We start from the raw sequence: 54,985 nt of genomic DNA on the forward strand, positions 1-54,985 counted from the left end.
CCCGGTGTGGGTGGTGGTTTGGGGGGGCCGCGGGGGGCCCCCCCCCCCGGGGGGGGGGGGGGGGGGGGGGGCCCCCCCCCCCCCCCGCCGCTCGTCGGCCGTCAGGCGTCGACCTTCTCCATGACCTCGTCCGAGACGTCGAAGTTGGCGAAGACGTTCTGCACGTCGTCGCTGTCCTCCAGCGCGTCGATCAGCTTGAAGATCTTGCGCGCGCCCTCCTCGTCGAGCTCGACCTGCATGGTCGGCACGAAGTTGGAGTCGGCCGAGTCGTAGTCGATGCCCGCCTGCTGGAGCGCGGTGCGGACCGCGACGAGGTCGGTGGCCTCGGAGAGGACCTCGAAGGACTCGCCGAGGTCGTTGACCTCTTCGGCGCCCGCGTCCAGGACCGCGTCGAGCACGTCGTCCTCGGACAGCTCGCCCTTGGGGACGATCACGACGCCCTTGCGGTTGAAGAGGTACGAGACCGAGCCCGGGTCGGCCATGGAACCGCCGTTGCGGGTCATGGCGACGCGGACGTCGGACGCGGCGCGGTTGCGGTTGTCGGTCAGACACTCGATGAGCACCGCGACGCCGTTCGGGCCGTAGCCCTCGTACATGATCGTCTCGTAGTCGACGCCGCCCGCTTCGAGGCCGGCGCCGCGCTTGACCGCGGAGTCGATGTTCTTGTTGGGGACCGAGCTCTTCTTGGCCTTCTGGATGGCGTCGACGAGCGTCGGGTTGCCCTCGGGGTCGGAGCCGCCGGTGCGCGCCGCGACTTCGATGTTCTTGATCAGCTTCGCGAAGAGTTTGCCGCGCTTGGCGTCGATCACGGCCTTCTTGTGCTTCGTCGTAGCCCATTTAGAGTGGCCGGACATCTGCCTGTCTCCTTCGCGTAACCAATTTCTGAACGAACCCCAGAGATCCTACCGGGATCCCGTCAGCGTCCCGCGCGCACCATGTCGGTGAAGTACGCGTGCAGCCGGTGGTCGCCGGTCAGTTCGGGGTGGAAGGAGGTCGCCAGGGCGTTGTCCTGGCGCACGGCGACGATGTGCCCCTCGTGCTCGGCGAGCACCTCCACGCGGGCGCCGACCGACTCCACCCAGGGCGCGCGGATGAAGACGCCCTCCACGGGGCCGCCCGCCACGCCCGCGACCTCGACGGCCGATTCGAACGACTCGTTCTGCCGTCCGAAGGCGTTGCGGCGCACGATCATGTCGATGCCGCCGAAGCTCTCCTGGTCCGAGCGCGGGTCCAGGATCTTGTCGGCCAGCATGATCATGCCGGCGCAGGTGCCGTACACCGGCATCCCGGCCGCGATCCGCTCGCGCACCGGCTCGCGCATCCCGAACAGGTCGGCGAGCTTGGAGATGGTCGTGGACTCGCCGCCCGGGATGACCAGGCCGTCCACCTCGGCGAGCTCTTCGGGCCGCCGGACCGGCCTGGCCAGGGCGTCCGCCGTGGCCAGGGCGATCAGGTGCTCGCGCACGTCGCCCTGGAGCGCCAGGACGCCGATCACCGGAGTGGTCATCACCAGCCCCGGTTCGCGTAGCGCTCGGACTCGGGCAGGGTGTCGCAGTTGATGCCGACCATGGCCTCGCCCAGGTTGCGGGAGGCGTCCGCGATGATCTTCGGGTCGTCGTAGAAGGTGGTGGCCTTCACGATGGCGGCGGCGCGCTTGGCCGGGTCGCCCGACTTGAAGATGCCGGAGCCGACGAAGACGCCCTCGGCGCCCAGCTGGCGCATCAGCGCGGCGTCGGCCGGGGTGGCGACGCCACCGGCGGAGAACAGCACGACGGGGAGCTTGCCGAGCTCGGCGACCTCGCGGACCAGCTCGTACGGGGCGCGCAGCTCCTTGGCGGCGGCGTACAGCTCGTTGTTGTCGAAGCCGCGCAGCTTGGCGATCTCGTTCTTGATCTGGCGGATGTGGCGGACCGCCTCGACGACGTTGCCCGTGCCGGCCTCGCCCTTCGAACGGATCATGGCCGCGCCCTCGGCGATGCGGCGCAGGGCCTCGCCCAGGTTGGTGGCGCCACAGACGAAGGGGGTGGTGAAGGCGAACTTGTCGCTGTGGTTGACCTCGTCGGCCGGGGTCAGCACCTCGGACTCGTCGATGTAGTCGACGCCGAGGGACTGGAGGATCTGCGCCTCGACGAAGTGGCCGATGCGCGACTTGGCCATGACCGGGATGGAGACCGCCTCGATGATCTCCTCGATCATGTTGGGGTCGGACATCCGGGCGACGCCGCCGTCCTTGCGGATGTCGGCGGGCACCCGCTCCAGGGCCATGACGGCCACGGCGCCTGCGTCCTCGGCGATCTTCGCCTGCTCGGCGTTGACCACGTCCATGATCACGCCGCCCTTGAGCTGCTCGGCCATGCCGCGCTTGACGCGCGAGGTGCCGATCGCCGAGGAGTCAGCGGACTGCGGGGTGGTGGAAGGCGTGCTCGACACGGGGCGACCTCATTCGTCAAACGTGGCCCACGGGTGCGGGCCGGGGATGTCGGTCACCTGGATCACCGTGATCACCCGTCGTCGGGGTCCGTGCGACGCCCGAGGTGGCGGGGGTGACGACATCAGCGAGGAAACCGTCAGGGAGCAGTCCACAGCAAGGGCCAATGAGGAGGCGGTGGATCGTTTTGGTCGTACGGGTGTGGCACCGCCGTGTCCGCGTACGAGGGTCTACGCGTGCTTACGGCTGGGATCCGGGCCGGTCGGCCAGGGCCACCGGCGGCTCGTCGTCCATCTCGAAGGCCATCGGGAACGGCGCGTGGCCCGCGAGCCGGAACCAGCGCACCTTGCGGTGCCGACGGAGCGCGCGGGCCGCGCGCACCGCGTCGTTGTGGAACCTGCGCGCCATCGGCACGCGCCTGACCGCGGCCGCGAGCTCGGTCGCCGCCTCGTCGCCGCCCGGGGCCTCGCGCACCGCCTCCATCTGCTCCGGCTCGCCGAAGACCGCGCGCAGCGCCTGGCTCAGCTCGCTCTCGGCGACCTCGCGCTGCTCCTCCTCCGCCTGGCGCGCGGCGTGCGCGGCCTGGTAGAGCACGATCGAGGCGGCCGGGTCCAGCACGCCGGACGTGGCCAGCTCCTGGGCGACCGAGGCGCGGCGCAGCAACTGGGCGTCGAGCGCGGCTCTGGCGGCGTCGATCCGGGAGTGCAGACGGTCCAGGCGGCCCGCGGTCCAGCTGAGGTAGAGCCCGGTCGCGAAGAGCGCGACGGCGATCCAGATGAGGGTTACGGTCACGGACAGTAAGGCTACCGCCGGTGGGTGGCTCGGGTTCCGCTACGCGGGGCCGTCCCCTACCCGCCCCTTCCCGAAACCCTCCGGGGGCCCTGCGGGGCGGGTTGGGTACGCGCGGCGTGTGCCCCACTCTCGCGCAGTTCCCCGCGCCCCTGAAGGGGCGGGGCGACGGACCCCACCGAACCGCCCGGGAAAGGGCCCCGCCCGCCTACTCCCGCGTCAGGCCGAACCGGGCCCGGAGCCCCACCCCGGACCTCTCGTCCGTCGCCACGGACGCGGCCCCGTCCGTCACCGTCTCGTACACGGCCAGGATGTCCGCCGCGACCGTCGACCAGTCGAACCGCCGCACGTGCGCGCTCCCCCGCACCCGCAGCTCGTCCCGCCGCTCCGGATCGCCGAGCAGCCGGATCGCGGCCTCCGCGAGGGCGTCCGCGTCCTCGTTGGCGAACAGCTCGCCCGCCGCGCCCTGGTCGAGCACCTGGGCGAACGCGTCGAGGTCGGAGGCGAGCACCGCCGCGCCCGCCGACATCGCCTCGACCAGGATGATCCCGAAGCTCTCGCCGCCGGTGTTCGGCGCGACGTACACGTCGACGCTCCGCAGCAGCCGCGCCTTGTCCTCGTCGCTGACCATCCCGAGGAACTCCACGCGCGAGCGCATCCCGGGCGGCAGCGTGGCGACCGCCTCCTCCTCGTCGCCGCGCCCCGCGACCAGCAGCCGCGCGTCGGGGCGCGCCGCGAGGATCGCGGGGAGCGCCTTCATCAGGACCGGCAGGCCCTTGCGCGGCTCGTCGATGCGCCCGATGAAGCCGAGCGTCTGCCCCTGCCACTCCGCCTTGGGCTCGGCCTTGTCGAAGAAGCCGACGTCGACGCCGTTGGGGATGACGACCGCGTCGCCGCCGAGGTGCTCCACCAGCGTGCGCCGCGCGTACTCGCTGACCGCGATCCGCGCGCTGATCTTCTCCAGCGCGGGCTGGAGGATCGGGTACGCGGCGAGCATCACGCGCGAGCGCGGGTTGGAGGTGTGGAAGGTGGCGACGATCGGCCCCTGCGCCGCCCAGCAGGTGAGCAGCCCCAGCGAAGGCGTGGTCGGCTCGTGGATGTGGATGACGTCGAAGGTGCCCTCGTGCAGCCAGCGCCGTACCCGGGCCGCCGAGAGGAAGCCGAAGTTGAGGCGGGCGACCGAGCCGTTGTACGGCACGGGCACCGCGCGCCCCGCGGGGACGACGAACGGCGGCAGCGGGGTGTCGTCGTCGGCCGGGGCCAGCACCGACACCTCGTGGCCGAGGCCGATCAGGTGCTCGGCCAGGTCCCTGATGTGGAACTGGACGCCGCCCGGCACGTCCCAGGAGTACGGGCAGACGATCCCGATCTTCACAGCCGCTCCCCCTCCGCCGCGTCCCGTGCCCCGGACCCGGCCCGTTCCTCCGCCGCGTCCCGCTCGCCGGGCCGCGGTTCCAGGTCCGCGAGCCACAGCCGCTGGAGCATGTGCCAGTCCTCCGGGTGCTCGGCGATCCCCGTGGCGAACGCGTCGGCCAGCGCCTGGGTCATCGCGGCCGTCCGCTCGCCGCGCGTCCCCGCCCCTGGCACGTCGACCGGCGCGTGCACGCGCCCCTTCATCACGGGCGTGTCGTCGTACCAGAGCGTCACGGGCAGCAGCAGCGCGCCCGTCTGCTGGGCGAGCAGCGCGGGCCCGGCCGGCATCCGCGCGCTCTCGCCGAAGAACTCCACCTCGACGCCCGACGCCGACAGGTCGCGGTCCGCGACCAGGCAGACCAGGCCCCCGGCCCGCAGCCGCCGCGCGAGCGTGCCGAACGCGGCGCCGCCGGTGTGCGGCAGCACCTCCATGCCCAGCGACTCCCGGTAGGCGACGAACCGGTCGTACAGCGTCTCGGGCTTCAGCCGCTCGGCGACCGTCGTGAACGGCACCCCCAGCGCCCGCGTGACCCAGACGCCCGCGAGGTCCCAGTTGGCCAGGTGCGGCAGCGCCAGCACCACGCCCCGGCCCGCCGCGAGGCCGTCCGTCAGGTGATGGACGTCCTTCACCTCGAAGCTGTCCTTCGCCCGCTCCGCGCTCCAGGCCGGCAGCCGGAAGGACTCCATCCAGTAGCGCATGTACGAGCGCATCCCGGCCTTCGACAGTTCGGCCAGGCGCGCGGGCGTGGCGTCCGGCACCACGCGCGCGAGGTTCGACTCAAGCCGCAGCACGCCCTTGCCGCGCCGCTTCCACGCCTGGTCGGCGATGGTGCGGCCGAGCTTCACGGCCACCGGCTCGGGGAGCTTCTTGACGGTGGCCCAGCCCAGCCCGTACAGCGAGTCGGTCAGCCGCTCCTTCATCGTCAGGCTCCGCTCTCCTGCGTGGCGGAAGCGGCCTCGGCGGCGGCCGCCGCGTCGGCCTCGGCGGACTCGCGCCTGACCGTCACGACGCGCTGGGCGAGCGTCACGGCCGAGCCGACGGCGACGATCCACAGCGCGACCGGCAGCAGGACGTCGATGCCGGGCACGCCGAACTTGTGCAGCCCCGCGAAGCCCGCGGCGACCAGCGAGATGACGAGCCGCTCGGCGCGCTCCACCAGGCCGTTCACGGCGACGGGCAGCCCGATCGACTCGCCGCGCGCCTTGGTGTACGACACGACCTGACCGCTCGCCAGGCAGAAGATGGACACCGCGCACAGCACGTTGTCGTCGCCCTGTCCCGCGTACCAGAGGGCGAATCCGCCGAAGATCGCGCCGTCGGCGACCCGGTCGAGCGTGGAATCGAGGAATGCGCCCCAGCGGCTGGAAATCCCGGCCTGCCGCGCCATATTGCCGTCGATGAGGTCGGAGAACACGAAAAGCGTGATGACGATCGTGCCCCAGAAGAACTCTCCTCGGGGGAAGAAGACCAAGGCACCCGCCATCACTCCCGCCGTGCCGATGAGGGTGACCGCGTCGGGACTCACCCCACGGCGGAGCAGAAACGCGGCGAACGGTGTGAGGACACGCGTAAAGAATGCACGCGCGTACTTGTTCAGCATGGCCTTCCCGAGGGGTCGGATGGGCCGCGCGGCCCTGTGGCCACCGGCTGGCCCATCGTAGCCAGGACTCGCAGGCTCCACCCCCGGGCACCCCGCCCCGCGGCGTTCGCGCACCTCGGCACACGGGTGGTGTCGCGATCACGTCCGGCGTATGGACGTGACCAGAAGTGAGTGGAAAGCTCGAAAGACCGCGGGCGTCGCCGTCGCCGCCGAGGCGGCCCTCACATGTCCGCGCCTCCTCTTCTTCTCTCCTCACCGTGCAATCGATCCGATCGATCGGGAGGCAAGGAACATGGGTGACAAGGCGAGCGCACACCCCGGAGCCGCCGGCAGGGCGGCAACGGCCGACCACCCCGCATCCGTACGGAATGTGGTGCTGGTCGGCCACAGCGGATCGGGCAAGACGACCCTGGTCGAGGCCCTGGCGCTGACGGCGGGGGCGATCAACCGCGCGGGCCGCGTCGAGGACGGCGGGACCGTGTCGGACTACGACGAGATCGAGCACCGGCAGCAACGCTCCGTACAGCTCTCCCTGGTGCCGGTCGAATGGGGCGGTTACAAGATCAACCTTCTCGACACCCCCGGCTACGCGGACTTCGTCGGGGAGCTGAGGGCCGGTCTGCGCGCCGCGGACGCGGCCCTGTTCGTCGTCTCGGCGGCCCAGGAGGCGGACGCCGTCGCCGCGTCGACGCGCATGGTGTGGGAGGAGTGCGCGGCCGTCGGGATGCCGCGCGCGATCGTCGTCACGCACCTGGACACCGCGCGCACCGGCTTCGACGAGCTGACCGCGGTGTGCGGCCGCGTCTTCGGCGGCGACGACCCGGACGCCGTGCTCCCGCTCTACCTGCCGGTGTACGGCCCCGAGGCGCCGGACGGGCACGCGCCGACGACCGGGCTGCTCGGGCTGCTCTCGCAGAAGGTCTTCGACTACGCGTCGGGCGAACGCAAGGAGGCCTCGCCCGCCGACGACCAGCTGCGGCTCATCGAGGACGCCCGCAACCGGCTGATCGAGGGGATCATCGCGGAGAGCGAGGACGAGTCGCTGATGGACCGCTACCTCGGCGGCGACGACATCGACCTCAAGACGCTCGTGACCGACCTGGAGAAGGCCGTCGCGCGCGGCATCTTCCACCCGGTGCTCGCCGCCGCGCCCGCGCCCGAGGGCGCCAGGCACGGCCTCGGCACGGTCGAACTCCTCGAACTGGTCACGGGTGGCTTCCCGACCCCGCTGGAGCGCGCGGCGCCGGACGTCACCACCCCGCAGGGCGCGGCCCGCCCGGCGCTCTCCTGCGACCCCGCGGGGCCGCTGGTCGCGGAAGTGGTGAAGACGGCCTCCGATCCGTACGTGGGCCGGATCTCGCTGGTCCGGGTCTTCTCCGGCACGCTGCGCCCCGACGAGACCATCCACGTCTCGGGGCACGGGCTCGCCGACCGGGGCCACGAGGGCCGCGCCTTCCACGAGGCCGACGAGCGGGTCGGGGCCCTGTCCGCGCCCTTCGGCAAGCAGCAGCGCACCCTGGGCCGGTGCATCGCGGGCGACCTGGCCTGCGTCGCGAAGCTGTCGCGCGCCGAGACCGGCGACACCCTCTCCGCCAAGGACGACCCGCTGCTGATGGCGCCCTGGGAGATGCCGGACCCGCTGCTGCCGCTCGCCATCGAGGCGCACAGCAAGGCGGACGAGGACAAGCTCTCCCAGGGGCTCTCGCGGCTGGTCGCGGAGGACCCGACGATGCGCCTGGAGCAGAACCAGGACACCCACCAGGTGGTGCTCTGGTGTCTGGGCGAGGCGCACAAGGACGTCGCCCTGGAACGGCTGCGCAGCAGGTACGGGGTGCAGGTGGACGTCGTCCCGCACAAGGTGTCGCTGCGCGAGACGTTCGCGGGCAGTTCGGCGGGGCGCGGACGGCACGTCAAACAGTCGGGCGGCCACGGCCAGTACGCGATCTGCGAGATCACCGTCGAGCCGCTGCCGCCGGGCTCCGGCATCGAGTTCGTCGACAAGGTGGTGGGCGGGGCCGTGCCGCGGCAGTTCATCCCGTCCGTCGAGAAGGGGGTGCGGGCGCAGGCGACGCGCGGGGTGGCGGCCGGGTACCCGCTGGTGGACGTGCGGATCACGCTGCGCGACGGGAAGGCGCACTCGGTGGACTCCTCCGACGCGGCGTTCCAGACGGCGGGCGCGCTGGCGCTGCGCGAGGCGGCGGCGGACGCCAGGATCGACCTCCTCGAACCGGTCGCGGAGCTCCAGGTGCTGGTCTCCGACGACTACGTGGGCCCGGTGATGAGCGACCTGTCGGGCCGGCGGGGCCGGGTGGTGGGCACCGAGCAGGCGGGTCCGGGGCGGACCCTCGTAAGGGCGGAGGTGCCGGAGATCGAGATCGGCCGCTACGCGGTGGACCTGCGCTCCCTCTCGCACGGGACGGGCCGCTTCGGCCGCGCGTACGCCCGGCACGAGGCGATGCCGCCGCAGTTGGCCGACCGGATCCGCGAACAGGCGGAGAAGGGAGCCTAGTCGGCGCCGGTCCCCGCAGGCCGCCCGTCCGCGCGTCGGGCGGCCTGCCATGCTCTCCTGACGTGGCGGCGACGGCCCGATACGCTGTGGTCCCAGCTCAGAAGGTGTGCCGGGTGCGGTAGTTGGGAACAGGCCGCAGCAGTGGTCGGGATGCGCGGCGATGTGGGGGCAGGCAGTGGCAAACGACAACGACCCTTTCCTTCCGGGGGCGCAGGTACCGCTCCAGGGACCGGCGGGGCAGACGGCCGCGACGTTCGCCCTGGCGTCCGCCGCGTACCGCGACAGCCCGGTCGCGCAGATCCTCGACGCCAACAACGAGTGGCACCAGTCCGACGTCCGCAAGGGCAAGTTCTCGCTCTTCGAGCCGAACCTCGGTGAGGCGTTCTCGCGCGCCGTGCAGGTGCGGATGCTGGGCGGGGCCCGCAAGCCGCTCATCCAGTCCTTCGGCACCGAGCCGGGCACGATCGTGGAGCACTGCCTGGCCGCGAGCGGCATCCGCAAGGCGCGGGACACCAAACTGACCGCGGTGATGGTGTTCTTCGGGCTGCTGTTCCTGCCGGGGCTGCTGCTGTGGCTGGGCGTCTTCCAGCTGCGCCGCACGCTCGCCGGATCGCAGAACAAGAACGTCGGGGCGATCGGCACGGCCGCGATGGCTGCGGTGCTCGTGCTGGCCGTGATCTTCCTGGTGCGGCTGCCGTTCACCGGCTTCCTCGCGCTGTACCTGCGGGCGATGATCGTCGCCCCGGTGCTCGGCTGGTTCGTGGCCAAGCAGATCGCCGAGCGCACGGCCCAGGACCTGCGCTCGCGCTGGTCGAGCCTGCTCGGCGGCGGGGGCGGCGGCTTCGGCGCGAAGATCCCCGAGTCCGTGCCGAAGAACCCGGGCGACGCCGCCCGCGAACAGCTCCGCCAGGGCCTGCAGAAGCTCTCGGCCGAGCAGCAGTCCAACTCGGTCTTCTACGCGGGCCCCAAGGGGATACTGGGCATGGGCACCCGCTGGGGCAGCTGGCAGCTCGCCGAGGACCTGGTGTCCAAGGACCCGAACCGGGACTTCGACCAGTTCCGCAGCTGGGACGTCATACGGGCCATCGAGAACGACCTGCGGCTGCTGGAGCGCGGCCCCCTCAACACCGGCGGATTCCCCGCCCCTTCGGTGACGAACTGGATCGTCTCGCCGGTCGGGGAGAACGCCAAGGAGGTCTCGCGGCCCAGCGGCGACGGCGTCGCCACCTTCCAGGTGAAGCCCGCGGAGATACAGCGGATCTGCGACCAGCAGCAGTTCGGCGGCGGAAACCGGCACTACCTGGGCGTGCAGTTCACGCTCTGGGACGGCCAGCTGGTGATCACGATGATGGTCACGGTCACCGTCCTGCTCAAGACGCTGCGCATCGAGGTGACCGGGCACGCGCTGGGGCCCGTGCACTCGCTCTTCACCTCCAAGCCGAAGGCCAAGGTGAAGACGGTCTCCAAGACGGTGCGCTTCTGGGAGACCAAGGACATCAAGCAGCCGCTGGTGGAGGCCAAGGAGGTGGTGCGGCTCGCCGCCCGCGCGCCGCTGACCTGGTTCCCGCCGGTCCTGGACTTCATGGGCGGCGGGCTCTCGCTGCCGGAGCCGTTCGGCCTGCGGCACGCCTGGGCCGAGAAGCCCTGGCGCCACCGCTTCATGGCCGACGACGCGATGCGCGCGGCCACGCCCGTCCTGCGGGTGGTGCACGAGGCCGCGATCCGGGTCCTGAACGACAACGGCGTGGACACCGAGCGCTTCGGGAACCGCTCGATGGTCCTCAGCGGCATGGTCCAGGACCCGACGCCGCGCAGGGCGGACGTCTACGACGCGTAGCGGCCACGGCCCGCGTGGCCGCCGCGCGTGCGGCGGCTACGCGGCGGTCGGCCACGCCTCCGCGAGCATCTTCCGGGTGTCGGCGAGGAGTTGGGGCAGCACCTTGGTGTGGCCGACCACCGGCATGAAGTTGGTGTCGCCGCCCCAGCGCGGCACCACGTGCTGGTGGAGGTGCGCGGCGATGCCCGCGCCCGCCGCTGCGCCCTGGTTCATGCCGATGTTGAACCCGTGCGCGCCGGACGCGGCGCGCAGCGCGGTCATCGCCTGCTTGGTCAGCTCGGCGAGTTCGGCGGTCTCGGCGCCGTCCAGCTCGGTGTAGTCGGCGACGTGCCGGTAGGGGACCACCATCAGGTGCCCGCCGTTGTACGGGTACAGGTTGAGCACCGCGTACACGTACCGGCCGCGCGCGACGACCAGCCCGTCCTCGTCGGACTTCGACGGGATGGAGCAGAACGGACAGCCGTCGTCGGCCCCCGGCCCTGTCGGCTTGTTCTCGCCTTGGATGTACGCCATCCGGTGGGGCGTCCACAGGCGCTGGAACGCGTCCTGCGTCCCCACTCCGATCTGCTGCTCGGGCTCAGTCGTCATGAGGTGCAGCATATGACTTCGCCCGCACGGATCGTGCCGCCGGGGCGGCCGGAAAGGGCGGAGCCCCCGGGAGGCGGTGCCTCCCGGGGGCTCCGTACGGACGCGGCCCGGGTCAGACCTGGACGCGGCGCTCCACGACGTCGAGGAGCTTGGCGATGGCGTCCTCGCGCGGGATGCCGTTCTCCTGCGAGCCGTCGCGGTGGCGGAAGGAGACCGTGCCGGCGCTCATGTCGTCGTCGCCGACGATGACCATGAACGGGACCTTGGCCTTCTGGTGGTTGCGGATCTTCTTCTGCATCCGGTCGGACGAGGCGTCGACCTCGACCCGCAGGCCCTTCTTCTTCGCCTCGGCGGCGAACTCCTGGAGGTACTCCACGTGCGCGTCGCCGATCGGGATGCCGACGGCCTGCACCGGGGCGAGCCACGCCGGGAACGCGCCCGCGTAGTGCTCCAGGAGCACCGCGAAGAAGCGCTCGATCGACCCGAAGAGCGCACGGTGGATCATGACCGGGCGCTGCTTGGTGCCGTCGGGGCCGGTGTACTCCAGGTCGAAGCGCTCCGGGAGGTTGAAGTCGAGCTGCACGGTCGACATCTGCCAGGTGCGGCCGATGGCGTCCTTGCACTGCACGGAGATCTTCGGGCCGTAGAAGGCGGCGCCGCCCGGGTCCGGGACCAGGGGCAGCCCCTGCTTCTCGGCGACCTGGCGCAGCGTCTCGGTGGCCTCTTCCCAGATCTCGTCGGAGCCGACGAACTTCTCCGGGTCCTTGGTGGACAGCTCCAGGTAGAAGTCGGTCAGGCCGTAGTCGCGCAGCAGGTCCAGGACGAAGGTGAGCGTCTTGTCGAGCTCGTCCGCCATCTGCTCCTTGGTGCAGTAGATGTGCGCGTCGTCCTGCGTGAAGCCGCGGGCCCGGGTCAGGCCGTGCACGACGCCCGACTTCTCGTACCGGTACACGGTCCCGAACTCGAAGAGGCGCAGCGGCAGTTCGCGGTAGGAGCGGCCGCGCGCGTCGAAGATCAGGTTGTGCATCGGGCAGTTCATGGGCTTGAGGTAGTAGTCCACGCCCTCGTCGAGCTGCATGGGCGGGTACATGCCGTCGGCGTACCAGTCCAGGTGCCCGGACTGCTCGAAGAGCTTGCCCTTGGTCGCGTGCGGCGTGTAGACGAACTCGTAGCCCGCCTCCTCGTGGCGCTTGCGCGAGTAGTCCTCCATGACCCGGCGGATGATGCCGCCCTTGGGGTGGAAGACCGCGAGGCCGGAGCCGATCTGCTCGGGGATGGAGAACAGGTCGAGCTCGTTGCCGAGCTTGCGGTGGTCGCGCTTCTCGGCCTCGGCGAGGAACTCCAGGTGCGCCTTCAGCTCGTCCTTCGACGGCCACGCGGTGCCGTAGATGCGCTGGAGCATCGGGTTCTTCTCGCTGCCGCGCCAGTAGGCGGCGGCGTTGCGCATCAGCTTGAACGCCGGGATGTTCCGGGTGGTGGGCAGGTGCGGACCGCGGCAGAGGTCCTTCCAGCACAGCTCGCCGGTCTTGGCGTCGAGGTTGTCGTAGATCGTCAGCTCGCCCGCGCCGACCTCGACGTCGGCGCCGTCGTCGCTGGACGCGGAGCCCTTGAGGCCGATGAGCTCCAGCTTGTACGGCTCGGCGGCCAGCTCCTCGCGGGCGGCCTCGTCGGTGACGACGCGGCGCGAGAAGCGCTGCCCGCGCTTCTGGATCTCCTGCATCTTCTTCTCGACGGCCTTGAGGTCCTCGGGCGTGAAGGGCTTCTCGACGTCGAAGTCGTAGTAGAAGCCGTCGCGGACCGGCGGGCCGATGCCGAGCTTGGCCTCGGGGAAGAGCTCCTGCACGGCCTGGGCCATCACGTGCGCGGTGGAGTGGCGCAGGATGTTCAGACCGTCCTCGGAGGAGATCTCGACGCCCTCGACGGTCTCGCCGTCGCGCACCTCGTACGAGAGGTCCTTGAGCTCGCCCGCGACACGGGCGGCGACGATGGTGCGCTGGCCCTCGAAGAGCTCGGCGGCCGTAGTGCCCGTCGTCACCACGCGCTCTTCCCGCTCGGAATCGCGTTGGATGATCACACGGACGTCTGACACCGGTCTCTCCTGACTCAGGGGAATGCGCGAGCGGACACTGCGCGCGCCTGAATCGTACCGAGCCCGGCCCCCACCCCGCGAAACGCCTCCCGGAGACGGGTGCGTCCCGTCAGGGGCGCGAGGCCGTACCCGATCTGCGGCTCCGCCGCGCGGGCGCGAACACCAGGCGCCCCTCCCCGCCCCACGGCTCCTACTCTCCCGCCCCGCAGACCTCCCCGAAGAAGTCCAGGTTCTCCTGGAGCGACTTCATCAACCGGTCCCTCTCCACCTCGTCCACCGGCACCGGCACCACCTGGGACGCGTCCGTGAGCCGCCGGAACCCTCCCCGGCTCTCCAGCCGCCCCACCACCCGGATCGGCACCCCCACCAGATGCGCGTGCCCCGCCGTCCGGTACGCCTCCTCGTCCAGCTCCACCCGGACGTGCGGCACCTCCACCCCCGCGAGCACCCGCAGCCGCACCGTCCCCGGCCCCTTCGGCCCCGACCGCCGCATCCTGACCACCGCGCCCGTGATCCGCACCGCGACCGCGGGCTCGTCCTGGAGGTAGCGCGCCCCCGCCTCCCGCAGCGCGGGCAGATCGCCGGGCGAGAACTCCACCGGCGCGGGCCGCGCCGCGCACTCCCGCGGCACCCCCGCGGCGGGCGCCCACTCCATGGCGATCCGCGCCCCCTCGGAGCCCCGCACCAGCGCGACCACGGCCTCCGTGAGCTCCCGGCTCACCCCGGCCCCGACAGCCGCGTCGAACGCCTCCATCCCGCCCGTGGCCCGCCGGTAGTCCACCGCGTCCCGCGCCGCGTGCAGCGCCTGGTAGAGCCGTACGGTCACCGCCCGGCCCCCCGCCCCGACGGGCACGAACGCGGTCAGCCCCCGCCCCCCGAAGGCCCCGCGGTCACCGCCGACCCCATGGGCACCCCCGCCGGCCACGACGAGCCCGCCGCCCGGTCCCGCGCCGGATCCGCCGCCCCCGGCGCCCCCGACGTCCTCCGCCCCGCCCACCAGCACCCCCTCCAGCGCGGCCTGCGCCTGCCTCCGGTGCCGCACGCCGTAGTACCCCGCCCTCCCGCGCACCGCGAGCGCCGCGGCGAGCAGCATCTGGCGCGCCGCCGCCCGGAGCTCGTCCTGCCCCGCCCAGTCCGCCGCGCCCGCCGGTCCTGGCGGGACGTCGCGCCACCACCGCACCTCGTCGCTCGGCACGGCCAGCGAGACGAGCACCTCGCGCGCCGCGGGCACCCCGCACCGCAGGAGGGCCGTCAGCGCCTCGCCGAGCAGTTCCTCGCTGTCGGGGTACGTCCGGTTCTCCGGCACGAGCAGGGAGGGCCCCCCGGCGCCCGCGCCCGGTGGCGGCGTCCACCGCGTGTAGCGGCCCGCCGCTCCCCCGCGCCGCCGCCACCCGTGCCGACCTAAGAGGGCACCGAGCACGGCCGGGTCGACCTGGGCCGGGTCGGGCACGGGCGCGTCGCCGCGGCCGACCGCGTAGGACCCCTCGTACGCCCCCGCGGCCCGCGACACCCGCGGCGCACCGCCGCCGCCCGGTTCCTCCTCGCCCACGGGATGCATCGCCCAGTTCATCAAGGTCTCCCTCCCGCCCCGACGCGGGTCATGATTTCGCAGAGCGCGCGGTCGTCGAAGATCCGCGAGGTCGGTATCCGCACGGTCGTCCTGCGCGCGCCGGTCACCGGATGGCCCGCCAGGTTGATCCAGTAGCAGCAGTGTCTGAGGTCCATCCGGTCGTGCCCGGCCCGCAGCCACTCCTCGCGCGAGCGCGGCACGATCATCACGACCAGGATCTTGTGCACCGAGACCGGCGTCCTGGCCAGCTTCGCCAGGTGCGCGTTGTCCAGGACGAACGGGAAGGCGGGCCCGGCCGGGTGCGGCGACAGCTGGTACGTGCACTTCAGCTGCACCTTGATGGTCACTTCGTCGTCCACGGAGTGCGTCGGCGAGCTGTGGCTCACGTGCCAGTCGATGCCGTTGTCCGGGAACGGCTGCGACAGGGAGCACCCCGCCGCGGCCGCGACCGCGTGCAAATAGCCCACCTGGAGGGTCTCCATGCAGGCGGTGGTGGCGAGCGCGCCGCGCAGCGGTGCGACCCGCTGGGGCAGCAGCCCGCCCGGTTCGGGCTGCGCGAGCGCCATGGCTCCGTGTGCCTTCCGGGCTGTGCCGATCGATTTCCCCGCGACGGGTCGGGCGGTGGCCGCATTCCGGCCGCTCGGCGGAGGTCCGTGAACGTCCGTCAATCTCCGTCCCCGTCACCTGTGTTGTCACCCGCCTGCGTACAGGCCAAACGGCCCGGGTATCACCGATTCGGGCAGATGAATCTCGCCATCTGCCAAGCATGTGCGAGGAGTTCGGCGATGACGCGCTGGTACGAGGGGCCACTGGCCGCTTTCGACACCGAGACCACGGGAGTCGACGTCGAGGAGGACCGGATCGTTTCGGCCTCCCTCGTCGTCCAGGACATGGCGGGCGGACGCGTGCGCGTCACCCGCTGGCTGGTGAATCCGGGGATCCCCGTTCCCCGCGCCGCGACCGACATACACGGCCTGGACGACGCGCACCTCCAGCGCAACGGCCGCTGGCCCTCACCGGTGATGGAGGAGATAGGCAGGGCGCTGGCCGACCAGTGCGCCGCGGGGCGGCCGCTCGTCATCATGAACGCGCCGTTCGACCTGACGGTCCTCGACCGCGAGCTGCGGCGCCACCGCGCCTCCTCGCTCTCCCACTACCTGACGAACGTCCCGCTGTCGGTGCTGGATCCGCGCGTGCTGGACAAGCACCTGGACCGGTACCGCAAGGGCCGCCGCACGCTCACCGACCTGTGCGAGCTGTACGGGATCCCGCTGGACGGCGCGCACGACGCGGCGGCGGACGCGACGGCGGCGCTGGAGCTGGTGCGCGCGATCGGGCGCCGCTACGCGGCCCGGCTCGAACGCCTCAGCCCGTCGGAGCTGCACACCCTCCAGGAGGTGTGGCACGCGGCCCAGGCGCGCGGGCTCCAGGCGTGGTTCACCAAGAACGGCACGCCCGAGCAGGTCGACACCTCGTGGCCGGTCCGCCCCGAACTCCCGGCGCAGGCCGCCTGAGGAGCCCCGGAAAAGCAGGAGGCCGGTCCGTCTGCGACGGACCGGCCTTCCCGGGTGGTGGGCGATACTGGGTTCGAACCAGTGACCTCTTCGGTGTGAACGAAGCGCTCTCCCACTGAGCTAATCGCCCGGGAACGCACCGAACAATACAGGCCCCCGCGGGTTTCGTTCAAACCGCGTTCCCCGCCGCGCCCCGAGCGGTGAGCAGCGCGGCCAGTCCGCGCCGTCCGGCGCGCATCATCACCGCGTGGTTGGCGATGAAGACCGGCCGTCCCAAGGCCGCGAAGCGCCGCATGAGCGGGCGCCGCGCGTCCACCTCCTGCTCGTAGACCGCGCGCGTCCGCGCCCCGCCGCGCCCGGCACCGAGAGCGCCGTCAGCGAGCGTCCAGCGCGCCCAGCCCTCCAGGTCGCCGGTCATGGTCACTTCGAGGATCCGTGCGACGGGGTCGCGGCGCGCGGCGCGGAGCGTGACGCGCAGTTCGTACGGGAGGAAGGAGCGGAAGCGCGCGGTGCCGCTCTCCTCGTCGAGCGGGACGACCTCGCGGACCTGGGGCCACCAGCGCGGGTACCGGTCGGGCAGTTCCAGGACCGCGTAGACGGCGTCCGGGGGCGCGGGCAGTTCCCAGACGCTGCGGAAGCGGTAGTGGCACCAGTCCATGCCCCCAAGTCTGCGTACTCAGAACGGATCTGAGTAGGTCAGCGCATGACCCGCGGTGTGGCGCGGGCCACACTCCGGGCATGGAGAACGTCCCGCCACCCGCCGATGAGCTGGTGCTGCTCGATCGGGAGCTGGTCCGACTGGACGCCCGCAGGGCGCAGTTGCTGGCCCGCCGCGCCTGGCTCGTCGGGGTGCTGCGGTCACAGGCGGCCGCGCCGTGGCCCCGGCCCGCGCGCGCCGCGACCCCGACCGGCCCGTCCGTGCCTTCCCTGCCTGCCTTGCCTATCCCGCCTGCCCTGCCTACCCCGCCTGCCCTGCCTTCCGTGCCGACCGCACCGGCCCCGGACGCGTCGTCGCCGGGCGCGCAGAACGTCCTGCTGGTGCTGGGCGGGGTGCTGCTCGCGGTCGCCGCCATCGCCTTCACGCTGCTGAGCTGGGGGCACCTCGGGATCGCCGGGCGCAGCGCGGTGCTCGGTACGGTGACCGCCGCGGCGCTGGCGGCGCCGGTCGCGCTGGGCCGCAGGGGCCTCGGCTCGACGGCGGAGTCGGTGGCGGCGCTCGCTCTGCTGCTGACGGTCCTCGACGCGTACGCGCTGCACGCGGTGGCGCTGCCGGACACGGACCCGGTGGCCTTCGCCGCCGTCGCCACGGCCGTGCTCGCCCTGGTGTGGCTGGCGTACGGGACGGCGTACGAGGCGGTGAACGCGTCGGTGCCGGCCGGGCTGCGGGGGCCCGTGCCCGTCGCCGTGCTCACCGCGCAGCTCCCGCTGTTCCTCTGGGCTGCGGCGTCGAACGCTTCGGCGACCGGTTTCGGCTGGGCGCTCCTGGGCACGTCCGCGCTGGACGTCGCGGCGGCCGCGCGGCTGCGGCGGGCCGGGGCGCGGCACGTCGCGGTGGCCGCCGGGTGGTGCGCCGGAGGCGCGGCGCTGCTGATCGCCGCCGGGCAGTCCCTGGTGGCCGGATCCCCGGCCGAGGTCCTGTCGCCGTCCCTGCTGCTGCTCGCGGGCGCGGCGCTGGCCGTCGGCGCCGCGTGGAAGTCGGGCGGGCCGGTGCCCGCGACGGCGGGCGGTCTGGCCGTGCTGGCGGCGACCGGCGGCGCGCTCCGCACCATCGCGCCGGACGCCTGGGCGGTCCCCGCGTACGTCATCTGTGCGATCGCGCTGCTCGCGGCGGCACCGGCGGTACGTGACCGGGTACCGCGCCCGCTGGTGCGGGGGCTCTCGGCCGCGTCCTGGACGGTCCTGGCCGCCGCGCTCCTGTGGACCCTGCCGGCGGCGGGCGCCGCGCTGCTGGGCCCGGCGGCGCGCACGGGCACGGACGGGGCGTGGGCGGGCGCCCCCGCCGACGCCCGGGAGGCCCTGGGCGTCGCGCTGCCCTGGGACGCCCTGTCCACGACCCCGCTGGTGCTCCTGGCCCTGGCGGCGACCCTGACGGTAACGCACCGCAACCTGTCGGCGCCGAGCGCTGAAAGGCGCTCCGGGCAGTCCGTCCCCGGAGCCGACCGACCGGGTTCCCGCGGGCCCCCCGGCGCACTCCCCGAAGACGCCCGGGGCCACACCCCCCGCCCCCGCGTCACCCGGCACGCCGCCCCCGGCACCCGAAACCCGGGCACCGGACCCGGCACCCCGCACCGCGGCGCCCCGCCCCGCGCCCGAGGCCACCGCGCCCGGCACCCAGGCCGTTGCACCCGAAGGAGCCCCCGCGCCCAGCACCCGGGCACCGCACCCGGCACCCGGCACCGCGGCGCCCCGCCCCGCGCCCGAGCCCGCCGCGCCCGGCACCCAGGCCGTTGCACCCGAAGGAGCCACCGCGCCCGGCGGCCCGACCCCGCCTCATGGCCCGACCCCGCCTCCAGGTCCGGCGCACGCCCCCTGGTCACCCTGGGTTCCGCGCACGCTCCCCGCGTCGGCCGCCCCGCGCCCCTTCCCGCTCCGCGCCGCCACCGCCAGCGCCGCACCGGTCCTCGGCTGGGCGGCCCTGCTCACCGCGCCGCCCGCCCTGCGCCTCCCGTACGCAGCAACCCTGGCGCTGCACCTCGCCCTGGTGGCCGCGCTCCTCGTGACCGCGGTCCGGCCCGCGCGCCCCGCCGCCCGTCCCCACGGCGCCGACGCGTCCCTCGCCACCACCGCCCTGGTCTGCGCCCTCGCCGGGAGCGGCGGCGCGCTTCTGCTGGCCCTCGCCTCCGAGCCCGCCACCCACGCCGCGCTCGCGGCCCTGTTCCCGCTGTTCACCGCGGCCGCGGTCCGGTCGCACGGGCACGTTCCGCGCGCGGCCTCCGCCTGCGCCGCCGTGGCGGCCGTCCTGTTCGGGGCCGCCTCCCTCGCGGCGGCCGACATCTCCTGGGCGGTCCCCGCGCGGTACGCCGCCCTGACGCTGCTCGCGGTCCCTGCCGTGACCGCGCTCGTCGCGGCCCGGCTGGGCGCCCGCTCCGAAGGCCGCCCCGGTGCCGCCCGCTCGGGCGCCGACCCCACGGCGCTGTCCGTCGAGCTGACCGGCGCCCTGGTAGCCCTCCCCGCGTTCGCCCTGGCCCTCGCGCACCTCCCGACGTTCGCCCTGGTGCTGGCCCTGGCGGGGGTGATCGCCGCCGGGACCGCGCTGCGCCCCGAGCGCCGCCGGGTCGCCGGACGGACCGCCGCGGTCCTCTTCGTCGCGGCGGCCTGGGTGCGCCTCGCCCTCTCCGACGTGACGGCCCCGGAGGCGTACACCCTGCCCGTCACGGTCCCCGCGCTCGTGATCGGCCTGCTGCGCCGCCGCCGGGACCCCCGGACGCGGTCCTGGGCCGCGTACGGCCCCGGGCTCGCGGCCACGCTGCTGCCGAGCCTGCTGGCGGCCTGGGGCGACGCGCACGGGCCGCGTCCGCTGCTGCTGGGCGCCGCCGCGCTGACCCTCACGCTCGTCGGGGCCGGGCACCGCCTCCAGGCGCCGCTGACGCTGGGCGGCGCGGTCCTCGCGCTGGTCGCGCTGCACGAGCTGGCGCCCTACGTGGTGCAGGCGGTCGGGGCGCTCCCCCGCTGGCTGCCGCCCGCGCTGGCGGGCCTGCTGCTCCTGGCGGTCGGGGCGACGTACGAGAAGCGGCTGCGCGACGCCCGCAGGCTCCGCCGCACGCTGGGCCGCATGCACTGACCCCGGCCCCGGGAACGCCGAAGGCCCGGAGACTCTGGAGTCTCCGGGCCTTCGGTCCGGGGTGGGCGATACTGGGTTCGAACCAGTGACCTCTTCGGTGTGAACGAAGCGCTCTCCCACTGAGCTAATCGCCCCGGGCGCACCGCAAACATTACCCCATGTCAGCGGGGCTCCCGACCACCCCTGATGTCACTCGTCGATCTTCCAGGGCATCACGATCCCGAACTTCCAGACGTAGATGCCGCCCAGTACCGCCACGATCACCAGACCGATCGTGGTGAGGATGATGTTGCGACGCCGGACCTTGGGGTCCAGGGCCCGCTGGGCGGCCTCGGTCACCTTCCGCTTCGTCCACCGGAGCACCAGCTGCGCCCAGACGAACTCGGTCGCCCAGATCGCCATGCCGCCGAAGATCACCAGCCAGCCGGGCCCCGGCAGCGGGAGCATCACGATGCCCGCCGCGACCACGGCCAGTCCGACGATGAAGACCCCGACCTGCCAGCTCAGGTGGAGCGTCCTCGACCTCTTGATGAAGTGCGGCGCCCGCGAGCCAAGTGGCTGCTCCGAGTCCGCCCCCGTCGCGGGTGCGTCGGTCGCCGGTACGGCGATCACGCCCCGCTCGTCACTCTCCGCATTCATGGGGGCCAACCTACCGGAAAGGGTTCCTTCACCGGAATGGCTGTATAACCCAAAGTTACACACCGCTATATGAGGTACCTGAAGGGCCACAAAAAGGTCAGAGGGGTTTACAACGGCACCGTAGGTGGCATGTCGATTTCGCCGACGTGCGAATCCCCGAGCGCACACTGAGCGAAAGGCCCTGGCGCTTATGAACACCACGGTCAGCTGCGAGCTGCACCTGCGCCTCGTTGTGTCGAGCGAGTCCTCACTGCCTGTACCGGCGGGCCTGCGGTATGACACGGCCGATCCGTATGCCGTGCACGCCACGTTCCACACCGGAGCCGAAGAGACGGTCGAATGGGTGTTCGCCCGCGACCTCCTCGCGGAGGGCCTGCACCGGCCCACCGGAACCGGCGACGTCAGAGTCTGGCCGTCCCGCAGCCACGGTCAGGGCGTCGTCTGCATCGCGCTGAGCTCCCCGGAGGGCGAAGCACTGCTGGAGGCCCCGGCACGGGCCCTGGAGTCGTTCCTGAAGCGGACCGACGCCGCCGTGCCACCGGGCACCGAGCATCGCCACTTCGATCTCGACACGGAGCTCTCGCACATCCTGGCGGAGAACTGAGCCAGGCCGGGAGCTGCTCGGCGCCGTCCGACTCGGGGAGACGGCGCCGCGCACACCACCCCGTACGGCGAACAAACTCATAGGGCGGCCACCGGTGTCGCCCCCGCGGAATCCACCACGGGGGCGACACCGGTGCGTTGTCGGGCCGAACCGCTAGAGTCAGGCGGAATTCGGCGGGTATCCACCCGCCGCAGGCAGGCCAGGGAGCGAATCGTGCTGATCCCCCACGACACCCGGATCGCCCTCGACACCGTCGTCGATCTGGTGAACACCGCACCGGAGGACGGGGGGCCCGACGGGCTCGCGGACATGGCGGCACTGCACGTCTTCGTGCACCGCAACGCCATCAGTGACGTGGGCGACCTCGGCGAGAAGGACCTCACGGCGGTGCGCGACGTACGGACCAGGTTCGCGGACATCTTCGCGACGACCGAGGCCCGGGTCGCGGCGCGCCTGGTGAACCAGCTGGTCGCGGCGGCGGGCACGACGCCGCAGCTGACCGACCACGACGGCTACGACTGGCACGTGCACTACTTCGCACCGGGCGCGTCGGTCGCCGACCACCTCGCGGCGGACTGCGGGATGGCGCTCGCCTTCATCGTGGTGGCCGGCGAGCAGGAGCGGCTGCGCCGCTGCGAGGCGCCGGACTGCGGACGCGCCTTCGTGGACCTGTCCCGCAACCGCTCGCGCCGCTACTGCTCAAGCCGGACCTGCGGAAACAGGCTGCACGTCGCCGCGTACCGGGCACGCCGCAAAGAGGCGTCCGGCTGATCGCCGACACCGCCGCACGAACGGGCGACGGGACCGGCGGGCCGGACGGCAGGAACGATTCACAGCAGGAACAGGTCGTGCACCGCACCCATGAGCAGAAGGCAGCCGATCACCCCCAGAAAGATCATCAGGGGCGGCTGCGACAGGGCGAAGAGGCAGCCACGGGGCTCCTCGTCAACGGGGGCGGGGGCCTGGCCCCGGGATGTATCGAGCATCTCGGGGCGATGATGACGCAGCCGACGACCCCTAGATCGCCAACACGCCCCGGCGCGCGGGGAGTTCACCGTCCCCAGCTGACCGTTCGAACCGGTAGCGATTTGCGGCACGCGCCGTGAAATCCCTGGCCCGAGCCCCCTCCTGACGGCCCATGGAACTCACATCGGGCTCATGAAGCGTGCCGCCCAACGGTTTTGACGAACAATTCGCGATCTCCACATTCGGCGGCCGCGCATTCCGCTTTTCGGCGGCCATTCACGACCGAGAGCGTTCCGCGCATTTCGCATCATGTACGCGCTTTCCCGCATTCTCGGGACCCGGCTCGGCATACGGCCGGAACCGGCCACGGAGAGTCGCGAACCGGCCGGTGCTCCCCGGCGCGATACGGCCGCGGCTCGGACACCGGCTCTCAGATGCCGTGCTTCTTCAGGATCGCCTCGATGTCGCTGAAGTCCTCACCCGCGCCGGCCGACTGCGGCTTGGCCTTCGGCTTCGGCCGCGCCACCGCCCCGCCGCCCGGCAGCGAGGGCGCCGAGGCCGCGGGCGCCACGGCCTCGCGCTGCGCGGCCCTGGCCGCCTTGCGCTCGGCCCGCGTGGAACCGCTCCTGCGCTCGATCGCCCGCGTGGTGGTGAAGAGCAGCCAGGCGAGCCCCAGCACGCCGAAGCCGACCCACACGCTCGGCTTGAAGACCACGCCGGTCACCCAGTCGACGACACCGGTCATCACCAGACCGACCGGCACCAGCGCGTACGCGGCGATGCGGGTCGCGGAGAGGAACCGCTTGCGGTACGCGGTGATGGCCGCGATGCCCAGGCCGGCCGCGGACACCGCGGAACATATCGTCTCGGCGAGCAGCATCCGGTCCTCCATGCATAGGGGTCTGGCTGTGTGGCGTGGGCGGTATGACCCTTCCATCCTGCACCGCGCGGCCCCTCCCGGGCCACGTCCGAGCCGGAGATCAGGGTGATCTCAGGGATGCGAGACTGCTTCCATGAGCGATTCCCCCTCCCCCGCCCCCGTCGTCCTGGACGTCTGGTGCGACCTCCAGTGCCCCGACTGCCACACCGCCCTGGGCGATCTGAACGCCCTGCGCGCGCACTTCGGCGACCGGATCGACATCAGGCTGCGCCACTTCCCGCTGGAGAAGAACAAGCACGCCTTCGCCGCCGCCCAGGCAGCCGAGGAGGCCCTCGCGCAGGGCAAGGGCATGCCGTACGCGGAGGCGCTGCTCGCGCGCACCTCGGAGTTGAAGGACGAGGGCGAGCCGGTCCTGCTCGACACCGCCCGCCGGCTGGGGCTCGACGCCGACGAGTTCGACACCGCCCTCGTCGACGGCCGGCACATCCTGATCGTCGACGCCGACCAGGCCGAGGGCAAGGCCATCGGCGTGACCGGCACCCCGACGTACGTGATCGGCGACGAGCGCCTGGACGGCGGCAAGAGCCAGGAGGGGCTGCGCGAGCGCATCACGGAGATCGCGGAGCGCCTGCTCGCGCGGCAGGGCTGAGCCCCGGAGGGGGCGCGGCCGGAGCGGGCGGTCAGAGCAGGCGCTTGAAGCTGTTGACCGAGGTCGTCTCGAAGCCCAGCGACTCGTACAGCCGCAGCGCGGGGGTGTTGCCCGCGAAGACGTGGAGTCCGAGGCGCGCCGCCCCCGACTCCACCGCGATCCGCTCGGCGAGCAGCATCAGCGCCCGCCCGTACCCCCGGCCGCGCTGCTCCTCGGCGACCTCGATGTCGTACACGAAGGCGGCCTCGTCGCCGGGGGCCAGCTCGCGCCGCCCGGTCCACAGCCAGCCGACCATCGCGCCGTCCTTGACGACGACGTTCAGCTCGGTGCCTGGAGTGGCCAGTCCCCGGGGGAGGTTCTCCCGGCGGCTCGCCTCGGCCTTCGCCCTGGCCTGCGCCTCGGGCATGCCCCGGTCGATCCAGCTCTGCGCGAAGCCCTCGGTCGACCGTGCCTCCCAGGTCCCGTACTCCTCCTCAGTCATGGGGCGCACGGTCACGCCGTCCGGCAGCCCGGGCGCCGCCGACAGGGTCTTGACCATGTTGCGGCTGCGCTCGGCGTAGCCGAGGGCGGCGGCGAGCCGGAGCGCGGGCCCGGCCCCGGCGGGCACGGAGACCAGCACCTGGCCGCAGCGCCAGCCGCGCAGCACCTCCTCGGCCGCGAGGGCCGCGACGGTGCCCCGGCCCCTGCGCCGGTCGGGCTCGTCTATGTGCAGGTCCGCGATCACCCCCGCCTCGGGGCCGAAGCCGGGGTCGGTGGAGATCGTCAGCCCCCCGACGGGCCTGCTGTTCACACAGACCTCGTAGGTGCGCGACTTGGCGCCGTCGGCGCCCTGCTGGAGCGGCCCGGTCGGCCGCAGGGTCGTGGTCATCACGGGTGTTCTACCCATCGCGCCGGGCCCCGTCATCCGGTTTTCCGCCCCGCTCCCGCCGACCGCGCCCCCGGCGGGGTCCACGGCTCCGGCCTCCACTGCTCCGGGGTCTACGGCTCCGGGGTCTACGGCTCCGGATTCTCCGCCGCCCGCTCCTCGAAGATCCGCATGGCCTTCGCGGTGACGGGGCCCGGTGCGTCGGCGAGCGCGCGGCCGTCGACCGCGTGGACGGCCTGCACGTCGCGGAGCGTCGAGGTCAGGAAGACCTCGTCGGCGCTCTCCAGGACGTCGAACGGCAGGTCGGTCTCCAGGGCGCCCGTCCACTCCACGGCCAGGGCGCGGGTGATCCCGGCGAGGCAGCCCGACGCGACCGGCGGGGTGTGCAGCTGTCCGTCGACGACCACGAAGACGTTCGACCCCGTGCCCTCGCAGAGCTGTCCCACGGTGTTCGCGAAGAGCGCCTCGGACGCGCCCCGGCCGTGGGCCCTGGCGAGCGCGACGACGTTCTCCGCGTACGAGGTCGTCTTGAGCCCGGCGAGCGCGCTGCGTTCGTTGCGGGTCCAGGGGACGGTGATCACGGCGGTGCTGTCGGGCCGGGGCGCCGACTCGCCGAGCGCGACGACCAGCGTCGGCCCCGCGTCGCCCCGGTCCGAGCCGAGCGGGGAGAGCCCTCCGGTGTACGTCATGCGCAGCCGCCCGAGCGGCATCGGATTGGCTTCGAGCACGGCGGCGCAGGCGCGGCGCACCTCGTCCAGGTCGGGCTCGGGCAGCCCGAGCCCCAGCGCGGAGCGGGTGAGGCGGTCCAGATGGCGGCCGAGCGCGAAGGGGCGCCCCCCGACCGCCTTGACCGTCTCGAAGACCCCGTCGCCCACGGTCAGCCCGTGGTCGAGCACGGACACCCTGGCGGCCTCGGCCTCGTACAGCCCGCCGTTGACCCACACCTTCATCTAGCTGGTCCTTCCCGTCTCCTGGTGGCTGCCCGACGCTACCGCGAGCAGGCGCGACGCCTTCAGCTCGGTCTCCGCCCACTCCCCCTCCGGGTCCGATCCCCAGGTGATGCCCGCGCCCGTGCCGAAGCGCAGGACGGCCCCCGCGTCCGTGCGGTCGATCCAGAAGGTGCGTATGCCGACCGCGAGGGAGGCGGTGGCGCGGTCCGCGTCGACCCAGCCGATCCCGCCGCAGTAGGGGCCGCGGGGCGCCGTCTCCAGCGCCTCGATGATCCGCAGCGCGCTGGACTTGGGCGCGCCGGTGACCGAGCCGGGCGGGAATGCGGCGCCGAGGAGCCCGCGCCACCCCTGCCCCTCGGCCAGCTCCCCGCGCACGGCGGAGACGAGGTGGACGAGTCCGGGGTGCTTCTCGACCACGCAGAGGTCGGGGACGGTGACCGAGCCGGTGGCGCAGACGCGGCCCAGGTCGTTGCGGACCAGGTCCACGATCATCACGTTCTCGGCGTAGTCCTTCTCCAGGAGGTCCGCCTCGGTGCGCCCGGTGCCCTTGATCGGCCCGGACTCCACCGTGCGCCCCTCCCTGCGCAGGAACAGCTCGGGGGACGCGGTGGCGATCTCCACGCCGTGCGAGGGGACGCGGACCGTTCCCGCGTACGGGGCGGGGTTGCCGCGCGCGAGGAGCGCGGTGAGCGCGTCCACGTCGGCGTCGGGGGCGACGGGCGCGGACAGGACGCGGCAGAGGTTCGCCTGGTAGACCTCCCCGGCCGCGATGTGCGCGCGGATGCGGCGCACGCCTTCCGTATAGGCGGCCCGGTCCAGGGAGGACGTCCAGTCGTCCGCCCCGGGCCCTTGCCAGGCCCCGGGTACGGGGGCGGGGACGGGCTGCCTGGTCACGCGCGCGAAGCGGGCGCAGACGAGGCGGCCTTCGAAGTCGGCCGAGACGGCCCAGAAGCCGGCGGAGTCCAGGGCCTCCGGGTCACTGGTGACGTCCTGGAGGTCGGTGGCCACGAGGTCGCCGAAGCGGGCCAGAGGAGCGAGCTGGTGCACGCCTGTGAGTCTAGGTCGGGCCGTGATGACCTGCCGGAGGGCGGGCGGAGCGGGGCGCACCGCAGCACGCTGCACAAACGCGTTTTTGTGCTGGCCCAGGAATCCGCTAGAGTTCAACACGTCGCCGGGACGCGCAAGCGAAACGGAAACGACAAGCGGACGTGGCTCAGTTGGTAGAGCATCACCTTGCCAAGGTGAGGGTCGCGAGTTCGAATCTCGTCGTCCGCTCGATGTGGGGGATCTTCCCGAACCCCCGTATTCACTCCTGGTGGAGTGGCCGAGAGGCGAGGCAACGGCCTGCAAAGCCGTCTACACGGGTTCAAATCCCGTCTCCACCTCCAAGGACGATTAGCTCAGCGGGAGAGCGCTTCCCTGACACGGAAGAGGTCACTGGTTCAATCCCAGTATCGTCCACTGGACCTTAGGGTCCTGGATCTTCGGATCCCCCGCGCGATTAGCTCAGCGGGAGAGCGCTTCCCTGACACGGAAGAGGTCACTGGTTCAATCCCAGTATCGCGCACGCAGTATGCTTCACCCTGGGTCTTCGGATCCCCCGCGCGATTAGCTCAGCGGGAGAGCGCTTCCCTGACACGGAAGAGGTCACTGGTTCAATCCCAGTATCGCGCACCATACGAAGAAGCCCCCGGTCGTCGACCGGGGGCTTCTTCGTGCGTGCGGCGTGCGGGAAGCACGGGCCGGGGCCCGGTCCCCCCGCACGGGTTTCCGGGCCCACTGGCGCGCGACGGCCGTCAGGAGGAGAAGAGCATCCGGCCGAAGCCCTTCTGCCGGTAGTGACCGCCGTGGTGGCCACCGTGGTGCGGGGCTCCCCAGGCCGGGGCGGCGGGGGCGACCGGCGGCGCGGGGTAGGAGGCGGGCGGGGGCGGGGCCTGCTGCATCCACTGCGCTTCGAGGCGGGTCAGCGACTCCAGCTCCCCATAGTCGAGGAAGATCCCGCGGCAGCCGCTGCACTGCTCGATCTGGACGCCGTTGCGGTTGTACGTGTGCATCGCTGCATGGCACTTGGGACACTGCATGGTCTGCTCAGCTCCTCGCCGTTCTACGCCGCCGACGGATCGCCGGAATGCATGCCCGGCGGCGGTCGGTTCACCCTACGACGGGGGTACGGGCCCCAACTGGGCCGGGAGTGCTGCAATTCGGGAACAAGCGCCCAGCACCACCTCCTCCACCTCGTCCGTCGTACGGCCCTCCGCGGCCGCCTTGGCCAGCGCGAGTGCCGCCGTCTGCACGGTCAGGGCCCGCGCGGGGACGTCCAGCTCGGGCCAGGGGTCGCCCGCCGGGCGCACGGCGGGGCCGCCGGCGGCTCGGTACGCGCAGAGGAAGCGGTCCCAGATCTCCGGCGGCAGGAGGCCGGCCGCGAACCAGGCGGCGGGACGGGCCAGGTCCCAGGCGGGGTCGCCGACGCCCAGGTCGTCCACGTCGATGAGGAGCCAGCGGCCGTCGGGAGCCGGGTGGCGGACCAGTTGGCCGAGGTGGAGGTCGCCGTGGCAGAGGCGGGCGGGACCGGGTGCGGGAGCCTCGCCCCTGGCCCAGGGCGGAAGGGTGAGCCAGGCGCGCTCGACGGGCTCCGTGGCGCGGCGGGGCGCTCCCGAGGCCCGCATCCTGGCCACGGCGAGCGCCGCCTTCGCGGGGCCGCGCATCGGCGGGAGCGGGGCGGGGAGGTCGCCGTCGGGGATCCTCGTGCCGTGCAGCCGGGCGAGCAGCGCGGCGGCCTCGGCCCAGGGGGCGGCGTCCGGGTCGTCGGGGGCGACCGGGGTGCCGTACGGCCAGAGGGTGGCGGGGCGGCCGTGGACGGTGCCGGTCGCGGCGGGCAGCGGGGGCAGGAGGACGCCGTCGAGGAGGGGGTGGGCCGCGACCGCGAGACGGACCGCGAGGGCGCCGGGGTCGGCGTCGGGGGCGTGCGCCTTGGCGACGACGGCGCCGACCCGGACGACGGTGCCGTCCGGGCGGTCGGCGAGGACGGCAGGACCGACGGCGCCGTCGTCCGCGCGGGCGGCTTCGACGGGGGGCGCTGCGGGGGCCGTGCGGGCCAGGGCCGTCAGGGAGGTGACGAGCTCGGCGCCCGCGGCGGGTGTGGTCCTCACCCGGGGAGCGTACGCGGACCTCCGAGGCGGCGTGCGGGGGAGGACGGTACGGGGGAGGACGCGTACGGAAGGAGACACGGGCGCGGACAGCGCGATGGCCGGTGAGCTCCCCAGCTCACCGGCCAAACGCTGCCGTCCGCCGCACCCCCGTCCCCACGGGGTTAAGGGCCAGATGTCCCCGGTCCGGGCCGCTCACCCGGACCCGGGGCGCCGCTCAGCGCCCCAGCATCACGCCCACGGACGACGCCTGTGTGACCACTGCGTCCCAGCCACCGAAGACGATGACCAGCAGGGCCGCGAAGGGAAGCACCATGGCGGTGGCCACCAGGGGGTGGCGACGGGGGCCGGACCGGCCGCCGCCGAACGCGGCGTACGCCTTGCGCCCCTGCGTGCGGAGGATCGTCCGCGTGGCCGTGTCCGCCATGGTCCCTCTCCTGTCCTGTCTTGGAGCGGCGGGCGTCTGACCTCGGGGGACGAGTGCTGCGCCCGCCGCTTGACCTCAAATCTACGGACCCCCGAAGGCCCTGGCGTCATGCCCTCGTACCGATTCCTGGGCCTCCCGCAGGAGGACTCCCCCGCCGTCGGCGTACTCCCCAGGGTGGAGACACCGGCCCGGGACCCGGGGGTCTTCCCGGAGGGGTCGCTACGCCTCCGACGCGTCTTCCCTGGGAACGGGCTGTTCGACGAGGGCGAGCACCCGATTGGCCATGAACCGCGCCGTACGCACCACCGAGCCGTTGCGTGTGACTTCACTCACTTCGACCACCCCCCTGCGCACCGCGGTCTCCACCCTGCGACCCGCCCTGCTCGCCACCACTTCGTAGGTGCGCGTCGTGTCCCCCGCGTCCACCACTATCTCCACCCGGTCACCCTTCATGGATCCAATCCCCCTTCTGTGACGGACCTTTGAGGCCGTGCGTGCGCCAGGAGGCCGGGATCTGCCGCTTCCTGACCGCCTTTCGAGTTTCCCACCGGGCACTGACAATCGATCGGTCGGCGAGGGCGCGGCCTCTGAGCGCGCCGGGCCACGGGTACGTAAGCTGTGCCCCGTCACACGGACCAGGCAGCGGGGATGGGCGGACATGGCGATGATGCGGCTCCGGCGCGAGGATCCGCGTGTCGTCGGCTCGTTCCGGCTGCACCGGCGGCTGGGCGCCGGCGGCATGGGGGTCGTCTACCTGGGCTCGGACCGGCGCGGCCAGCGGGTCGCGCTCAAGGTGATCCGGCCCGACCTGGCGGAGGACCAGGAGTTCAGGTCCCGGTTCGCGCGCGAGGTGTCGGCGGCCCGGCGGATCAGGGGCGGCTGCACGGCCCGGCTGGTCGCGGCCGACCTGGAGGCGGACCGGCCCTGGTTCGCCACGCAGTACGTGCCCGGCCCCTCGCTGCACGACAAGGTGAACGAGGTGGGCCCGCTGTCGGCCGCCGAGGTCGCCGCCATCGGGGCCGCGCTCTCGGAGGGCCTGGTGGCCGTCCACGAGGCCGGGGTCGTGCACCGCGACCTGAAGCCGTCGAACATCCTCCTCTCCCCCAAGGGCCCCCGGATCATCGACTTCGGGATCGCCTGGGCGACCGGCGCCAGCACGCTCACCCACGTCGGCACGGCGGTGGGTTCGCCCGGCTTCCTCGCGCCCGAGCAGGTGCGCGGCGCCGCGGTCACCCCGGCGACGGACGTCTTCGCGCTGGGCGCGACGCTCGCGTACGCCATGACGGCCGACTCGCCCTTCGGGCACGGAAGTTCCGAGGTCATGCTGTACCGCGTCGTCCACGAGGAGGCGCAGCTGCACGGGGTGCACGACGCGCTGGCCCCGCTGGTGCGCGCCTGCCTGGCGAAGGACCCCGAGGAGCGTCCCAGCACGCTCCAGCTGTCCCTGCGGCTGAAGGAGATCGCCGCCAGGGAGGCGCAGGGCCTCTCCGAGGCCAGGCCGCCCGCGCCGCGCGGCGAGCGGGACCGCGAGCTCGACCGGCCGACGGGCCGGATGACGGAGCGGTACACCGAGCGGACCACCCAGCGGGGCGCCGCCGCGCAGGCCCCGCGCGCCTCGTCGCCGCGCACGGGAGGATCGCCCGGTACGGGAGGCGGCGGGCCGCGCACCGGTGGTTCGGGCGGCGCGCGGACGGGGGGCTCGCGCCCCCGGACGGCGCGGAACACGACGCGCTCGGGGCGGACCGGAACGCGTCCGGGACGCAGGCCGGCGAATCCGCGGCTGCTGCGCCAGCGGCTCATCGTGTTCGTGGTGGTGACGCTGATCGTGGCGCTGGGGATCGCGGCGGCGCAGCAGTTGTAGGGCGCGGCGCGGCAGGTACGGCGAAGGCGGCCGGTCCCCGGGGACCGGCCGCCTTCGCCGTACCTGGCGCGTGCTGCCCGATCAGCCGGTCGGACGGCCCGTGGCCACCGCGTAGAACGCCACCGCCGCCGCCGCGCCCACGTTCAGCGAGTCGACGCCGTGCGCCATCGGGATCCGCACCCACTCGTCCGCGGCCATCAGGGCGCGCGTGGACAGTCCGTCGCCCTCGGCGCCGAGCATCAGCGCGACCCGGTCGAGGCGGTGCGGCGCGGCGTCGTCGATGTCGGAGGCCTTCTCGTCGGGGGTCAGCGCGAGCAGCCTGAAGCCCGCCTCCCTGACCGTTTCGAGGGATTTGGGCCATGCCTCCAGACGGGCGTACGGGACGGAGAAGACCGCGCCCATGGAGACCTTCACCGAGCGGCGGTAGAGCGGGTCGGCGCAGTCCGGCGAGAGCAGCACCGCGTCCATGCCGAGCGCGGCGGCGCTGCGGAAGATCGCCCCGATGTTCGTGTGGTCGTTGATCGCTTCCATGACGACCACCCGGCGGGCCGTCGCCAGGAGGTCGTCGGCCGTCGGGAGCGGCTTGCGCTGCATCGACGCGAGGGCGCCGCGGTGCACGTGGTAGCCGGTGACGCGCTCGGCGAGCTCCGGGCTGACCGCGTACACCGGCGCCGGGACCTCGTCGATGACGTCGCGCATGACGTCGACCCACTTCGAGGAGAGCAGCATCGAGCGCATCTCGTACCCGGCGTGCTTGGCGCGCCTGATGACCTTCTCGCCCTCGGCGATGAACAGGCCCTCGGCGGGCTCCCGCCTGCGCCTGAGCTCGACGTCGGTCAGGCCCGTGTAGTCCCGCAGGCGGGGGTCGTCGGGGTCCTCGATGGTTTCGATGCTGCTGAGATCGGCCACAGGGTGATACTGCCTTGTCCGGTGAGTGGTGCCAACGGCTGGGGCGGGGATGGTTACCCGCGGTTACTTCGCGGGGGCGGTGCCGGTCGCCGTGCCGGGGCCCTGGTGCACCACGTCGCCGATGACGATGACCGCGGGCGGGCGCACGTCCTCGGCCTTCACCCGCTCGGCGACCGTCGCCAGCGTGGCGTCCACCCTGCGCTGGGCGTGGGTGGTGCCCTCCTGGACCAGGGCCAGCGGGGTGTCGGGGGACCTGCCGTACCCGATCAGCGCCTGGGCGATCGCACCGATCTTGTCGACGCCCATCAGGACGACGATCGTGCCGCGCATCCGGGCGACGGCCTCCCAGTCGACCAGCGAGCGCTCGTCGTCGGGCGCGACGTGGCCGCTGACGACGGTGAACTCGTGGGCCACGCCCCGGTGCGTGACCGGGATGCCGGCCGCGCCGGGCACGGAGATCGAGCTGGAGATGCCGGGGACGACCGTGCAGGCGATGCCCTCGGCGGCGAGCGCCTGGGCCTCCTCCATGCCGCGGCCGAAGACGAACGGGTCGCCGCCCTTGAGGCGGACCACGGCCCTGCCCGCCCTGGCGTGCTCGATCAGCGCGTTGTTGATGGCCTCCTGGGCCATGAAGCGGCCGTACGGGATCTTCGCCGCGTCGATGACCTCGACGTGCGGCGGCAGTTCGTCCAGGAGGTCGCGGGGGCCGAGGCGGTCGGCGATGACCACGTCCGCCTCGGCGAGGAGGCGGCGGCCCCTGACCGTGATCAGGTCCGGGTCGCCTGGGCCGCCGCCGACGAGGGCGACGCCCGGGGTGCGGGTGCGGAACTGGGGGGCGGCGAGGGTGCCGTCGCGCAGGCCCTCGACGATCGCGTCGCGGATGGCGGCGGTGTGCCGGGGGTTGGGGGTCTCGGTCTCGCTGAGGACCGCGACCGTGACGCCCTCGGAGCGGCCCGTCGCCGGGGTCCAGGCGGTGGCGGCCGAGGCGTCGTCGGAGCGGACGCACCAGGTGCGGCCCCGCTCGGCCTCGGCGGAGGCCGTGGCGTTCGCCTCGGGGTCGCTGGTCGCGATGAGGGCGTACCAGGCGTCGGCGAGGTCGCCCTCCGCGTAGCGCCGCCGTATCCAGGTGATCTCGCCCGCCGCCGCCATGGCGTCCACGGAAGGGGTCGCCGAGGGCGAGACCAGGGTGATGTCCGCGCCTGCCGCGATGAGGGCGGGCAGGCGGCGCTGGGCCACCTGTCCGCCGCCGAGTACGACCACGCGGCGGCCGGTGAGGCGGAGGCCGACGGGGTAGGCGGGGTGGGTCGGCCGACCGGGCTGTGCGGAGGCCGGGGCGGGCGCGGCGGTCATGATGGCGGCTCCTCGGGGGCGGGCGGGGGGGCGGGGACGGGGTTCGGGGGTGCCGTGCACGGCACGGGTGCATCGTGTGCGGTGCGTGTTGCGCGCGCGTGTTGCCCTGTGGGCGTACGCGTTACGCGGGGCGCGGGCCGCTTCGGCGGTGAAGCGGCTGGTGGGAGGGGTTGCAGGGGTACGAGGACACTGTACGGGCCGTGGTCGGGGAGGGTGCCGTCACCCGGGGCGGCCGCTGCCTGCGGCGCTGTCCCCCACCCGCCCCTTCCCGCAACCCTGCCGGGGGCTCGGGGGGGGCACGTGCGGCACCTGCCCCGCCCTCGCGCGGTTCCCCGCGCCCCTGACGGGGCGCGGGGCTGTGCCGATGCGCGGCTCCGCCGCAGGCGAAGCGGTGCCCCCTCCCCCGGACCCGCTACTTCTCCGTGACGCCCGCCGAGTCGAACGTCGCCACCTCGTGCATCGCCCGCGCGGCGCTCTGCACCACCGGCAGCGCCAGCAGCGCGCCCGTGCCCTCGCCCAGGCGCAGGTCCAGGTCGACCAGCGGGCGCAGGCCCAGCTTGTTGAGGGCCGCCACGTGGCCGGGCTCCGCGCTGCGGTGGCCCGCGATGCACGCGGCCAGCGACTCGGGGGCGACCGCCCGTGCGACCAGCGCCGCCGCGCCCGCGCTCACGCCGTCCAGGATCACCGGCGTCCGCAGCGAGGCGCCGCCCAGGATCAGTCCGACCATCGCCGCGTGCTCCAGGCCGCCGACCGCCGCCAGGACCCCGATCGGGTCCGCCGGGTCGGGCTGGTGGAGTTCGAGCGCGCGCCGCACCACGTCCACCTTGCGGGCGTGCATCTCGTCGTTGATGCCCGTGCCCCGCCCGGTGATCTCGGCCGGGTCGACGCCCGTGTAGACCGCGATGAGGGCGGCGGACACCGTGGTGTTCGCGATGCCCATCTCGCCGGTCAGCAGGGCCTTGTTGCCCGCCGCCACCAGGTCGCGCGCGGTCTCGATGCCCACCTCGATCGCGGCGAGCACGTCCTCGCGGCTGAGCGCGGGGCCGGTCGTGAAGTCGGCGGTGCCCGGCCGCACCTTGCGCGGCAGCAGGCCGGGCGTGGCCGGGAGGTCGGACGCGACGCCCACGTCGATCACGCAGACCTCGGCGCCGACCTGCGTCGCGAACGCGTTGCAGACCGCGCCGCCGCCGAGGAAGTTCGCGACCATCTGGCCGGTCACCTCCTGGGGCCAGGCCGTGACGCCCTGCGCGTGCACCCCGTGGTCGCCCGCGAAGATCGCAACGGCGGCCGGCTCAGGGATCGGCGGCGGGCACATCCGCGACAGGCCGGACAGCTGCGCCGAGATGATCTCCAGCATGCCGAGCGCGCCGGCCGGCTTGGTCATCCGCTTCTGGCGCTCCCACGCCTCGCCGAGCGCCTTGGCGTCCAGCGGGCGGATGCCCGCGATCGTCTCCTGGACGAGGTCGTGCGGCTCCTCGCCCGGCAGGGCCCGGCGGCCGTACGTCTCCTCGTGCACGACCCAGGACAGCGGGCGGCGCTTGGACCAGCCCGCCTGCATCAGCTCGGGCTCCTCGGGGAACTCGTCGACGTAGCCGACGCAGAGGTACGCCACGACCTCCAGGTGCTCGGGCAGGCCGAGCGCACGGACCATCTCGCGCTCGTCGAAGAAGCTGACCCAGCCGACGCCCAGGCCCTCGGCGCGCGCCGCGAGCCACAGGTTCTCCACGGCCAGCGCCGAGGAGTACGGCGCCATCTGCGGCTGCGTGTGGCGGCCGAGGGTGTGGCGGCCGCCCCGGGTCGGGTCGGCGGTGACGACGATGTTGACCGGGGTGTCGAGGATGGCCTCGATCTTCAGTTCCTTGAACTGCTTCGCCCGGCCCTTGGGCAGCGACTTGGCGTACGCGTCGCGCTGACGCGTCGCCAGCTCGTGCATGGTGCGCCGGGTCTCCGCCGAGCGGATGACCACGAAGTCCCAGGGCTGCGAGTGGCCGACGGACGGCGCCGTGTGGGCCGCCTCCAGGACCCGCAGCAGCACCTCGTGCGGAATGGGGTCGCCGCGGAAGCCGTTGCGGATGTCGCGGCGCTCGCGCATGACGCGCAGGACCGCTTCGCGCTCGGCCTCGTCGTAGCCGGGGGCGGGCGGCGCGCCGACCTGCTCGTCGGCGGGCTGCTCGGCGACGGGGGCGGCGTCGGCCCCGGGGTCTACGGCTTCGGGGTCGACGGCTTCGGCCGGGGCGTCGGCGGGCGTGTCGGTGGGGACGACCGGGATCGAGTCCGCGGAGATCTCGGTCGGGGCCTCCTGCTCGTCCTCGGGCCGCGCGTCGAGCGGCGCCTCCTCCGCCACGGGGGCGGGGGCGGGGGCGGGGGCCACGGCTGTGACGGGCTCCTGCGGCGCGTCGGCGACGGCCTCGGCAGGGGCTTCGGCGACCTGGACGACGGCCTCGGTCCCGGGGGCCTGCGGCTGTGCCTCGGCCTCGGCCTCGGGAAGCGGTGCGACCGGTCCGCCGTCGCGCGGCGCCGGGACGGCGGCCGCGGCTTCGGCCTCGGCCTCGGGCTGGGCCTGGGGCTCCGGCTCCTGCGTCAGGTCCTCCTGGACCTGGGGTTCCTGGGCCCCGGTCTCCGCCTCGGCCGACTGCTCGGCCTGCTGTGCCTCGGGCTCGCCCTCGGCCGGGGCCACCGGCTCCTGGGCGGCGGGCTCCGGGACGACCGTTTCTGCTGGGGCGGCAGGGGCCTGCGGGACGATCGGACCCTGCGGGGTCTGCTGTGACTGCTGGGGTTCCACGGGCTCGGCCTGCTCGGCGGCCTCCGGAGATTCCAGCGACTCCGGCGCCTCCCGTACCTCCTGAGACTCCGTCGACTCCTGCGTCTCGGCCGACTCCTGCGTCTCCGTCGACTCCTGCGCCTCGGCAGACACGACCGGCTCAGCAGACTCGACTGCCGCAGACGGCTCCGCCGCTTCAGCGGGCTCCGCGATCTCGACGGGCTCTACGGCCCCGACAGGCTCCGCGGTCTCCACGGGCACTTCGGTCGCCTCGGGTACCGCAGACTGCGCGGGCGCTACGGCCTCCGGAGTCTCCCCGGGCTCCACGGGCTCCACCGGCACGGCCGAGGCGTCCGGCCCGGTCGGCTCGGCGGCCACGACCGGCCCGGCCTCCGCGACGGGCTCGCCCTGCGCACCGGACGCGGCGGGCCCGACAGGCGCGCTGGGCCCGACCGCCACGAGCGGCTCGACCGGCTCGACGGCGGCAACCGGCTCGGCGCCCTCGGCGGGCGCGACGGCCTGCACCGGCTCCCCCGGCACCTGGGCCTGCTCCGCCTGCACGGGCTGCGGCTGTACGGGATCCGCCTGTGCGGGCTCCGGCTGGACCTGCTCCGGCTGCGCCGCCTGCTGTTCCCGCGCCTGCTGTTCCTGCTGCGCCTGCGGAGGCTGCGGCGTCCACGGCTCGGCGGCCTGCGGCATCTCGCCGAGCTGCGGACCCGGCAGCGGCGCCTCGGCCGCCGTGTCGTCGCGCGGGACGTCGAAGTACTCGGGGCCGGTCGTGGGCGGTCCAGGGGTGCGCACGGGCATCCGGGTCGGCGGCGTGGCCGCGCCCGCGGGGCCCCGGTCGGCGAGCGAGCGCACGACGCCCACCGAGGGCTCGGGCACCGGCGGGCCCATGTGCAGCGGGCGGCGCACCGGGGCCGCGGCCTGCGGCTGGGCGGACGCCGACGCGGGGGCGGGCGGCGGGATGCGTACGCCACTGAGGTCGACGGAGCCCGAGTCGCGGCCTCCGACCTCGTGCGCGCCGGGCACGGACGCCTCGGCCGCCAGGTCGGCTGCGGGAGCGCCGGGGGCCATGGCGAACGCGGGCTCGGCGGGCGGCACGGGGGCAACGCCCTGTTCGGACGGGGACGGCTGCTCGGGCGACGGAGCCCGGTGGTCCGCGAACGGCGCCTGCGCCACGAGCCCGTCGGCGCCGGGCAGCCCCTCGGGCGCGAACGCCTGCGCGGGGTCCTGCGCGGACGCCTGGGCGGGCACCTGCATCGAGGCCTGGGCCTGCGCGGTGTCCTGTACGAGCCGGGAGACGAGCCCCTGGGCGGGATCCTGCACCTGTGCCTGCGCGGCGTCCGGCACCTGCGCCTGGGCCGGGACCTGGGCCGGGACGGCCACGGACGGGGGGACGACCTGCGGGTCGCTCCACGCGCCCTGCGCGCCGGGCATCAGCAGCAGGTCGTCGTCCTCCGCGGTGTGCTCGGAGGGGTCGAGGAAGGTGTACGCGCCAGGGGCGGGGGCTCCCGGCTGCTCCACCATGCCTGCGTTCTCCGGCAGTCCCTCAGCCGGGACCTGGCCGGTGTCAGTCATGCGTACCCCTCGCCCATCGTCAGTGCTCCTTCGGCCCATCGTCCGGTACGTCCGAACGCGGCGCGGCTGACGCCCGTCAACAACAACGAGCGCGCCCACCGCGCGGCACGAAAACGGCACGAACGGCACGCGGACACCATGCATTGTCGCGGCCGTTCGCCCGCCGTGGCAGCCACTTGCACCACGGCCCGCTGTGGACTGCGCCACGTTGCGCGTCCCCCGGATTCGCCGTACCACACAAGGGGCAAATGCGGGCCCCTCTTCCGGGTGTTCGCGTTCGATCGATCTCGAACATCCGGGCGGTACAACGATCGGCCAGCCTACCCCGCTCAGCGGTCCAGGCGCCGCCCGGCCACCAGGAAGACCACGGTCCGCTCCCGCTCCGACCAGGCGTTCGGGTCGAGTTCGACCGACTGGAGGAGGGCGCACTCGACCTCGTACCCGCCGTCGGCGAGCGCCCTCCCGAGCGCCTCCGCCTCGTCCCGGTTGGCGGCGTGCGTGACGATCCGTTCGGGACGGCGGTCCGCGCAGGCCGTGACGACTCCGGGGCCCCCGCCGCCGATCCGTACGACGTCCGGCTCCGGCAGGCTCTCCAGGACGTGCGGGGCCGTGCCGTGCACGACGTCGATCCGCACGCCCGCGCGGCTGGCCGCGGCCGCGGTGCGGGAGCAGGCGTCCGCGTCGCCGTCGACCGCGAGCACGGCCGCGCCGAAGCGGGCCGCCTCCACCGTGAAGGCGCCGCCGGCCGAGCCGATGTCCCACACGAGGTCGCCGACGCGCGGTCCGAGGCGGGCGAGTTGGGCGGCGCGCAGCCCGGGTGACTGCCCCTCGCCGTGCGCCGTACCGCCGTACGCGTCGAAGGGCAGTGCCCAGCCCCGCACCGAGGATTCGGGGTAGCCGGGGTCGTGGCCCGCGAGCCAGCTGTTGTCCCGGGCCGCCGCGGTACCGCCGCCGCCGATGACGATGACGACGTTGGGGTCGCGCCAGGCGTGGTCGGCGGCCTTGTCCGAGGTGAGGACGGAGACCTGTTCGCGCTCGGTGCCGAGCTCTTCGCAGATCACGAAGGTGCGGTGGACGCCGTCGAGGAGCAGGGCGAGTTCGGCGGGTCCCGCGCCAGGGGAGGTGAGGACGGCGACCTTGCTGTGGGCGCGGCAGACGTTGACGGCGCGGCGCAGGGTGCGCCGGTTGGCGACGACGATCTGCGCGTCGTCCCAGGGCATGCCCGCGCGGGCGAAGGCCGTCGCGACGGCGGACACGGCGGGGACGACCTCGACTTCGAGGCCGTGCTCGGGGGCGCGCAGGGAGCGTACGACGCCGAAGAAGCCCGGGTCCCCGTCGGCGAGCACGACGGCGCTGCCGCGGTGGAGGGCGATCCTGCGGGCGGCGAGGTCGACGCTGCCGAGGCGGATCCGCTCGGCGCCCGGCGGCACTTCGGGGAGCACGAGGTGGTGTCCCGCACCCGCCACGAGGGTGGCTGCCGAGAGGGCGGACCTGGCGGCGGGGGTGAGGGGTGAGCCGTCCCAGCCGATCACCGTGACCCGGTCGGCCATCGTCGTCGTTCTCCAGGGGCGTGAGGGGGCAAAGGGGCGAAAGAACCGCAGAAGGGACTGCGGGGGCTGGTGGGGAGCGTATCCGCTGTCAGTTCCAGTCGGCGAAACCGGCGAGGCTGCCGTTCCCGTAACCGCCGTTCCCGTAACCGCTGACTCCGTAACCGCCGTTGTCGACCAGTTGGTCGGCGACGCCCTCCAGGTCCTCGGGGAGCAGGCTCCAGACGATGAGGTCGGTGCGGATGTCGGTCCAGCCGCCGTCCTCCGTCTGCGTACGCGCTATCCAGGCGTTGCGCAGGACGCCCTCGCTGATGCAGCCGGTCTTCTGGGCGACCTGCTGGGCGGCGGTGTTGTCGGCCGCCGTGCGCAGTTCGACGCGCTCGAACCCGCGGTCGCGGAAGAGCCACTGGGCGACGGCGAGCACGGACTCGGTCGCGTAGCCCTCGCCGCGCGCCCAGGGGGCGGTGACGTAGTGGACCTCGGTGGCGAGGGTGCGCCAGTCGGTGTTGGTGAGGCGCACGGTGCCGACGAGGCGTTGGGTGAGGAACTCCGTCACCGCAAAGACGATTCCTCGCCCCGTCCTGCGCTCGGTCAGGGTCCCGGTGCGCACCCAGTGCTCGGCGTCGGCCGCGGTGTAGGGGTGGGGGGCGGCGGTCCAGGCGGTGACCGCCTCGTCGTTCATCATCTCGACGAGGGTCGGGACGTCGGCGTCTTCGAAGGGGCGCAGCACCAGCCGGTCCGTGCTGATGGAGACGGACGGAAGGGTGGAAGTCATGCGCAGCTCCATACCGAAGACCGTTGTGCGGCGTGCGGGCCGCGAAGGTTCGTCAAGGGCACAGCATGCAGCATGGGGCGGCGGCCGTGCATGGCCGGGTGGCGCGACGGCGCCCCGGTCACCGCGGAGGGTGACCGGGGCGCCGCTCGGGGGCCGCTGGCGGGTCCGGTTACTTGACCGGGCCGAAGGCGGGGATGACCGCGCCGTCCTTGTAGGTGTCCTCGATGAACTTCTTCACCTCGGGCGAGTTGAGGAGCTTGGCGAGCTTCTCGACGCGCGGGTCCTTCTCGTTGCCCTCCTTGACCGCGAGGAAGTTGGCGTAGGGGTTGTCCTCGCCCTTCTCCAGCACGAGGGCGTCGGTGGACGGCTTGAGCTTGGCCTCGATGGCGTAGTTGCCGTTGACGACCGCGGCGTCGACCTCGCTGATCGCGCGCGGGATCGTGGCGGCCTCCAGCTCCTTGAACTTCAGGCCCTTCTTGTCCGTGACGTCGGAGAGCTTGCCGTTCGCGCCCACGCCGTCCTTCAGCGTGATCAGGCCGTTGTCGGCGAGGAGCTTGAGCGCGCGGCCGCCGTTGGTGGTGTCGTTGGGCACCGCGATGGTCTGGCCGGACTTGATGTCCTTCAGGCTCTCCAGCTTCTTGGAGTACAGGCCCAGCGGCTCCAGGTGCACGTTGACGACGGGGACGATGTGGGTCCCCTTCTTCTTGTTGAAGTCGTCGAGGTAGGGCTTGTGCTGGAAGAAGTTGGCGTCGACCTGGCCGCTCTCGGTCGCGGTGTTCGGCAGGACGTAGTCCGTGAACTCCTTGACCTGGAGTTTCAGGCCCTCCTTCGCGGCGAGGTTCTTCTCGACGAACTTGAGGATGTCGCCGTGCGGCGTCGGGTTGGCGGCGACCACCAGCGGCTTGGACGTGTCGGCCTTGGCGCCCGATTCGGTCTTGGCCTTGGGGTCGGAGTCGGTGCCGCAGGCGGTGAGGCCGAGCGCGAGGGCGGCGGCGACGGCGGTGGTCGCGGTGATCTTGATCGAGTTACGCACGAAGAGTGCCTCTTTCTTGGATGTACGGATGTACGGGGTGGTCGCCCGGACAAGGAGTGCGGGCTCTGCGGAGAAGAAGTGCTAGGAGGCGGTGCGGCCCCTGCGGGCCAGCAGCCGCACGGTGAGGTCGCCGATCAGCTGCACCACCGTGACGATGACGACCAGGACGATCACCGTGGCGATCATGAACTGGTTGTCGAAGCGCATGTAGCCGTTGGTGATGGCCTCGGCGCCCAGGCCGCCCGCGCCGACCGCGCCCGCCATGGCGGAGTAGCCGATGAGCGCGATGACGGTGGTGGTGGCGCCGGACACGATCGACGGCAGGGCCTGCGGGAGCAGCACCTTCCAGATGATCGTCGGGATGCCGCCGCCCATGGCCTGGACGGCCTCGACGAGACCCTGGTCGACCTCGCGGATCGCCGTCTCGACGAGGCGCGCGAAGAACGGGATGGCGCCGATGGAGAGCGGGACGATCATCGCGGAGGGCCCGATGAACGTGCCGACGAGCCAGGTGGTGAACGGGATCAGCGCGATCAGCAGGATGATGAACGGCAGCGAGCGGCCGATGTTCACGATCACGCCGACGACCTTGTTCACCACGGCGTTCTGCAGCAGTCCGCCCTTGTCGGTGAGGACGAGCAGCACGCCGAGCGGCAGTCCGCCCGCGACGGTGACGACCGTCGACCACAGCACCATGTAGAGGGTGTCGATGGTCGCCTGCTCCAGCACCGGCTGCATTTCGGACCAGGTCACTTCGCGACCTCCTTGACCGGGCCCTGGGCGGGCACGTTCGGTTCTTCGTCGACTACCTCGACCTGGAGGCCCTGCTCGCGCAGGAAGCCGACCGGGACGACGTTCTCCTCGTAGTGGCCGGGCAGTTCGATCCGCATGCGGCCGATCTGCTTGCCCCCGACGGTGTCCATCGCCGCGCCGAGGATCGAGATGTCGATGTTGTACGTGCGGGAGAGCTGGGAGATCACCGGCTGGGTGGCGGCCTCGCCGTGGAAGGTGACGTCGACGACCGTGCGGCCGGGGCCCGATGCCCCGCCGCCGACCGGGAACAGCTCGGCGGCCAGCTCGGAGCCGGGCGTCGCGAGGAGTTCGCTGACGGTGCCGGACTCCACGACGCGGCCCTTCTGCATCAGCGCGGCGGAGTCGCAGATCGTCTTGACGACGTCCATCTCGTGCGTGATGAGCAGGACGGTCAGGCCGAGCTGCTGGTTGAGGTCGCGCAGCAGCTGGAGGATGGAGCGGGTGGTCTCCGGGTCGAGGGCGCTCGTCGCCTCGTCGGAGAGGAGGACCTTGGGGTCGCCCGCGAGGGCGCGGGCGATGCCGACGCGCTGCTTCTGGCCGCCGGAGAGCTGCCCGGGGTACGCCTTGGCCTTGTCGGCGAGGCCGACCAGGTCGAGGAGTTCGAGCGCCTTGCGGGCGCGCTCGGCGCGGGTGACGCCGAGGATCTCCAGGGGCAGTTCCACGTTGTCCTGGACGGTGCGCGAGGACAGCAGGTTGAAGTGCTGGAAGACCATGCCGATGCGGCTCCTGGCCTGGCGCAGCTCCTTGCCCGCGCGGCGGCCGCGCCCGGCGAGCGCCGTGAGGTCGGTGCCGTCCACGGTCACGGTGCCGGACGTGGGGCGCTCCAGCAGGTTGACGCAGCGGATGAGGGAGGACTTGCCGGCACCGCTCTGGCCGATGACGCCGAAGACCTCGCCCTCGCGGACGTGCAGGTCGACGCCGTCCAGGGCGGTGACCTCTCGGCCTCGCGAGTTGTAGACCTTTCTCAGGCCCGTCGTGGTGATCACAGGGGGGTTTCCGTCACTGTCGAGTGCGCGGCGAAGCGGGGCGTACCGGGCACGGGGCATGGTGGCTGAAAGACGCGGCACGGCAGGGCGCGTGCGCGGGGGCAGGCTCGCGCTCGTACGGGATCGGTGTACGGAACACGGCGTGACTGTCGGTCTCGCTTCGGGGCGCGAGGCTCAGGCAGGGGCCCTCAGAAGGCGCACATTCGACACATACAACGAGCACCGGGCGTCGTGATCGCCTCGGTCGCAAGGGTGCGGCTGCTCGTCGTGGTCATGCTTGAAAGTAAAGCAGACATTCACACGAGTCGATCAGAACTGTCCGAATACCGGACAGACGTGGTCCATGCTTCAGTCCGTCCGCTCGCCGGGCTTCGGCCGCCCCGAGCCCATTCCGTCCGCCCTGACCTGCGTAAACATAGACGTGATGCGCATGTGGCCGATGTGGTGAGCAGCCCGGCCGGCGGGCGCGCTGTGGTCAAGGCCACGGCTCGACGGGGCCGGCACCGGCCCGCGCGCGGGCCGCCGCTCCCCCCGTAATACCCTCGCTTCCATGCTTGTCGCCCTGACGGTCGCGCTCTCCGTGGCCGCGCTCGCCCTCGCCGCCTGGTGCGGCTTCGCCGCCTACCGCGACCAGCCGACGAAGGACTGGCACTTCATCGCGATGGCCGTCGTGTCGGTGCTGGCCCTGGCGCAGCTGGTGGTCGGCATCGTGCAGCTGGCGCGCGGCGAGGAGCCCGCGCAGGGCAAGACGCTCTTCATCGCCTACCTGCTCGGTTCCTTCGCGACCGTGCCCGCCGCGGCCTTCCTGTCCCTGGCCGAGCGGACCCGCTGGGGCTCGGCGACGGTGGCGGCGGGCGCGGTCGTGCTGGCGGTGCTCGAAGTGCGGCTCTACGACATCTGGGGAGGCTGACCGTGGCGAAGGACCGCTCGGGGGCGAACCGCTCCGGCCTGGCCAAGGGCCCCGGACTGCTGGTGGTCTGGCTGTACGGCGTGATGTCGGTCGGCGCGGTCTCGCGCACGGCGTACGAGATGCTCACCAAGTTCGACGAGGCGCCGCTCGCGTACACGCTCTCCGCGCTCGCCGCGCTCGTCTACGTCTTCATCACCTACACGCTGGTGCGCGGCGGCGAGCGGGCCCGCAAGGCGGCGCTGGTGTGCTGCGCCGCCGAGCTGGTGGGCGTCCTGACCGTGGGCACCTGGACGCTGCTGGACCCGTCCGCCTTCCCGGACGCCACGGTCTGGTCCGACTACGGCATGGGGTACGTCTTCATCCCGGTGGTCCTGCCGGTCACCGGGATCCTGTGGCTGCGCGGGGCACGTACGCGGGCCCCGGCCCCGGCCGCGTAGCCGGGCCTCAGGCGCTGGCCGCGTAGGCCGCGTCCCCGCGCGCGTCCTTCTCCAGCAGGAGCAGCCGGACGCCGTCGCGGCCCGTGGTGTCGCCGACCATCGCGTACCCCGCCTTGCGGTAGAGCCGCAGGTTCGGCTCGCTGAGGTGCCCGGTGTGCAGCCGGAACCGCTTGGCGTGGCGCTGCGCGGCGAGCCCCGACTCGGCCGCCTCCAGCAGCCGGGCGCCCAGGCCGTGGCCCTGGAGCCGGGGGTGGACGCAGAGCTTGCCGATCCGGCCGGTGCCGTCGGGACCTTCGGGGTCGAGGGCACCGCGGACCGCTCCGACCACCTCCTCGCCGAGCCTGGCCACGTAGACCAGGTCGGACGCGACTTCCGCACGGAGCGAATCGAGGCTCTGGACGAGCGGGTCGATCCGGTAGTTGCCGTACAGCTCGGCCTCGCTCTGGAAGCAGAGGTACTGGAGCTTGAAGATCTGCTCGACGTCACTCTCGTCCGCCGCTGAGATGGTCACGCTCATGCCCATGTGCGCATGCCTCCACTCACCTGGTCCACCAATGGTCTACCGCTCCTTTCCCCGCCGTTCAGGAGCCGCAACCTCCGCCGCCAGCATTCTGCGCAGACATCCAAGGCATCGGGAACGCATCGGCCCCAAACTCCCCTGTGACATACCCAACTCCCCTGCGATCTCACGGTAGGTCGGGTCGTTCGGGGACAACATCGCGGTCAGCAGCCGAGGACACCGTCCGGGTGTCCTGCCCACCGCCCTGCGCACGGCCCTGCGCCGCTCGGCGACCAGCACGGCCCGTTCGGGCGCCCCGGCGTGGTCGGCGGGGACCGCCGGGTCTCCCCCGAGGTCGAGCGGCGCGGCCGGATCGGCGGCGTACGGGATCTCGCGGGCCGCCGTCCTGCGGGCACGGCGGGCCTCGGCGCGGACGGCGGAGCGCACCCAGCGGGCGGCGTCGGCGGGCGGGCCCTGGCAGTCGAGGCGTTCCAGGAGCCTGAGCCACACGGCCTGTTCGAGGTCGCCGGGCTCGACGGCGGCGGCCGGTGCCTCGGCACGGGCCTCGGCGACGAGCAGCGGGCGCAGGGTGCGCAGGAGGCGGTCGTGCGGTGCGGAAGGCCCGGAAGACACGGAACGTGCGGAGATCGTCATGTCCGGACGGACGGAGCCGCGGCCCCGGGCGGTTGCCGTACGGCGCCCGGGTCACCCGACCGGGGCACGGAGGGGCGGCGGGGTGACCGCGGCCGGCCGGTCGCGGTGGACCGGCCGACCGCGGGCGGGGTCACTTCCCGGTCTTGCCGTTCTTGCCGACGAAGTCCTCACGGGCCAGCAGCGCCGTGTCCGGGTTGTCGGAGAAGATGCCGTCGATGCCCTGCTCGAACCAGACCTTGAGCGCGCCGAACGCGTCGCCGTACGCGGTCGCGTCCGTGCCGCGCCGGAAGTCGGCGGGCAGGAAGGCGTTCTCGTTGCGCATCGTGTACGGGTGCACGATCAGGCCCTTGGCGTGCGCGTCCCGCACCAGCGTGGTCGGCGCGCCCAGCGTGCCGTCCGCCTTCCTGGGGATGATCAGGTCCAGGGTGGGCCCGATGCCCTGGGCGTAGGAGGCGATCCACTTCAGGCCGGCCGGGGTCGCCAGGTCGCCGTAGGTGCGCGGGTCGCCGGACTGGACGAAGTCCCACGGGCGGTCCTTGGCGCCGCCGAAGAGCACGACGCGCGGCGAGGAGACCAGCTTCGACAGGCGCTGGATGCTGGTCGGCTCGAAGGACTGGAGGAAGACCGGGGAGTTCCGGTGGTGGCGGCCGTACCGGCGCAGCAGCTTGGCCAGGCGCTCTTCGAGGCCCAGGCCGATCGAGCGGAAGTACGTGGGGTGCTTGGTCTCGACGTGCAGCCAGACCGGACGGCCCCGGCGGCGGCCCTCGCGCTCGGCCCACTCCAGCACCTCGACGAAGGTCGGCACCTCCCAGCGGCCGTCGTAGACGGTGTTCTCCTGGCGGGTGCCCGGGATGCGCTCCTTGGCGCGCAGCGTCTTCAGCTCGGCGAGCGTGAAGTCCTCGGTGAACCAGCCGGTGAGCTTGGTGCCGTCGACGGTCTTGGTGGTCCTGCGGGAGGCGAACTCCGGGTGGTCGGCGACGTCCGTGGTGCCCGTGATGTCGTTCTCGTGGCGGCAGACCAGGTGGCCGTCCTTGGTGGGGACCAGGTCCTGCTCGACGACGTGCGCGCCCATGTCGAGGGCGAGCTGGTACGAGCCGATGGTGTGCTCGGGGCGGTAGCCGCTGGCACCGCGGTGCGCGATGACGGTCGGCACGGGCAGGCCCCGGTAGGAGCCGTGGCCGTGCGCCGGTTCCCGCTGCCCCCGGTCGGCGCCGCCCTGCGCGGCGGCGGTGCCCGGCAGGCCGGTGACCGCGGCGGCGGCCGTGCCGAGCACGGCCGCTCCCAGGACGGTCCTGCGGCCGGTGCTCTTGTCCGCACCCTGTGTCATCGAACGCTCCTTCATGTACGTACGCAGCGGGTGTGATGTCCCGCACCTGTCAAGGCGAGACGAGATGGTAGGCAGCTACGCCGTACGTACGGCAGACCCTGGACGAACACGGCCCAAACACACGTCAACTCTGTGTATCCACTCGGTGAACCCGATGTGCGATCAGCGGTGACCCGCGAGTATCGTCCTCACCTGCACAGACATTCACTACTCCGGAGGGCCCGTTGTCCCGCTTCGCGCTCATCAAGGCAGTGCTCGGTCCGATCATGCGCCTGATGTTCCGCCCACGAGTGGAAGGCGCCGAGAACATCCCGGGCACCGGTCCTGTCATCCTCGCCGGGAACCACCTGACCTTCATCGACTCGATGATCCTGCCGCTGTGCTGCGACCGCCAGGTCTTCTTCATCGGCAAGGACGAGTACGTGAAGGGCAAGGGCTTCAAGGGCCGCCTCATGGCCTGGTTCTTCACGGGCACCGGCATGATCCCGGTCGACCGGGACGGCGGCCACGGCGGCGTGGCGGCGCTGATGACCGGCCGCCGGGTGCTGGAGGAGGGCAACATCTTCTCGATCTACCCGGAGGGCACCCGCTCCCCCGACGGCCGCCTCTACCGGGGCCGTACGGGCATCGCGCGGCTGACGCTGATGACGGGCGCGCCCGTGGTGCCGTTCGCGATGATCGGCACGGACAAGATCCAGCCGGGCGGCGCGGGGCTGCCGCGTCCGGGCCGGGTGACGGTCAGGTTCGGCGAGGCGATGGAGTTCTCCCGCTACGAGGGCATGGACCGCGACCGGTACGTGCTGCGCGCGGTGACGGACTCGGTGATGGCCGAGGTCATGCGGCTCTCGGGCCAGGAGTACGTGGACATGTACGCCACGAAGGCGAAGGCCGCGTAGCCGGACGCGACGAACGGGTGGGCCCCGCACAGGACTTCCTGTGCGGGGCCCACCCTTTCGCATACCGGGTCAGTGCTCGATCCCGTCCTCCAGCTTCTGGCCCTTGAGCAGGAACCACGCCGCGACCGCCGTCACCAGCAGCACGGTGGCGCCCACCCCGGCCGCCAGGTGCAGGCCCTCCACGAAGGCGTCCTTGGCCGATGCCATCAGCGCGTCCGCCTGCCCCGCGGGGAGCGCGGCGGCGGCCTCGACCGCGCCGCCCAGCGACTCGTGCGCATCGGCCGCGATGCCCGACGGGACGCCTTCTGGGGTCGCGAAGTCCCGGTAGACGCCGGTCACGATGGAGCCGAGCAGGGCGATGCCGAGCGCGGCGCCCAGTTCGTAGGCGGTCTCGGAGACCGCCGACGCGGCGCCCGCCTGCTCCTTGGGCACGCTGGAGAGGATCACGTCGGCGGTGACGGTGAACGCGAAGCCCGCGCCGATGCCGACCACCAGGAGGGCCGCGCCGAGCAGCGGGTAGGCGGTGTCCTCGGCGAGCACGGTCACCGCGGCGAGCGCGAGGCCCACGGCCGCGAGGCCGCCGGAGACCACGGCGCGCACGGAGTACCGCCGGGCGACCAGGCCCGCGACGAGGCCCGCGCCCACGGCGCCGACGGCGGCGGGCAGTTCGGCGAGGCCGGCCTCGAAGGGCGCGCGGCCCTGTACCAGTTGGAGGAACTGCGAGAGGAAGAAGACCAGGCCCGACAGCCCGAGGATGGTCAGCAGGTCGGCGAGGACCGCGCCGGAGAAGCCCCGGTGGTGGAAGAGCCGCATGTCGAGCAGCGGCGCGGGCAGCGTGAGCTGGCGGCGTACGAAGCCCCAGAGCGCGGCGACACCGGTCACGGCGGCGACGGCGACGTCCCAGGTCAGGCCGTGCGAGGCCGCTTCCTTGATCGAGTACACCACCGCGATCATGCCGATGAGCGAGAGGACGACGCTGGCCAGGTCCCACGGGCCGGGCGCGGGGTTCTTGGACTCGGGGATCATCTTGACGCCGACGACGACCAGCACGGCCATCACGGGCAGGTTGATCAGGAAGACCGAGCCCCACCAGAAGTGCTCCAGCAGGAAGCCGCCGACGACCGGGCCGACCGCCGCGCCCGCCGAGGCCATCGCGCCCCAGACGCCGATGGCGAGGCTGCGCTCGCGGGGGTCGTGGAAGAGGTTGCGGATCAGCGCGAGCGTGGAGGGCATCAGGGTCGCACCGGCGACACCGAGCAGCGCACGGGCGACGATCATCATCTCGGGGGTGGTGGCGTACGCGTTCAGCACGGAGACCGCGCCGAACGCGACGGCACCGACGAGCAGCAGCTTCTTGCGGCCGATGCGGTCGCCGAGGCTGCCCATGGAGACCAGCAGACCGGCGATGACGAAGGAGTAGACGTCGCCGATCCACAGGAGCTGGGTGCCGGTCGGCTTGAGGTCCTCGCTGAGGAACGGCGTCGCCAGGCCGAGCACGGTGGCGTCTACGGCCACCAGCAGCACGGCGAGGACGAGCACGGCTAGGGCGATCCAGCGTCCCGGGCGGCGCAGCTCGTCGGCCGCCGTCTCGCGCTGGTCGGTACTGGTCATTTCTCCACGCTCCGTCGTGCTCCGCCGAGCAGCAACTCGACGATCATGTACTGGAAGTCCTTGCTCGCGACCCGTCCGTCCTGGACGGCCCAGGCGCAGCCGCTGACCAGCCCGTAGAAGGCCTCGGTCAGCCAGGCGGGGGTGAGGTCGATGCGCAGCTCACCGCTCTCCTGTCCGCGCTTGAAGAGCGCGGAGACCCGGGCGTCGATGCGCTCCCAGCCCTCGTTCATCTGCTCGCCCTCGAAGAGCTGGTTCTCGGTGACGAGGAAGGAGAGCAGTCCGGCCGACGGCTGCACGGCGTCGACGAGGCGCCGCAGCGCGTCCTCGACGGTCCCCTCGTCGAGGACGGCCGCCTCCAGGGCGAGCTCGATCTCCTGTATGCCGAGCTCTTCGAGCGCCCTGACCAGGGCGTCCCGCCCGGCGAAGTGCCGGTGCAGGGTGGCGCGGCCGATGCCGGCGGCGCGGGCGACCTCGTCCATCGTGGCGGTCGCCTTGCGGGTCAGGAGGGCGGCGGCGGTGCGCAGCACCTGCGCGCGATCGACTGTCATGAGACGATCATAACCTGAATGAGACATCAATGTCTCACTCGGAGCGTTCGGCGCTCACCGGGGGGGCGCACGACGAAGGGCGCCGCCCTCCCCCTCGGGGGAAGAGCGGCGCCCTCGATCAGGCTCCGGCGGCGGTTACCGCTGCTTCGCGGTCGCCCAGGCGTGCTGGATCACCAGGTTCGCCTTCAGCTCGCAGAGCTGGGCGGCCACCGCCGAGGGGGCCGTGCCGCCCCGGCCGTTGCGGGACGCGAGCGCGCCCGGGACGTTGAGCACCGCGCGCACGTCCGGCGTCAGGTGCTCGGAGATCTTGTTGAACTGCTCGTCGCTGAGCTGGTGCAGCTCGATGTCCTCGGCCTCGCAGACCTTGACGCACTCGCCCGCGACCTCGTGCGCGACGCGGAACGGCACGCCCTGCTTGACCAGCCACTCCGCGATGTCCGTGGCGAGCGAGAAACCGGCGGGGGCCAGCTCCTCCATCCGGGCGCGGTTGATCGTGAGCGTCGCCATCATGCCGGTGAGGGCGGGCAGCAGGACCTCAAGGGTGTCGCAGGAGTCGAAGACCGGCTCCTTGTCCTCCTGGAGGTCGCGGTTGTACGCGAGCGGCAGCGCCTTGAGCGTCGCGAGCAGGCCCGTGAGGTTGCCGATGAGACGACCGCTCTTGCCCCGGGCCAGCTCCGCGATGTCCGGGTTCTTCTTCTGCGGCATGATCGAGGAGCCGGTCGAGAAGGCGTCGTGCAGGGTGACGAAGGAGAACTCCTTCGTGTTCCAGATGATGACCTCCTCCGCGATGCGGGAGAGGTTCACGCCGATCATCGCGGTGATGAACGCGAACTCCGCGACGAAGTCCCGCGACGCCGTGCCGTCGATGGAGTTGCCCGACGAGCCGTGCTCGAAGCCCAGGTCCCGGGCGACCGCCTCGGGGTCCAGGCCCAGCGAGGAACCGGCCAGCGCCCCGGAGCCGTACGGCGAGACCGCCGTGCGGGCATCCCACTGGCGCAGCCGCTCCGCGTCCCGGGACAGCGCCTGGACGTGCGCCAGGACGTGGTGCGCGAAGAGCACGGGCTGGGCGTGCTGGAGGTGCGTGCGGCCCGGCATCGCGACGTCCCTGTGGGCCTCGGCGAGGCGCACCAGGGCGTCCTGGAAGTCGGCGATGAGGCCCCCGATGATCCGGCCGTGGTCCCGCAGGTACATCCGGAACAGGGTCGCGACCTGGTCGTTGCGGGACCGGCCCGCGCGCAGCTTGCCGCCGAGGTCGGCGCCGAGGCGCTCCAGGAGCCCGCGCTCCAGGGCGGTGTGGACGTCCTCGTCGGCGACGGTGCCCACGAAGGAGCCGTCCGCGACGTCGGACTCCAGCTGGTCGAGGCCGGCCAGCATCCGGGTCAGCTCGTCGTCGGTCAGCAGGTCCGCCTTGTGGAGCACGCGCGCGTGGGCGCGGGAGCCCGCGATGTCGTAGGGCGCGAGCCGCCAGTCGAAGTGGACCGAGGCCGACAGGGCCGCCAGCGCCTCGGCGGGACCGTCGGCGAAGCGTCCGCCCCAGAGCCGGACGTCACCGTTGTTGCTGCTCACTGCGTGCTCCTCAGGACAGGGGGCCGGAAGGGGCCGGGAAACCACGGGGTGCGGTGGCCCCTCCCCGCCGCGAGAGCGGGGCGGTGGCCTTCGTTCGCGTAACGAATGGCGATGGGCATAACTATGCAATCCCCTGTATGTTTTGTCAATGTGCTCGACGGTGGCCCGCCCCTCGGCCCCGGCCCCGCGCGGACGGATAATCCGGCCCATGGGAAAGCTCTACGAACGCATAGACGGCAGGATCCGCTCCTTCATCGAGCAACAGCCGGTCTTCTTCACCGCGACCGCGCCCCTCGCGGCCGACGGACACGTCAACCTCTCCCCCAAGGGCCGCTCCGGCACCCTCGTCGTCCTCGACGAGCTGACGCTCGCGTACCTGGACTTCGGGGGCAGCGGCGCCGAGACCGTCGCGCACGTGCGCGAGAACGGCCGCATCACCCTGATGTGGTGCGCCTTCTCCGGCCCGCCGAAGATCCTGCGGGTGCACGGCGAGGGCGAGGCCGTGTTCCGGGACGACCCGCGCTGGGCCGGTCTGATCGAGCACTTCGAGGACGTGGACGGGCCGAGCGCCCGCGCGATCGTCCTGGTCAGGGCCAAGCGGGTCAGCGACTCCTGCGGCTTCGCGGTGCCCCACATGGAGTACGAGCGGGAGCGCACCCAGCACGCCGAGTACTTCGCCCGGAAGTCCGACGACGAGTTCGCCGCGTACTGCGAGAAGAAGCCGTACATCGGACAGAGCGTGGACGGCCTGCCCGCGATCCCGCTGCCGCTGCCCGCCCGCACGGACCGAACGTAGGTCCGCGTCCCGCGCCCCAGGGTCCGGGGTCCGGCGCGGCGCGCGGCGCGGATGCGGGCCGCCGGGGCCCGCGCGCCGTACGGTCCGGGCATGCGCCTGCCCCGTACCGTCGCCCCGCTCCTCGCCGCCGCCCTGCTGTCCGTGGCCGCCGCGCCCGCGGCCCCGCGGCACATGCCGCCGCCCCTCCCGCTGCCCGACCGGATGGCCGACACCGGCGGCGGCAGCCAGCTGATCACCGCCCAGGCCCCCGACACCGGTTCCACCACCGGCCGCGTCACCTGGTGGGAGCGGCGCGCGGGCCGCTGGACCGAGGCCGGTTCGGCGCCCGCGCGGTTCGGCGCGAAGGGGCTCGTCGAGGGCGCCGCGCGGCAGCAGGGCACGAACACCACGCCCACGGGCCTCTACGACCTCCCGTACGCCTTCGGCATCGCGCCCGCGCCCGCCGGGACCCGCTATCCGTACCGCCGCGTGACCGACGCGTCCTGGTGGTGCCAGGACAACGACTCGCGCGCCTACAACCGCTGGACGCAGCCGCTCGCGCCCGACTGCCGCCCCGCCGAGGCCGAACACCTCGTCGCCTACGAAGCCCAGTACCGGCACGCCCTGGTCACCGGCTTCAACTACGGACGCCCGGTGCGCGGCAGGGGCGCCGGGATCTTCCTGCACGCCGACGGCCGGGGCGCGACGGCCGGCTGCGTCTCGGTCCCGGCCGACGCGATGGCCGGGATCCTGGCGTGGGCCGACCCCCTGCGCGCCCCGCACATCGCGATCGGCACGGAATCGGGGGCCACGGCCCTCACGCGCTACTGACGACCGGGCCCCCGGGCCTGTCGTCGGCTTCCCGCCTGCGGGGCTACGCCTGCCCGGCCCTAGCGCTCGTTCTGCGCCAGCCGCAGCAGGTGGTCCGCCAGGGCCTGGCCGCCCAGGGGGTCGCGGCTGATCAGCATCAGCGTGTCGTCGCCCGCGATCGTGCCGAGGACGTCGTGGAGTTCGGCCTGGTCGATGGCCGAGGCGAGGAACTGCGCGGCGCCCGGCGGGGTGCGCAGCACCACCAGGTTGGCCGACGCCTCCGCGGAGATCAGGAGTTCCCCGGAGAGCCTGCGCATCCGCTCCTCCTTGGCCGAGCCGCCCAGCGGGGCCTGCGGGGTGCGGAAGCCGCCCTCACTGGGAACCGCGTAGATCAGCTCGCCGCCGGTGTTGCGGATCTTCACCGCGCCCAGCTCGTCGAGGTCCCGGCTGAGCGTCGCCTGGGTGACGCTCAGCCCGTCGTCGCTGAGGAGCTTGGCCAGCTGGCTCTGCGAGCGCACCGGCTGCCGGTTGAGGATGTCCACGATCCGGCGGTGGCGCGCCATTCGGGTCTGCGGGACGGAAGGACCGCCGTGCTCGTTCTCCTGCGCCTCGGTCATCGTCGTCTCATTCTCCGGATCGTTCGTCCCCGTTGGATACCGCGGTCGCGGTGTCGAGGACGCCGGGGAGGGCCCGGAGAAACGCTTCCGCCTCCGCATCGCCGATGATCAGCGGCGGCATGAGCCGTACGACATCGGGGGCGGGCGCGTTCACCAGGAAGCCGGCGTCCTGGGCCGCCTGCTGCACCTGAGGTGCGAGGGGCCCGGTCAGCACGATACCCAGGAGGAGCCCCGCACCACGGACGTGGGAGACCAGCGGGTGGCCCAGTGACTCGATTCCGTCCCGCAGCTTCTCGCCGAGCCGCTTGACCTCGTCGAGCGCTCCGTCCGCCGCGAGCGTGTCGAGCACGGCCAGCCCGGCGGCGCAGGCGACGGGGTTGCCGCCGAACGTCGAGCCGTGGTGGCCGGGCCTGAACAGCTCGGCCGCGGGGCCGAAGACGACCGTCGCGCCCAGCGGCAGTCCGCCGCCGAGGCCCTTGGCGAGCGTCACGACGTCGGGCTCGACGCCGTGGTGCGCCTGGTACTCGAACCAGTTGCCGGTCCTGCCGACGCCCGTCTGCACCTCGTCGAGCACCAGGAGGGTGCCGGTGGCCCTGGTGATCTCGCGGGCGGCCGCTAGATAGCCCTCGGGGGGCACGACGACGCCGTTCTCGCCCTGGATGGGCTCGACGATCAGCAGTGCGGTGTCGCTGGTCACGGCCGCGCGCAAAGCTTCCACGTCGCCGTACGGCACATGGGTGACGTCGCCGGGCAGCGGCAGGAACGGCGTCCGCTTCGCGGGCTGCCCGGTGAGGGCGAGCGCGCCCATCGTGCGGCCGTGGAAGCCGCCGGAGGTGGCCACCATGTGGCCGCGCCCGGTGAGCCTGCCGATCTTGAACGCGGCCTCGTTGGCCTCGGCGCCCGAGTTGGCGAAGTAGACCCGGCCCTCGCGGCCGAAGAGCTGGAGCAGCCGCTCGGCGAGGGCGACGGGCGGCTCGGCGACGTACAGGTTGGAGACGTGGCCGAGCGAGGCGACCTGCCGGGAGACCGCTTCGACGACGGCCGGGTGGGCGTGGCCGAGCGCGTTGACCGCGATGCCGCCGACGAAGTCGACGTATTCCCTGCCGTCGGCGTCCCAGACCCTGGCGCCCTCCCCGCGGGCCAGGGCGAGCTTCGGGGTGCCGTAGTTGTCGGTGAGCGCGCCCCGCCACCGCTGGGCCAGCTCCGTGTTGCGGCTGTCGGCGCTCACGGCCTCTCCGTTCCGTCCGGCACGACCATGGTGCCGATTCCCTCGTCGGTGAAGATCTCCAGCAGGATCGAGTGCGGTACGCGGCCGTCGATCACGCGGGCGGTGGTGACGCCGTTGCGGACGGCGTGCAGACAGCCCTCCATCTTGGGGACCATCCCGCTGGAGAGGTCGGGCAGCAGCTTCTCCAGCTGCGAGGCGGTGAGCCTGCTGATGACCTCGTCGCTGTTGGGCCAGTCCTCGTAGAGG

The 54,985-nt window shown here is 73.0% G+C and carries 51 protein-coding genes, 7 tRNA genes and 1 pseudogene (1 of these 59 cut by a window edge); 18 read left to right on the top strand and 41 right to left on the bottom strand.

Going from position 1 to position 54,985, the window contains the following annotated elements; genetic code table 11:
- Positions 1 to 101: 101 nt before the first annotated feature.
- The 7 genes from ACIBNE_RS26535 to pgsA form a co-directional block, all read right to left on the bottom strand.
- Positions 102 to 854: a YebC/PmpR family DNA-binding transcriptional regulator gene (locus tag ACIBNE_RS26535; protein WP_399275706.1), complete on the bottom strand. Its 753-nt coding sequence runs from the start codon at positions 852 to 854 to the stop codon at positions 102 to 104.
- A 62-nt stretch (positions 855 to 916) separates the two neighbouring features.
- Positions 917 to 1,507 (bottom strand): pyridoxal 5'-phosphate synthase glutaminase subunit PdxT, encoded by a 591-nt coding sequence (gene pdxT, locus ACIBNE_RS26540; RefSeq protein WP_399275708.1) that lies wholly within the window; start codon positions 1,505 to 1,507, stop codon positions 917 to 919.
- Positions 1,507 to 2,430 (bottom strand): pyridoxal 5'-phosphate synthase lyase subunit PdxS, encoded by a 924-nt coding sequence (gene pdxS, locus ACIBNE_RS26545; RefSeq protein ID WP_399275710.1) that lies wholly within the window; start codon positions 2,428 to 2,430, stop codon positions 1,507 to 1,509. Before pdxS ends, pdxT begins: the two co-directional genes overlap by 1 nt.
- Positions 2,431 to 2,668: 238 nt before the next feature.
- Positions 2,669 to 3,220, bottom strand: a complete 552-nt coding sequence (locus ACIBNE_RS26550) for a hypothetical protein (RefSeq protein WP_399275712.1) — start codon at positions 3,218 to 3,220, stop codon at positions 2,669 to 2,671.
- A 205-nt stretch (positions 3,221 to 3,425) separates the two neighbouring features.
- Positions 3,426 to 4,592 (bottom strand): glycosyltransferase family 4 protein, encoded by a 1,167-nt coding sequence (locus ACIBNE_RS26555; protein ID WP_399275714.1) that lies wholly within the window; start codon positions 4,590 to 4,592, stop codon positions 3,426 to 3,428.
- Positions 4,589 to 5,551, bottom strand: coding sequence for a phosphatidylinositol mannoside acyltransferase (locus ACIBNE_RS26560; protein WP_399275716.1), 963 nt, complete (start codon positions 5,549 to 5,551; stop codon positions 4,589 to 4,591). Before ACIBNE_RS26560 ends, ACIBNE_RS26555 begins: the two co-directional genes overlap by 4 nt.
- A gap of 2 nt (positions 5,552 to 5,553) precedes the next feature.
- Positions 5,554 to 6,231, bottom strand: a complete 678-nt coding sequence (gene pgsA / locus ACIBNE_RS26565) for a phosphatidylinositol phosphate synthase (protein ID WP_399275719.1) — start codon at positions 6,229 to 6,231, stop codon at positions 5,554 to 5,556.
- Between the two features lie 292 nt (positions 6,232 to 6,523).
- Between pgsA and ACIBNE_RS26570 the strand changes: the two genes are divergently transcribed.
- Positions 6,524 to 8,740, top strand: a complete 2,217-nt coding sequence (locus ACIBNE_RS26570) for an elongation factor G-like protein EF-G2 (RefSeq protein ID WP_399275721.1) — start codon at positions 6,524 to 6,526, stop codon at positions 8,738 to 8,740.
- A 175-nt stretch (positions 8,741 to 8,915) separates the two neighbouring features.
- Entirely contained in the window at positions 8,916 to 10,577 is a 1,662-nt protein-coding gene (locus ACIBNE_RS26575; protein WP_399275723.1) for a hypothetical protein, read from the top strand.
- A gap of 36 nt (positions 10,578 to 10,613) precedes the next feature.
- Here the strand turns inward: ACIBNE_RS26575 and ACIBNE_RS26580 are convergent, their stop codons facing one another.
- The 4 genes from ACIBNE_RS26580 to ACIBNE_RS26595 form a co-directional block, all read right to left on the bottom strand.
- A complete protein-coding gene (locus tag ACIBNE_RS26580; protein ID WP_399275725.1) occupies positions 10,614 to 11,177 on the bottom strand; it encodes an HIT family protein in 564 nt (187 codons plus the stop codon).
- 100 nt (positions 11,178 to 11,277) lie between these two features.
- Complete coding sequence (gene thrS, locus ACIBNE_RS26585) at positions 11,278 to 13,254, bottom strand: threonine--tRNA ligase (protein ID WP_399275727.1); 1,977 nt, start codon at positions 13,252 to 13,254, stop codon at positions 11,278 to 11,280.
- A gap of 190 nt (positions 13,255 to 13,444) precedes the next feature.
- Positions 13,445 to 14,812 (bottom strand): hypothetical protein, encoded by a 1,368-nt coding sequence (locus ACIBNE_RS26590; RefSeq protein ID WP_399276292.1) that lies wholly within the window; start codon positions 14,810 to 14,812, stop codon positions 13,445 to 13,447.
- An 11-nt stretch (positions 14,813 to 14,823) separates the two neighbouring features.
- Positions 14,824 to 15,390 carry a DUF4365 domain-containing protein gene (locus ACIBNE_RS26595; protein ID WP_399275729.1) on the bottom strand — a complete coding sequence of 189 codons (567 nt, stop codon included), beginning with the start codon at positions 15,388 to 15,390 and terminating at the stop codon, positions 14,824 to 14,826.
- A gap of 219 nt (positions 15,391 to 15,609) precedes the next feature.
- On the opposite strand from ACIBNE_RS26595, the gene ACIBNE_RS26600 reads away from it, so the two are divergent.
- Positions 15,610 to 16,338: a 3'-5' exonuclease gene (locus tag ACIBNE_RS26600; RefSeq protein WP_399275731.1), complete on the top strand. Its 729-nt coding sequence runs from the start codon at positions 15,610 to 15,612 to the stop codon at positions 16,336 to 16,338.
- Positions 16,339 to 16,393: 55 nt separating this feature from the next.
- Here the strand turns inward: ACIBNE_RS26600 and ACIBNE_RS26605 are convergent.
- Both ACIBNE_RS26605 and ACIBNE_RS26610 read right to left on the bottom strand, forming a co-directional pair.
- Positions 16,394 to 16,468, bottom strand: a tRNA-Val gene (locus ACIBNE_RS26605).
- A gap of 39 nt (positions 16,469 to 16,507) precedes the next feature.
- Positions 16,508 to 16,996 (bottom strand): SRPBCC family protein, encoded by a 489-nt coding sequence (locus ACIBNE_RS26610; protein ID WP_399275733.1) that lies wholly within the window; start codon positions 16,994 to 16,996, stop codon positions 16,508 to 16,510.
- Positions 16,997 to 19,084: 2,088 nt separating this feature from the next.
- Between ACIBNE_RS26610 and ACIBNE_RS26615 the strand changes: the two are divergent.
- Positions 19,085 to 20,119, top strand: a pseudogene (locus tag ACIBNE_RS26615) (SCO7613 C-terminal domain-containing membrane protein); the annotation flags it as partial.
- Positions 20,120 to 20,181: 62 nt separating this feature from the next.
- Here the strand turns inward: ACIBNE_RS26615 and ACIBNE_RS26620 are convergent.
- Together ACIBNE_RS26620 and ACIBNE_RS26625 are read right to left on the bottom strand one after the other, a co-directional pair.
- A tRNA-Val gene (locus ACIBNE_RS26620) sits at positions 20,182 to 20,253 on the bottom strand.
- Positions 20,254 to 20,308: 55 nt separating this feature from the next.
- The gene (locus tag ACIBNE_RS26625; protein WP_399275735.1) at positions 20,309 to 20,758 is read right to left on the bottom strand and encodes a TIGR02611 family protein; all 450 of its coding nucleotides are present in this window, start codon (positions 20,756 to 20,758) and stop codon (positions 20,309 to 20,311) included.
- A gap of 190 nt (positions 20,759 to 20,948) precedes the next feature.
- Here ACIBNE_RS26625 and ACIBNE_RS26630 point away from each other — a divergent pair, with 190 nt between their 5' ends.
- Both ACIBNE_RS26630 and ACIBNE_RS26635 read left to right on the top strand, forming a co-directional pair.
- Positions 20,949 to 21,362, top strand: coding sequence for an SsgA family sporulation/cell division regulator (locus tag ACIBNE_RS26630; protein ID WP_003987206.1), 414 nt, complete (start codon positions 20,949 to 20,951; stop codon positions 21,360 to 21,362).
- A 213-nt stretch (positions 21,363 to 21,575) separates the two neighbouring features.
- A complete protein-coding gene (locus ACIBNE_RS26635) occupies positions 21,576 to 22,133 on the top strand; it encodes a CGNR zinc finger domain-containing protein (protein WP_399275737.1) in 558 nt (185 codons plus the stop codon).
- A 59-nt stretch (positions 22,134 to 22,192) separates the two neighbouring features.
- Here ACIBNE_RS26635 and ACIBNE_RS26640 read toward each other — a convergent pair whose 3' ends face one another.
- On the bottom strand, positions 22,193 to 22,348 hold the full coding sequence (locus tag ACIBNE_RS26640) for a hypothetical protein (protein ID WP_399275739.1): 156 nt from the start codon (positions 22,346 to 22,348) through the stop codon (positions 22,193 to 22,195).
- Between the two features lie 410 nt (positions 22,349 to 22,758).
- The gene (locus ACIBNE_RS26645) at positions 22,759 to 23,265 is read right to left on the bottom strand and encodes a hypothetical protein (protein ID WP_399275741.1); all 507 of its coding nucleotides are present in this window, start codon (positions 23,263 to 23,265) and stop codon (positions 22,759 to 22,761) included.
- Between the two features lie 76 nt (positions 23,266 to 23,341).
- Between ACIBNE_RS26645 and ACIBNE_RS26650 the strand changes: the two genes are divergently transcribed.
- Entirely contained in the window at positions 23,342 to 23,857 is a 516-nt protein-coding gene (locus ACIBNE_RS26650) for a DsbA family protein (RefSeq protein ID WP_399275743.1), read from the top strand.
- A gap of 31 nt (positions 23,858 to 23,888) precedes the next feature.
- On the opposite strand, the gene ACIBNE_RS26655 is transcribed toward ACIBNE_RS26650, so the two are convergent.
- From ACIBNE_RS26655 to ACIBNE_RS26665, 3 genes are all read right to left on the bottom strand, one after another.
- Positions 23,889 to 24,725: a GNAT family N-acetyltransferase gene (locus ACIBNE_RS26655; protein WP_399275745.1), complete on the bottom strand. Its 837-nt coding sequence runs from the start codon at positions 24,723 to 24,725 to the stop codon at positions 23,889 to 23,891.
- Positions 24,726 to 24,850: 125 nt separating this feature from the next.
- A complete protein-coding gene (locus ACIBNE_RS26660; protein ID WP_399275747.1) occupies positions 24,851 to 25,672 on the bottom strand; it encodes an aminotransferase class IV in 822 nt (273 codons plus the stop codon).
- Positions 25,673 to 26,719, bottom strand: coding sequence for a chorismate-binding protein (locus tag ACIBNE_RS26665; protein ID WP_399275749.1), 1,047 nt, complete (start codon positions 26,717 to 26,719; stop codon positions 25,673 to 25,675).
- Between the two features lie 155 nt (positions 26,720 to 26,874).
- Here ACIBNE_RS26665 and ACIBNE_RS26670 point away from each other — a divergent pair.
- The 5 genes from ACIBNE_RS26670 to ACIBNE_RS26690 all read left to right on the top strand — a co-directional run bounded on the left by ACIBNE_RS26670 (position 26,875) and on the right by ACIBNE_RS26690 (position 27,349).
- Positions 26,875 to 26,947 (top strand) — tRNA-Gly (locus ACIBNE_RS26670).
- A 39-nt stretch (positions 26,948 to 26,986) separates the two neighbouring features.
- Positions 26,987 to 27,060: transfer RNA gene (locus ACIBNE_RS26675), tRNA-Cys, on the top strand.
- Between the two features lies 1 nt (position 27,061).
- Positions 27,062 to 27,133, top strand: a tRNA-Val gene (locus ACIBNE_RS26680).
- Positions 27,134 to 27,167: 34 nt separating this feature from the next.
- A tRNA-Val gene (locus ACIBNE_RS26685) sits at positions 27,168 to 27,239 on the top strand.
- 35 nt (positions 27,240 to 27,274) lie between these two features.
- A tRNA-Val gene (locus tag ACIBNE_RS26690) sits at positions 27,275 to 27,349 on the top strand.
- A gap of 119 nt (positions 27,350 to 27,468) precedes the next feature.
- Here the strand turns inward: ACIBNE_RS26690 and ACIBNE_RS26695 are convergent.
- From ACIBNE_RS26695 to ACIBNE_RS26710, 4 genes are all read right to left on the bottom strand, one after another.
- Positions 27,469 to 27,753: a zf-TFIIB domain-containing protein gene (locus tag ACIBNE_RS26695; protein WP_399275751.1), complete on the bottom strand. Its 285-nt coding sequence runs from the start codon at positions 27,751 to 27,753 to the stop codon at positions 27,469 to 27,471.
- Positions 27,754 to 27,828: 75 nt separating this feature from the next.
- Entirely contained in the window at positions 27,829 to 28,821 is a 993-nt protein-coding gene (locus tag ACIBNE_RS26700; RefSeq protein ID WP_399275753.1) for a phosphotransferase, read from the bottom strand.
- A gap of 214 nt (positions 28,822 to 29,035) precedes the next feature.
- Positions 29,036 to 29,245: a hypothetical protein gene (locus ACIBNE_RS26705; RefSeq protein WP_399275755.1), complete on the bottom strand. Its 210-nt coding sequence runs from the start codon at positions 29,243 to 29,245 to the stop codon at positions 29,036 to 29,038.
- A gap of 219 nt (positions 29,246 to 29,464) precedes the next feature.
- Entirely contained in the window at positions 29,465 to 29,698 is a 234-nt protein-coding gene (locus ACIBNE_RS26710; protein ID WP_399275757.1) for a hypothetical protein, read from the bottom strand.
- A gap of 205 nt (positions 29,699 to 29,903) precedes the next feature.
- Between ACIBNE_RS26710 and ACIBNE_RS26715 the strand changes: the two genes are divergently transcribed.
- Positions 29,904 to 31,106, top strand: coding sequence for a serine/threonine-protein kinase (locus ACIBNE_RS26715; RefSeq protein ID WP_399275759.1), 1,203 nt, complete (start codon positions 29,904 to 29,906; stop codon positions 31,104 to 31,106).
- Between the two features lie 81 nt (positions 31,107 to 31,187).
- Here the strand turns inward: ACIBNE_RS26715 and ACIBNE_RS26720 are convergent, their stop codons facing one another.
- The 8 genes from ACIBNE_RS26720 to ACIBNE_RS26755 form a co-directional block, all read right to left on the bottom strand.
- A complete protein-coding gene (locus tag ACIBNE_RS26720; protein WP_399275761.1) occupies positions 31,188 to 32,015 on the bottom strand; it encodes a TrmH family RNA methyltransferase in 828 nt (275 codons plus the stop codon).
- A 63-nt stretch (positions 32,016 to 32,078) separates the two neighbouring features.
- Positions 32,079 to 33,365 (bottom strand): uroporphyrinogen-III C-methyltransferase, encoded by a 1,287-nt coding sequence (cobA, locus tag ACIBNE_RS26725; protein ID WP_399275763.1) that lies wholly within the window; start codon positions 33,363 to 33,365, stop codon positions 32,079 to 32,081.
- Positions 33,366 to 33,777: 412 nt separating this feature from the next.
- Positions 33,778 to 37,707, bottom strand: coding sequence for a nicotinate-nucleotide--dimethylbenzimidazole phosphoribosyltransferase (gene cobT, locus ACIBNE_RS26730; protein WP_399275765.1), 3,930 nt, complete (start codon positions 37,705 to 37,707; stop codon positions 33,778 to 33,780).
- 329 nt (positions 37,708 to 38,036) lie between these two features.
- Positions 38,037 to 39,257 carry a precorrin-6y C5,15-methyltransferase (decarboxylating) subunit CbiE gene (cbiE, locus tag ACIBNE_RS26735; protein WP_399275767.1) on the bottom strand — a complete coding sequence of 407 codons (1,221 nt, stop codon included), beginning with the start codon at positions 39,255 to 39,257 and terminating at the stop codon, positions 38,037 to 38,039.
- Between the two features lie 88 nt (positions 39,258 to 39,345).
- A complete protein-coding gene (locus ACIBNE_RS26740) occupies positions 39,346 to 40,029 on the bottom strand; it encodes a GNAT family N-acetyltransferase (protein ID WP_399275769.1) in 684 nt (227 codons plus the stop codon).
- A gap of 169 nt (positions 40,030 to 40,198) precedes the next feature.
- Positions 40,199 to 41,062: a MetQ/NlpA family ABC transporter substrate-binding protein gene (locus ACIBNE_RS26745; RefSeq protein WP_399275771.1), complete on the bottom strand. Its 864-nt coding sequence runs from the start codon at positions 41,060 to 41,062 to the stop codon at positions 40,199 to 40,201.
- A gap of 81 nt (positions 41,063 to 41,143) precedes the next feature.
- Positions 41,144 to 41,815, bottom strand: coding sequence for a methionine ABC transporter permease (locus tag ACIBNE_RS26750; RefSeq protein ID WP_399275773.1), 672 nt, complete (start codon positions 41,813 to 41,815; stop codon positions 41,144 to 41,146).
- Positions 41,812 to 42,861, bottom strand: a complete 1,050-nt coding sequence (locus ACIBNE_RS26755) for a methionine ABC transporter ATP-binding protein (protein WP_399275775.1) — start codon at positions 42,859 to 42,861, stop codon at positions 41,812 to 41,814. Before ACIBNE_RS26755 ends, ACIBNE_RS26750 begins: the two co-directional genes overlap by 4 nt.
- A 550-nt stretch (positions 42,862 to 43,411) precedes the next feature.
- On the opposite strand from ACIBNE_RS26755, the gene ACIBNE_RS26760 reads away from it, so the two are divergent.
- Positions 43,412 to 43,771 carry a hypothetical protein gene (locus ACIBNE_RS26760; protein WP_399275777.1) on the top strand — a complete coding sequence of 120 codons (360 nt, stop codon included), beginning with the start codon at positions 43,412 to 43,414 and terminating at the stop codon, positions 43,769 to 43,771.
- Positions 43,772 to 43,854: 83 nt separating this feature from the next.
- Entirely contained in the window at positions 43,855 to 44,208 is a 354-nt protein-coding gene (locus ACIBNE_RS26765) for a hypothetical protein (RefSeq protein WP_399276294.1), read from the top strand.
- A gap of 7 nt (positions 44,209 to 44,215) precedes the next feature.
- On the opposite strand, the gene ACIBNE_RS26770 is transcribed toward ACIBNE_RS26765, so the two are convergent.
- The 3 genes from ACIBNE_RS26770 to ACIBNE_RS26780 form a co-directional block, all read right to left on the bottom strand.
- Complete coding sequence (locus tag ACIBNE_RS26770; protein ID WP_399275779.1) at positions 44,216 to 44,731, bottom strand: GNAT family N-acetyltransferase; 516 nt, start codon at positions 44,729 to 44,731, stop codon at positions 44,216 to 44,218.
- A 36-nt stretch (positions 44,732 to 44,767) separates the two neighbouring features.
- Entirely contained in the window at positions 44,768 to 45,361 is a 594-nt protein-coding gene (locus ACIBNE_RS26775) for a sigma-70 family RNA polymerase sigma factor (protein ID WP_399275781.1), read from the bottom strand.
- Positions 45,362 to 45,491: 130 nt separating this feature from the next.
- A complete protein-coding gene (locus ACIBNE_RS26780) occupies positions 45,492 to 46,688 on the bottom strand; it encodes a glycerophosphodiester phosphodiesterase (protein WP_399275783.1) in 1,197 nt (398 codons plus the stop codon).
- A 275-nt stretch (positions 46,689 to 46,963) separates the two neighbouring features.
- Here ACIBNE_RS26780 and ACIBNE_RS26785 point away from each other — a divergent pair, with 275 nt between their 5' ends.
- A complete protein-coding gene (locus ACIBNE_RS26785; protein ID WP_399275785.1) occupies positions 46,964 to 47,584 on the top strand; it encodes a lysophospholipid acyltransferase family protein in 621 nt (206 codons plus the stop codon).
- Between the two features lie 69 nt (positions 47,585 to 47,653).
- Here the strand turns inward: ACIBNE_RS26785 and ACIBNE_RS26790 are convergent, their stop codons facing one another.
- The 3 genes from ACIBNE_RS26790 to argH form a co-directional block, all read right to left on the bottom strand.
- On the bottom strand, positions 47,654 to 49,195 hold the full coding sequence (locus ACIBNE_RS26790) for an MFS transporter (protein WP_399275787.1): 1,542 nt from the start codon (positions 49,193 to 49,195) through the stop codon (positions 47,654 to 47,656).
- Complete coding sequence (locus tag ACIBNE_RS26795) at positions 49,192 to 49,743, bottom strand: TetR/AcrR family transcriptional regulator (protein WP_399275789.1); 552 nt, start codon at positions 49,741 to 49,743, stop codon at positions 49,192 to 49,194. The genes ACIBNE_RS26790 and ACIBNE_RS26795 overlap by 4 nt, the downstream gene beginning before the upstream one ends.
- Before the next feature lie 135 nt (positions 49,744 to 49,878).
- Positions 49,879 to 51,309: an argininosuccinate lyase gene (gene argH, locus ACIBNE_RS26800; protein ID WP_399275791.1), complete on the bottom strand. Its 1,431-nt coding sequence runs from the start codon at positions 51,307 to 51,309 to the stop codon at positions 49,879 to 49,881.
- Between the two features lie 208 nt (positions 51,310 to 51,517).
- Here argH and ACIBNE_RS26805 point away from each other — a divergent pair, with 208 nt between their 5' ends.
- Entirely contained in the window at positions 51,518 to 52,105 is a 588-nt protein-coding gene (locus ACIBNE_RS26805) for a pyridoxamine 5'-phosphate oxidase family protein (RefSeq protein WP_399275793.1), read from the top strand.
- A gap of 90 nt (positions 52,106 to 52,195) precedes the next feature.
- Positions 52,196 to 52,915: a L,D-transpeptidase gene (locus tag ACIBNE_RS26810; RefSeq protein ID WP_399275795.1), complete on the top strand. Its 720-nt coding sequence runs from the start codon at positions 52,196 to 52,198 to the stop codon at positions 52,913 to 52,915.
- A 59-nt stretch (positions 52,916 to 52,974) separates the two neighbouring features.
- On the opposite strand, the gene ACIBNE_RS26815 is transcribed toward ACIBNE_RS26810, so the two are convergent.
- The 3 genes in view from ACIBNE_RS26815 to argB are tightly spaced (at most 7 nt apart) and all read right to left on the bottom strand, a layout consistent with a single transcriptional unit that may run on beyond the window.
- Positions 52,975 to 53,511 carry an arginine repressor gene (locus ACIBNE_RS26815; RefSeq protein ID WP_399275797.1) on the bottom strand — a complete coding sequence of 179 codons (537 nt, stop codon included), beginning with the start codon at positions 53,509 to 53,511 and terminating at the stop codon, positions 52,975 to 52,977.
- A gap of 7 nt (positions 53,512 to 53,518) precedes the next feature.
- The gene (locus ACIBNE_RS26820; RefSeq protein WP_399275799.1) at positions 53,519 to 54,739 is read right to left on the bottom strand and encodes an acetylornithine transaminase; all 1,221 of its coding nucleotides are present in this window, start codon (positions 54,737 to 54,739) and stop codon (positions 53,519 to 53,521) included.
- Positions 54,736 to 54,985 carry the final stretch of an acetylglutamate kinase gene (argB, locus tag ACIBNE_RS26825; RefSeq protein ID WP_399275801.1) on the bottom strand. It continues 653 nt past the right edge of the window, so the window shows 250 of its 903 coding nt (coding positions 654-903); the start codon falls outside the window, past its right edge — the gene reads right to left on this strand; it ends in the stop codon at positions 54,736 to 54,738. Before argB ends, ACIBNE_RS26820 begins: the two co-directional genes overlap by 4 nt.

The organism is Streptomyces sp. NPDC050504 (genome assembly GCF_044458065.1).
GTDB lineage: Bacteria > Actinomycetota > Actinomycetes > Streptomycetales > Streptomycetaceae > Streptomyces.

Excerpts from the sequence above, each read along its gene's own strand:
- ACIBNE_RS26805 (WP_399275793.1), top strand. The coding sequence starts at position 51,518 with ATGGGAAAGCTCTACGAACGCATAGACGGCAGGATCCGCTCCTTCATC.
- ACIBNE_RS26640 (WP_399275739.1), bottom strand. The coding sequence starts at position 22,348 with ATGCTCGATACATCCCGGGGCCAGGCCCCCGCCCCCGTTGACGAGGAG.
- ACIBNE_RS26780 (WP_399275783.1), bottom strand. The coding sequence starts at position 46,688 with ATGACACAGGGTGCGGACAAGAGCACCGGCCGCAGGACCGTCCTGGGA.
- cbiE (WP_399275767.1), bottom strand. The coding sequence starts at position 39,257 with ATGGCCGACCGGGTCACGGTGATCGGCTGGGACGGCTCACCCCTCACC.
- ACIBNE_RS26740 (WP_399275769.1), bottom strand. The coding sequence starts at position 40,029 with ATGACTTCCACCCTTCCGTCCGTCTCCATCAGCACGGACCGGCTGGTG.
- ACIBNE_RS26625 (WP_399275735.1), bottom strand. The coding sequence starts at position 20,758 with ATGAATGCGGAGAGTGACGAGCGGGGCGTGATCGCCGTACCGGCGACC.
- ACIBNE_RS26775 (WP_399275781.1), bottom strand. The coding sequence starts at position 45,361 with ATGACGATCTCCGCACGTTCCGTGTCTTCCGGGCCTTCCGCACCGCAC.
- ACIBNE_RS26560 (WP_399275716.1), bottom strand. The coding sequence starts at position 5,551 with ATGAAGGAGCGGCTGACCGACTCGCTGTACGGGCTGGGCTGGGCCACC.
- ACIBNE_RS26570 (WP_399275721.1), top strand. The coding sequence starts at position 6,524 with ATGGGTGACAAGGCGAGCGCACACCCCGGAGCCGCCGGCAGGGCGGCA.
- ACIBNE_RS26795 (WP_399275789.1), bottom strand. The coding sequence starts at position 49,743 with ATGACAGTCGATCGCGCGCAGGTGCTGCGCACCGCCGCCGCCCTCCTG.
- ACIBNE_RS26590 (WP_399276292.1), bottom strand. The coding sequence starts at position 14,812 with ATGCATCCCGTGGGCGAGGAGGAACCGGGCGGCGGCGGTGCGCCGCGG.
- ACIBNE_RS26790 (WP_399275787.1), bottom strand. The coding sequence starts at position 49,195 with ATGACCAGTACCGACCAGCGCGAGACGGCGGCCGACGAGCTGCGCCGC.
- ACIBNE_RS26815 (WP_399275797.1), bottom strand. The coding sequence starts at position 53,511 with ATGACCGAGGCGCAGGAGAACGAGCACGGCGGTCCTTCCGTCCCGCAG.
- ACIBNE_RS26655 (WP_399275745.1), bottom strand. The coding sequence starts at position 24,725 with ATGACCACGACCCTGCGGCCGACCGGGCCGCTCCAGCAGGGCGCCGAC.
- ACIBNE_RS26785 (WP_399275785.1), top strand. The coding sequence starts at position 46,964 with ATGTTCCGCCCACGAGTGGAAGGCGCCGAGAACATCCCGGGCACCGGT.
- ACIBNE_RS26695 (WP_399275751.1), bottom strand. The coding sequence starts at position 27,753 with ATGCAGTGTCCCAAGTGCCATGCAGCGATGCACACGTACAACCGCAAC.
- ACIBNE_RS26630 (WP_003987206.1), top strand. The coding sequence starts at position 20,949 with ATGAACACCACGGTCAGCTGCGAGCTGCACCTGCGCCTCGTTGTGTCG.
- ACIBNE_RS26770 (WP_399275779.1), bottom strand. The coding sequence starts at position 44,731 with ATGGGCATGAGCGTGACCATCTCAGCGGCGGACGAGAGTGACGTCGAG.
- cobA (WP_399275763.1), bottom strand. The coding sequence starts at position 33,365 with ATGACCGCCGCGCCCGCCCCGGCCTCCGCACAGCCCGGTCGGCCGACC.
- pdxT (WP_399275708.1), bottom strand. The coding sequence starts at position 1,507 with ATGACCACTCCGGTGATCGGCGTCCTGGCGCTCCAGGGCGACGTGCGC.
- ACIBNE_RS26600 (WP_399275731.1), top strand. The coding sequence starts at position 15,610 with ATGACGCGCTGGTACGAGGGGCCACTGGCCGCTTTCGACACCGAGACC.
- pgsA (WP_399275719.1), bottom strand. The coding sequence starts at position 6,231 with ATGCTGAACAAGTACGCGCGTGCATTCTTTACGCGTGTCCTCACACCG.
- ACIBNE_RS26765 (WP_399276294.1), top strand. The coding sequence starts at position 43,855 with ATGTCGGTCGGCGCGGTCTCGCGCACGGCGTACGAGATGCTCACCAAG.
- ACIBNE_RS26535 (WP_399275706.1), bottom strand. The coding sequence starts at position 854 with ATGTCCGGCCACTCTAAATGGGCTACGACGAAGCACAAGAAGGCCGTG.
- ACIBNE_RS26760 (WP_399275777.1), top strand. The coding sequence starts at position 43,412 with ATGCTTGTCGCCCTGACGGTCGCGCTCTCCGTGGCCGCGCTCGCCCTC.
- ACIBNE_RS26645 (WP_399275741.1), bottom strand. The coding sequence starts at position 23,265 with ATGGAAGGGTCATACCGCCCACGCCACACAGCCAGACCCCTATGCATG.
- cobT (WP_399275765.1), bottom strand. The coding sequence starts at position 37,707 with ATGACTGACACCGGCCAGGTCCCGGCTGAGGGACTGCCGGAGAACGCA.
- ACIBNE_RS26715 (WP_399275759.1), top strand. The coding sequence starts at position 29,904 with ATGGCGATGATGCGGCTCCGGCGCGAGGATCCGCGTGTCGTCGGCTCG.
- ACIBNE_RS26580 (WP_399275725.1), bottom strand. The coding sequence starts at position 11,177 with ATGCTGCACCTCATGACGACTGAGCCCGAGCAGCAGATCGGAGTGGGG.
- ACIBNE_RS26650 (WP_399275743.1), top strand. The coding sequence starts at position 23,342 with ATGAGCGATTCCCCCTCCCCCGCCCCCGTCGTCCTGGACGTCTGGTGC.
- ACIBNE_RS26610 (WP_399275733.1), bottom strand. The coding sequence starts at position 16,996 with ATGGACTGGTGCCACTACCGCTTCCGCAGCGTCTGGGAACTGCCCGCG.
- ACIBNE_RS26810 (WP_399275795.1), top strand. The coding sequence starts at position 52,196 with ATGCGCCTGCCCCGTACCGTCGCCCCGCTCCTCGCCGCCGCCCTGCTG.
- ACIBNE_RS26705 (WP_399275755.1), bottom strand. The coding sequence starts at position 29,245 with ATGGCGGACACGGCCACGCGGACGATCCTCCGCACGCAGGGGCGCAAG.
- ACIBNE_RS26595 (WP_399275729.1), bottom strand. The coding sequence starts at position 15,390 with ATGGCGCTCGCGCAGCCCGAACCGGGCGGGCTGCTGCCCCAGCGGGTC.
- ACIBNE_RS26710 (WP_399275757.1), bottom strand. The coding sequence starts at position 29,698 with ATGAAGGGTGACCGGGTGGAGATAGTGGTGGACGCGGGGGACACGACG.
- ACIBNE_RS26660 (WP_399275747.1), bottom strand. The coding sequence starts at position 25,672 with ATGAAGGTGTGGGTCAACGGCGGGCTGTACGAGGCCGAGGCCGCCAGG.